The sequence below is a fragment of the Gracilimonas sp. genome (genome assembly GCF_014762685.1).
Lineage (GTDB): Bacteria > Bacteroidota > Rhodothermia > Balneolales > Balneolaceae > Gracilimonas.
Genome location: NZ_JABURM010000005.1, coordinates 519,043 through 576,713 on the forward strand (window position 1 = coordinate 519,043; position 57,671 = coordinate 576,713).

General features: G+C 38.0%; 44 protein-coding genes, 1 tRNA gene and 1 pseudogene (2 of these 46 only partly in view). 32 read left to right on the plus strand and 14 right to left on the minus strand.

Translation table 11 applies throughout. The annotated features are described in order from the left end of the window. Window positions 1-1,403 carry the 5' portion of a penicillin acylase family protein gene (locus tag HUJ22_RS02405; RefSeq protein WP_290873210.1) on the minus strand. It extends 1,075 nt beyond the left edge of the window, so only the first 1,403 of its 2,478 coding nucleotides appear in the window; its start codon is at window positions 1,401-1,403; its stop codon lies off the left edge, out of view. Between the two features lie 232 nt (window positions 1,404-1,635). Between HUJ22_RS02405 and HUJ22_RS02410 the strand changes: the two genes are divergently transcribed. Further along, window positions 1,636-2,109, plus strand: a complete 474-nt coding sequence (locus HUJ22_RS02410) for a DinB family protein (protein WP_290873213.1) — start codon at window positions 1,636-1,638, stop codon at window positions 2,107-2,109. Between the two features lie 15 nt (window positions 2,110-2,124). On the opposite strand, the gene HUJ22_RS02415 is transcribed toward HUJ22_RS02410, so the two are convergent. Both HUJ22_RS02415 and HUJ22_RS02420 read right to left on the minus strand, forming a co-directional pair. Then, window positions 2,125-2,886 (minus strand): arginine deiminase family protein, encoded by a 762-nt coding sequence (locus tag HUJ22_RS02415; protein WP_290873216.1) that lies wholly within the window; start codon window positions 2,884-2,886, stop codon window positions 2,125-2,127. Window positions 2,887-2,911: 25 nt separating this feature from the next. Beyond that, the gene (locus HUJ22_RS02420; RefSeq protein WP_290873219.1) at window positions 2,912-3,952 is read right to left on the minus strand and encodes a GMP reductase; all 1,041 of its coding nucleotides are present in this window, start codon (window positions 3,950-3,952) and stop codon (window positions 2,912-2,914) included. A 311-nt stretch (window positions 3,953-4,263) separates the two neighbouring features. On the opposite strand from HUJ22_RS02420, the gene truA reads away from it, so the two are divergent. From truA to HUJ22_RS02485, 13 genes are all read left to right on the plus strand, one after another. Then, window positions 4,264-4,998, plus strand: coding sequence for a tRNA pseudouridine(38-40) synthase TruA (gene truA, locus HUJ22_RS02425; protein ID WP_290873221.1), 735 nt, complete (start codon window positions 4,264-4,266; stop codon window positions 4,996-4,998). A gap of 84 nt (window positions 4,999-5,082) precedes the next feature. Next, window positions 5,083-5,154: transfer RNA gene (locus tag HUJ22_RS02430), tRNA-Asn, on the plus strand. A 445-nt stretch (window positions 5,155-5,599) separates the two neighbouring features. Then, window positions 5,600-8,023, plus strand: coding sequence for a phosphoenolpyruvate synthase (gene ppsA, locus HUJ22_RS02435; protein WP_290873223.1), 2,424 nt, complete (start codon window positions 5,600-5,602; stop codon window positions 8,021-8,023). Window positions 8,024-8,255: 232 nt separating this feature from the next. Further along, window positions 8,256-9,194, plus strand: coding sequence for an STAS domain-containing protein (locus HUJ22_RS02440; RefSeq protein ID WP_290873227.1), 939 nt, complete (start codon window positions 8,256-8,258; stop codon window positions 9,192-9,194). Between the two features lie 25 nt (window positions 9,195-9,219). After that, on the plus strand, window positions 9,220-9,588 hold the full coding sequence (locus tag HUJ22_RS02445; RefSeq protein WP_290873230.1) for an STAS domain-containing protein: 369 nt from the start codon (window positions 9,220-9,222) through the stop codon (window positions 9,586-9,588). A 193-nt stretch (window positions 9,589-9,781) separates the two neighbouring features. Then, window positions 9,782-10,234 carry an anti-sigma regulatory factor gene (locus HUJ22_RS02450; protein ID WP_290876620.1) on the plus strand — a complete coding sequence of 151 codons (453 nt, stop codon included), beginning with the start codon at window positions 9,782-9,784 and terminating at the stop codon, window positions 10,232-10,234. After that, entirely contained in the window at window positions 10,224-10,874 is a 651-nt protein-coding gene (locus HUJ22_RS02455) for a SpoIIE family protein phosphatase (RefSeq protein WP_290873233.1), read from the plus strand. Before HUJ22_RS02450 ends, HUJ22_RS02455 begins: the two co-directional genes overlap by 11 nt. Continuing rightward, window positions 10,864-12,693, plus strand: a complete 1,830-nt coding sequence (locus HUJ22_RS02460; protein WP_290873236.1) for a PAS domain-containing protein — start codon at window positions 10,864-10,866, stop codon at window positions 12,691-12,693. Before HUJ22_RS02455 ends, HUJ22_RS02460 begins: the two co-directional genes overlap by 11 nt. A gap of 11 nt (window positions 12,694-12,704) precedes the next feature. Next, window positions 12,705-13,343 (plus strand): response regulator transcription factor, encoded by a 639-nt coding sequence (locus HUJ22_RS02465; RefSeq protein WP_290873239.1) that lies wholly within the window; start codon window positions 12,705-12,707, stop codon window positions 13,341-13,343. Between the two features lie 467 nt (window positions 13,344-13,810). After that, entirely contained in the window at window positions 13,811-14,188 is a 378-nt protein-coding gene (locus HUJ22_RS02470; RefSeq protein ID WP_290873242.1) for a carboxypeptidase-like regulatory domain-containing protein, read from the plus strand. A gap of 374 nt (window positions 14,189-14,562) precedes the next feature. Then, window positions 14,563-14,748, plus strand: a complete 186-nt coding sequence (locus HUJ22_RS02475; RefSeq protein ID WP_290873245.1) for a hypothetical protein — start codon at window positions 14,563-14,565, stop codon at window positions 14,746-14,748. A 209-nt stretch (window positions 14,749-14,957) separates the two neighbouring features. Next, window positions 14,958-15,602 carry a response regulator transcription factor gene (locus HUJ22_RS02480; protein WP_290873248.1) on the plus strand — a complete coding sequence of 215 codons (645 nt, stop codon included), beginning with the start codon at window positions 14,958-14,960 and terminating at the stop codon, window positions 15,600-15,602. 27 nt (window positions 15,603-15,629) lie between these two features. Beyond that, window positions 15,630-16,775 carry a sigma-54 dependent transcriptional regulator gene (locus HUJ22_RS02485; protein WP_290873251.1) on the plus strand — a complete coding sequence of 382 codons (1,146 nt, stop codon included), beginning with the start codon at window positions 15,630-15,632 and terminating at the stop codon, window positions 16,773-16,775. 163 nt (window positions 16,776-16,938) lie between these two features. Here the strand turns inward: HUJ22_RS02485 and HUJ22_RS02490 are convergent, their stop codons facing one another. The 10 genes from HUJ22_RS02490 to HUJ22_RS02535 form a co-directional block, all read right to left on the minus strand. Continuing rightward, window positions 16,939-17,388 carry a hypothetical protein gene (locus HUJ22_RS02490; protein WP_290873254.1) on the minus strand — a complete coding sequence of 150 codons (450 nt, stop codon included), beginning with the start codon at window positions 17,386-17,388 and terminating at the stop codon, window positions 16,939-16,941. Window positions 17,389-17,643: 255 nt separating this feature from the next. Next, window positions 17,644-20,250 (minus strand): glycosyl hydrolase family 18 protein, encoded by a 2,607-nt coding sequence (locus HUJ22_RS02495; RefSeq protein WP_290873257.1) that lies wholly within the window; start codon window positions 20,248-20,250, stop codon window positions 17,644-17,646. Window positions 20,251-20,830: 580 nt separating this feature from the next. After that, a complete protein-coding gene (locus tag HUJ22_RS02500; protein WP_290873260.1) occupies window positions 20,831-22,009 on the minus strand; it encodes a glycoside hydrolase family 18 protein in 1,179 nt (392 codons plus the stop codon). Between the two features lie 184 nt (window positions 22,010-22,193). Next, entirely contained in the window at window positions 22,194-25,037 is a 2,844-nt protein-coding gene (locus tag HUJ22_RS02505; protein ID WP_290873263.1) for a fibronectin type III domain-containing protein, read from the minus strand. Between the two features lie 48 nt (window positions 25,038-25,085). Then, window positions 25,086-25,601, minus strand: coding sequence for a hypothetical protein (locus HUJ22_RS02510; RefSeq protein WP_290873266.1), 516 nt, complete (start codon window positions 25,599-25,601; stop codon window positions 25,086-25,088). After that, window positions 25,591-27,546, minus strand: a complete 1,956-nt coding sequence (locus HUJ22_RS02515; protein ID WP_290873269.1) for a hypothetical protein — start codon at window positions 27,544-27,546, stop codon at window positions 25,591-25,593. Before HUJ22_RS02515 ends, HUJ22_RS02510 begins: the two co-directional genes overlap by 11 nt. Before the next feature lie 36 nt (window positions 27,547-27,582). Beyond that, window positions 27,583-28,575, minus strand: a complete 993-nt coding sequence (locus HUJ22_RS02520) for a sigma 54-interacting transcriptional regulator (protein ID WP_290873272.1) — start codon at window positions 28,573-28,575, stop codon at window positions 27,583-27,585. 4 nt (window positions 28,576-28,579) lie between these two features. After that, window positions 28,580-29,584, minus strand: coding sequence for a hypothetical protein (locus tag HUJ22_RS02525; RefSeq protein ID WP_290873275.1), 1,005 nt, complete (start codon window positions 29,582-29,584; stop codon window positions 28,580-28,582). 11 nt (window positions 29,585-29,595) lie between these two features. Further along, window positions 29,596-30,177 carry a polysaccharide biosynthesis/export family protein gene (locus tag HUJ22_RS02530; RefSeq protein WP_290873278.1) on the minus strand — a complete coding sequence of 194 codons (582 nt, stop codon included), beginning with the start codon at window positions 30,175-30,177 and terminating at the stop codon, window positions 29,596-29,598. Between the two features lie 466 nt (window positions 30,178-30,643). Then, window positions 30,644-33,352 carry a S8/S53 family peptidase gene (locus HUJ22_RS02535; protein WP_290873281.1) on the minus strand — a complete coding sequence of 903 codons (2,709 nt, stop codon included), beginning with the start codon at window positions 33,350-33,352 and terminating at the stop codon, window positions 30,644-30,646. Between the two features lie 629 nt (window positions 33,353-33,981). Here HUJ22_RS02535 and HUJ22_RS14955 point away from each other — a divergent pair. From HUJ22_RS14955 to HUJ22_RS02555, 4 genes and pseudogenes are all read left to right on the plus strand, one after another. Beyond that, a pseudogene (locus tag HUJ22_RS14955) lies at window positions 33,982-34,206 on the plus strand (Wzz/FepE/Etk N-terminal domain-containing protein); the annotation flags it as partial. Window positions 34,207-34,245: 39 nt separating this feature from the next. Beyond that, on the plus strand, window positions 34,246-35,373 hold the full coding sequence (locus HUJ22_RS02545) for a hypothetical protein (RefSeq protein WP_290873287.1): 1,128 nt from the start codon (window positions 34,246-34,248) through the stop codon (window positions 35,371-35,373). A gap of 76 nt (window positions 35,374-35,449) precedes the next feature. Next, on the plus strand, window positions 35,450-36,136 hold the full coding sequence (locus tag HUJ22_RS02550; RefSeq protein WP_290873290.1) for a CpsD/CapB family tyrosine-protein kinase: 687 nt from the start codon (window positions 35,450-35,452) through the stop codon (window positions 36,134-36,136). 430 nt (window positions 36,137-36,566) lie between these two features. Continuing rightward, window positions 36,567-37,916 (plus strand): O-antigen ligase family protein, encoded by a 1,350-nt coding sequence (locus HUJ22_RS02555; protein WP_290873293.1) that lies wholly within the window; start codon window positions 36,567-36,569, stop codon window positions 37,914-37,916. A 106-nt stretch (window positions 37,917-38,022) separates the two neighbouring features. Here HUJ22_RS02555 and HUJ22_RS02560 read toward each other — a convergent pair whose 3' ends face one another. Beyond that, entirely contained in the window at window positions 38,023-39,636 is a 1,614-nt protein-coding gene (locus HUJ22_RS02560) for a GDSL-type esterase/lipase family protein (protein WP_290873296.1), read from the minus strand. A gap of 521 nt (window positions 39,637-40,157) precedes the next feature. Here HUJ22_RS02560 and HUJ22_RS02565 point away from each other — a divergent pair. The 14 genes from HUJ22_RS02565 to HUJ22_RS02630 form a co-directional block, all read left to right on the plus strand. Beyond that, a complete protein-coding gene (locus HUJ22_RS02565; protein ID WP_290873299.1) occupies window positions 40,158-41,474 on the plus strand; it encodes an MBOAT family O-acyltransferase in 1,317 nt (438 codons plus the stop codon). 43 nt (window positions 41,475-41,517) lie between these two features. Beyond that, window positions 41,518-42,594, plus strand: coding sequence for a hypothetical protein (locus HUJ22_RS02570; protein WP_290873301.1), 1,077 nt, complete (start codon window positions 41,518-41,520; stop codon window positions 42,592-42,594). An 80-nt stretch (window positions 42,595-42,674) separates the two neighbouring features. Further along, the gene (locus HUJ22_RS02575; RefSeq protein ID WP_290873304.1) at window positions 42,675-43,502 is read left to right on the plus strand and encodes a WecB/TagA/CpsF family glycosyltransferase; all 828 of its coding nucleotides are present in this window, start codon (window positions 42,675-42,677) and stop codon (window positions 43,500-43,502) included. Beyond that, on the plus strand, window positions 43,471-44,967 hold the full coding sequence (locus HUJ22_RS02580) for a flippase (protein ID WP_290873307.1): 1,497 nt from the start codon (window positions 43,471-43,473) through the stop codon (window positions 44,965-44,967). The genes HUJ22_RS02575 and HUJ22_RS02580 overlap by 32 nt, the downstream gene beginning before the upstream one ends. Next, entirely contained in the window at window positions 44,964-46,190 is a 1,227-nt protein-coding gene (locus HUJ22_RS02585) for a glycosyltransferase family 4 protein (RefSeq protein WP_290873308.1), read from the plus strand. The genes HUJ22_RS02580 and HUJ22_RS02585 overlap by 4 nt, the downstream gene beginning before the upstream one ends. Before the next feature lie 247 nt (window positions 46,191-46,437). After that, on the plus strand, window positions 46,438-47,325 hold the full coding sequence (locus HUJ22_RS02590; RefSeq protein WP_290873311.1) for a polysaccharide deacetylase family protein: 888 nt from the start codon (window positions 46,438-46,440) through the stop codon (window positions 47,323-47,325). A gap of 35 nt (window positions 47,326-47,360) precedes the next feature. Beyond that, the gene (locus HUJ22_RS02595; protein WP_290873314.1) at window positions 47,361-48,521 is read left to right on the plus strand and encodes a DegT/DnrJ/EryC1/StrS family aminotransferase; all 1,161 of its coding nucleotides are present in this window, start codon (window positions 47,361-47,363) and stop codon (window positions 48,519-48,521) included. Further along, the gene (locus HUJ22_RS02600) at window positions 48,521-49,885 is read left to right on the plus strand and encodes a GNAT family N-acetyltransferase (protein ID WP_290873317.1); all 1,365 of its coding nucleotides are present in this window, start codon (window positions 48,521-48,523) and stop codon (window positions 49,883-49,885) included. The genes HUJ22_RS02595 and HUJ22_RS02600 overlap by 1 nt, the downstream gene beginning before the upstream one ends. 280 nt (window positions 49,886-50,165) lie before the next feature. After that, window positions 50,166-50,903 carry a phosphopantetheine-binding protein gene (locus HUJ22_RS02605; protein WP_290873320.1) on the plus strand — a complete coding sequence of 246 codons (738 nt, stop codon included), beginning with the start codon at window positions 50,166-50,168 and terminating at the stop codon, window positions 50,901-50,903. Continuing rightward, on the plus strand, window positions 50,900-52,069 hold the full coding sequence (locus HUJ22_RS02610; protein ID WP_290873324.1) for an AMP-binding protein: 1,170 nt from the start codon (window positions 50,900-50,902) through the stop codon (window positions 52,067-52,069). The genes HUJ22_RS02605 and HUJ22_RS02610 overlap by 4 nt, the downstream gene beginning before the upstream one ends. 125 nt (window positions 52,070-52,194) lie before the next feature. Then, window positions 52,195-53,829, plus strand: coding sequence for a glycoside hydrolase family 9 protein (locus HUJ22_RS02615; protein WP_290873326.1), 1,635 nt, complete (start codon window positions 52,195-52,197; stop codon window positions 53,827-53,829). A gap of 38 nt (window positions 53,830-53,867) precedes the next feature. Beyond that, on the plus strand, window positions 53,868-55,076 hold the full coding sequence (locus HUJ22_RS02620; RefSeq protein WP_290873329.1) for a glycosyltransferase family 2 protein: 1,209 nt from the start codon (window positions 53,868-53,870) through the stop codon (window positions 55,074-55,076). 33 nt (window positions 55,077-55,109) lie between these two features. Next, a complete protein-coding gene (locus HUJ22_RS02625; RefSeq protein WP_290873331.1) occupies window positions 55,110-56,429 on the plus strand; it encodes a putative sugar nucleotidyl transferase in 1,320 nt (439 codons plus the stop codon). A gap of 92 nt (window positions 56,430-56,521) precedes the next feature. Further along, window positions 56,522-57,671: the 5' portion of a GNAT family N-acetyltransferase gene (locus HUJ22_RS02630; RefSeq protein WP_290873334.1), read on the plus strand. The gene runs 221 nt beyond the window's last position; the window shows 1,150 of its 1,371 coding nt (coding positions 1-1,150); it begins with the start codon at window positions 56,522-56,524; the stop codon falls past the right edge of the window.

A 57,671-nucleotide genomic window follows, 5' to 3' on the forward strand; every position in this document is an offset into this window, starting at 1 on the left:
TTCGCTACTGAATACATCGCAATATTTCCTTCAACATCGCCATACAAAAAGTTCAGGCCGGGAACTCCAAAAGTGGGGAGGGCATCTTTAAAATTCTGGAAATTTTCAGCCCAATTAATTTGATAGAGTGTTCGCATTTCGTTGGTAAGCTCATAGCCTGCCCATTGCATGGTAATAAGTTTATCCTGAGTCAACCCTTCTGTCGGATAGATATCTGAAATGACGGGCCCGTGCTTTGTGTACCGAATTTCAAAAGACTGATCATCCCCGTCCTTTACTTTAATGATTTCCCGAATCCTGGAAAAACTCTCATAAGATGCGGTGGTGTCGCTTAATGAATCAGCCACGTATCGCCCCCGGTCTTCCGGATCCATTTGTTCAAGAAAGAAATCGATGTCATCACCCATGATACTTGTAAATGACCAGGCCATATGGTCGTTCTGTCCAATAATAACTGCGGGGACTCCGGCCAGTGTAGCTCCAGAAACATTACGGCCGTTTAAATTGAGATGTACTTCATACCACTTACCCGGCATATCCAGTCCCAGGTGAGGGTCTCCGGCCAGCAGAGGATATCCGGATTCCGTTTTGGAGCCGTCTACAACCCATGCATTACTTCCAACATGAGTTCCTTCTGTTTCCAGTAAAGCCCGTTTTTTAATTTCCTGCTGAAGCATTGGCATAAGGGAAGCACCTAATCCAATCGAGTCTGCACCATTTAAGGTATCGGTATCTATGGTATCTATGGTGTCAGGAACGTGATCGGGGTAGCGAAGCTGTAAGTCATCAAACTGATCGGCGGGTAGTTTATCTTCGAGATAATCGTAGGTAACTTCACTCCACCAGCTCATATTTAATTCCCAGCCCATCATACGGCTGACTGCAAGTGAGCGGACTGAATTCCATCGAACAGGCTCAATTTCTGCCAGAGAAAACTCGACAGGTAACCGGTTTGAATTGTTATCTATAAATGCGTTCACCCCATTAGAGTAAGCAGCTAAAACTCTTCGCTCATTTTGAGCAAGTGTATCCACCATCTGTTGTGCTATTTTCCAGAAACCGAGCGTACGTTGATATTTGTCCAGGTTGATCAGTTCTTCATCATTCCCAAAAAATTCAGCAAACCGGCCTTCAGCAGCAATTTGTGAGAGAGTCATCTGCCATAGCCGGTCCTGGGCATGCACATATCCCAAAGCATAATATAAATCCTGTTCATTTTTGGCATAGATATGTGGAACCCCAAATTGATCCCAATGGATGTCAACATTCTCAGAAAGGCCATTCAGAGTGATGGAGGCTTCATAGTCAGGGAGAGGTTTATAGAAAGTCCAGTAAAAAGCCAACCCGGCAAACCCAAAAACGAGTATTAGGAAAAAGATTACGAGCTTTATAAATGTGTTCATAGTAGAAACGCGTGAATGAATATTTGGCTTCGGAAATTAAACAATCTGCAGGCTATATAAATCCACTAATTTTTATGGTATGAAATGGAGTTACGTTTGGTAAATACCCGGCTGATACTCCAAAACTTTGGAAAGAAAATAACCCGGTATAAAAACTATTTTTTCAGTTGAATGATTTCGGTCTGACTGTTATTTAAGTGAATACATAATAACCAATCAAGTATAAGATTCCATGGAAGTTAATTCACACCGAATAACACGCGAACAACTTATCCAACAACTGGAGGGCGGACAGGCTTTCTTGAAGATTGAAGATCTTTTGAGTGAAGTGGCCTTTGAAAACCTCGGGGAAAGACCTTCCGGTTTACCTTATTCTTTTTACGAACAATTTTTTCATATGCGGGTAGCACAATTTGATATTCTCGACTTTGCACGGAATCCGGATTATGAACCCATGGAATGGCCGGAGGACTATTGGCCGCTGCAACAGGCTCCCAAAACCGAAGAGGACTGGGAAGAACTCAAGAAAGCCTTCTTCAAGGAACGGGATGAAATAATGAATTTGATTTTAGACGAAAGTAACGGCCTTACCAAACCCTTTGAACATGGTGATGGACAAACCTTATTACGGGAAGCTTTGCTTGTATTGCAACATAATGCCTATCATACGGGGCAGCTGGCTATAATTTTTAGGTTGTTAAAGTAGTCGGTTAGCGTTCACCTAAAACCGGAGGGAAAGACAGCTTAAGCCGCCGTCCAGCTTTTCAAACTCCGTCATTTCGACCGTAATGGTTTGATATCCTGCCTCTTCTATATTTTTCTGCGTCACAGGATATCCTGCGGGTATAATCACCGATCCATTTATCCAGACACAATTTGCGGCATAAGCCTCCTCAGGCGGGACTATAATTTTGTTAAAATCCCGGAATTCCTCTTTTTCAATGAATTCACCACTAACCAACAGGTTATTTTTTTCAAGGTAGGAGATACCTGTTTTCAGATGAAGCACCTCTCCTAAAGAAACAGTTGATCCTGATAAATTATATTGTTGTAAGATCTTGATCAGTTGATTGGCTCCGGCTTTGTTGGTACGGCCAGAAAGTCCGATATAGAAATGAGTACCTGCCATCATCACGTCTCCGCCATCCAGTTTGCCGGGCTCAGTGATTTGCTCCACATTTTCATAAAAAGAATAAATGGAATCTCTGATTGTTGAAACCTCATCTCGGCGCGAGGGTGCCCCGGGACAGGTAATGACGGCACAATAAGGAGTACAAACAGCAACATCTTCTATAAATACAGAATCAGGAAAGCGGTTATCCGGTTCAAGTACTTGGATTTTCAATCCCAGTTTCCTGAGAGCACCCGTATACCGGGCATGCTGCAATAATGCCTTGTGATAATCCGGTTTACCAAGATTAGCTTCAGTAATACCCTCAACCATATTGGGGCAGGGCTTTCGGACAATGGCGTTCTTAAACATAAAGGCTTGGGTAAGTAGTCATACTTCACTCCTCAAACATTTCATTGAGTTGCTCTTGTACCCGAATGAAAGTAGTCCGTTTGGTAAGCTCTTTCAGTTTTTTAGCTCCCACATAGGTACAAGTCGACCTGACTCCACCCAAAATATCCTGAACTGTATCTTCAACAGGGCCACGATAAGGTACTTTTACTGTTTTACCTTCCGAAGCCCGATAGTCTGCCACTCCTCCAAAATACTTATCCATGGCTGTTTCTGAGCTCATTCCGTAGAAGAGTTTAAACTTTTCACCATCTTCTTCCACCACTTTGCCTCCGCTTTCGTCGTGGCCGGAAAACATTCCGCCAAGCATTACAAAATCAGCTCCGCCACCAAATGCTTTGGCAACATCTCCGGGCGATTTACAACCTCCGTCTGAGATAATCTGTCCGCCCAAACCATGAGCTGCATCGGCACATTCTATGACAGCAGATAGTTGCGGGAACCCTACGCCTGTTTTAAGCCGCGTAGTACAAACAGAACCCGGGCCAATCCCGACTTTAATGATATCCGCTCCGGCAAGGAGTAATTCTTCCACCATTTCACCGGTTACCACATTCCCAGCCATGATCACTTGTGTAGGATATTTTTCTCTCACTTTCTTCACAAATTGTACAAAATGTTCAGAGTATCCATTGGCCACATCAATACAGATAAACCGGAGCTGAGGGAATTCCTTCATTAGTTTTTCGAGTTTCACCATATCTGATTTTTTGGTCCCGGTGCTTATTGCGATGTACTCGGTAATATCGTCATCGGCAGATTTAAAGAAATCTTTCCATTCATCAACAGAATAATGCTTGTGGATAGCCGTGATCATTTTGTGTTCGGCCAAAGCTTTTGCCATTTCAAAAGTGCCGGTGGTATCCATATTGGCAGCTATGACGGGGACCCCTGTCCAGTTTTTTTCGGCATGAAGGAATTTAAAAGTGCGCTCCAACGAAACATTGGCCCTCGATTTCAGGGTAGAACGCTTTGGACGAATCATTACATTTTTAAAACCAAGCTTGATATCTAATTCTATACGCATGGGGGGAAATGTTAAATTGAGGAATTTTAAATGTTGAATTGTTCTCCCCCAAATGTGCAAAAAATACCATCCAATTTGAACTAATGGTTTTATTTTTAAAGAGTATTCGTTGTTGGGAAGGGCTGAACCCCTTCGCTGTGGAACGGGAAGAGCTGGTAGCCTATGGGGAATTGTTGGGATGGATAAGAATTATTCCGGTACCTTAATGAAGCCTTTCCGGGCTTCACTTCTTATTGACAAAAAGCAATAACAAAAAATTACCTGAACAATCTGTTAAAACTTCGCCGGTTCTGTATCTTTCCAAAAAAACAATGCCCCGATATAAACTCACCATAGAATACGACGGTACCCATTTCAGCGGGTGGCAGATTCAGCCAAATGACAAAACGGTGGAACAGACCCTGGAGGATGCATTTTCCCAAATTCTTCAGCGTCCGGTGGATTTGATTGGGCAGGGGCGAACCGATGCCGGTGTTCACGCCCGCGGACAAGTAGCGCATGTTGATCTTCCGGATGAAACCAATCTCGAAAAACTGATTTTTGGGGTCAACGGAATGGCCGGTGAGGAGATACAAATCGTCGAATATGAGCCGATAGCTGATGATTTTCACGCACGCTTCGATGCGATTGGCAGAGAATATGTATATACCATCACACAAAAGCCGATTCCGTTAAGACGGCATCTTGCCTGGTCTTTGCGGCAACAGGCGGATATGAACAAGCTTCATGAATGCGCAGCCCTGCTAAAAGGGGAGTTTGATTTTTCAGGTTTCTCCAAGTTCAATGAAGATAATTACACCACACTTTGTGAAATCCAAAGATCTGAATTTGAGGCAGAAGGGGAGATCATCCGGTATAACATTCGGGCCAACCGTTTTTTGAGGAATATGGTCCGCCGTTTAGTAGGTACGATGGTTCGTGTAGCACAGGGTAAAATGAGCAAAGAAGAGTTTATAGAAGCGCTTGAAAACCCCGGTTCATCCATACCTACTTTCACTGCTCCGGCCAAAGGATTAGTGCTGGAAAAAGTTTTCTATAAAAAGTGAAGAAAAGTGTTGAAAGTAGGTAAGCAATGTGGTTATATTTGTCGCCCCTTCAAGAGGGGTTTTTATTGTGACGAACTACTACATTCCTCGGTAGCTCAGTGGCAGAGCAGTTGACTGTTAATCAATTGGTCGTAGGTTCGAATCCTACCCGGGGAGCGGACAGGCCTGACTTGCGAAAAGCGAGTCAGGCTTTTTTTGTTTCTTCCTTATTACGATGCCCCGCCTTCTCTTATAAACGTTTCCAAAGTTACTGGGGACTTGAAGTTCAATATGTTTTCCAAATCAACTTTGGAAAAGTTGGCTAAGGATTGATTCTATTCATCTTCCCTGTTCTTTTGCGACTTTAAGCTTTCGTAGCGTATAAAAATCCCAACCACCTGTCAATTTCTTGGACATCTTGGGAAGATGATGTTCAAATAATACACAGCTAAAATGATGGAATGAATATCAGGAGAAGAGGATGTATCAGCGAGAAATGCAAGTTTGTGCTAATTAAAGATGGGTTTATAGGGTTTGGCATACTTATTGTCAGATCTATTTCAAAAGTAAAATAAATATTGAAAGAAGCTGTTCATGAATCGATAATCAAAATAAAATAGCTATGATTAAGAATTTATCAGAAGTGAGTTTAGAAATGATAGATGAGGTAGGGGGGAAAAATGCTTCACTGGGGGAAATGATTAGCAGTCTGTCAAGCAGGGGTATCAGCGTTCCGGAAGGTTTTGTCTTGACCGTGGAGGTTTACGATCGCTACATGAAAGAAAACGGAATTGAAGATAAAATCCGATCAATGATTGAAAAGCTGGATGTTAATGATCTTGTGCAGTTACGTAAAACAGGTATGGAGATACGCCAGATTGTTCTGGATGGAGAGTTTCCGGAAGATCTTCAGGATAAGATTAAAACCCGTTATACAGAGTTGTCCAGAAAATATGGTAAAGATTCTACTGATGTCGCAGTTCGTTCTTCGGCAACGGCTGAAGACCTGCCGGAAGCTTCTTTTGCAGGGCAGCAAGATTCCTTTCTTAATGTCCGTGGTCCCAACAGTGTTTTAAGTTCTATTAAGGCATGTTTTGCTTCGCTTTTTACCGACCGTGCAATTTCCTACCGGGCTTCCACTGATTTTGCCCATAAGGATGTTAAGCTTTCAGTAGGAATTCAAAAGATGGCCCGTTCTGACCTTGGAGCCTCCGGGGTGGCATTTTCCATCGATCCGGAAAGTGGATTTGAACATACGGTGGTTATAAACGGAACCTTTGGATTAGGTGAGCTGCTGGTACAGGGCGAAATTTCACCGGATGAATTTATTGTATTTAAACCGACTCTAAAAGAGGGTAAAAAGGCAATCATAGGGAAGAAACTGGGAAACAAAACTCATAAACTGGCATATGGTCACAAACCGAATGAAATGACTAAGCGCCTAAGCCTTGAGGAATCGATGCGGGATAAATATTGTCTCAGTGATGACGATGTGCTGCAGCTTGCCGAATGGGTTGTAGAGATAGAAAAACACTATACTGAACGCAATGGACGGTGGTCACCCATGGATATTGAGTGGGCCTATGACGGGCTTTCTAATGAGCTGTTTATTGTGCAGGCTCGTCCTGAAACGATTCATTCCAATAACATGGGAACGCTCACAGAGTTTAAAATCGATGATAAAAACCGGGAGGGTAAATTAATTTTAGAAGGAACAGCTGTAGGAGATAAAATAGGTTCCGGGAAGGTGAATATTATTCATACGCTTGATGGTCGGGATGGTTCGGCTGATGAGATAAGTTTCCAAAGCGGTGAGGTACTGGTCACGGAAATGACTGATCCTGATTGGGAACCGCTAATGAAAAAAGCTTCCGCAATTATCACTAACAAAGGGGGGCGTACTTGTCACGCCGCAATTGTGGCACGTGAGATGGGAATTCCCGCTATTGTAGGAACGGAAATTGCGACAAAATGCCTGAAGAAAAGTCAAAAAGTAACTGTATCCTGCGGCGAAGGCGCTACCGGAAAAGTTTATGAGGGGGTTATTAATTACGAAGAAATTCATCATAAAATAACTGAGCTGCCGGCAACTCAGACCCCGGTTATGTTGAACATTGCCTCGCCGGATCTTGCATTTAGGCTCAGCGGCATACCCAATTCAGGCGTGGGATTAGCCCGGGAAGAGTTTATCATTAATAACTACATAAAAATACATCCCCTGGCTCTTTTGCATCATAAGGAGATTGGTGATGAACAGCTGAGTACAAAGATTAATGAGATCATTTATGGTTATGATGATGAAAGTGAATTTTTTGTTGAAAAGCTTTCATTTGGCATAGCCCATATTGGTGCGGCTTTTTATCCTTCGCGGGTAATCGTTCGGTTTTCAGATTTTAAATCAAATGAGTATAAAAACCTGTTGGGTGGTTCTTATTTCGAACCGGAAGAAGAGAATCCCATGATAGGCTGGCGGGGAGCTTCCCGGTATTATTCCGATAAATACAAAGAAGCTTTTGGTCTGGAGTGTAAAGCTATTAAAAGGGTGCGTGATCAATATGGGCTGACCAATATCACGGTAATGATTCCCTTTTGTCGAACCCCGGAAGAATTGCAGAAAGTGCTGCAGACGATGGGAGAGTTTGGCCTGAAAAGAGGGAAAAATGGACTGGAAGTTTACCTGATGGCTGAGCTGCCTTCAAATATTATTTTGGCTGAAGAGTTTGCTGCTCATATAGACGGATTTTCGATTGGTTCGAATGATTTGACACAACTAACTTTAGGTCTTGATCGTGATTCATCACTGGTTGCTCACGTCTATGATGAACGGAATGAAGCGGTAAAGCGCATGATTCTCATGCTATTGGAAAAAGCCAAGAAAACAGGAACCAAAGTTGGTATATGCGGGCAGGGCCCATCGGATTTTCCCGACTTTGCCGAATTTCTTGTATATCATGGCATTGACAGTATTTCTGTTACACCTGATTCCATATTCAAAACCTTGCATTCTATCCATGATCTGGAGCAGAATCTGTTACAACATGCATGAACTAATCTGGTGTCAGTTAATTTATCAATGGTTATTTGGGGTAGAAATGAGAGTAAATAGGACTTCAGGATGAATCAATTTAGTACATTAGGATGTCTTAAAAGCATTGTTTTGATATGTAATAAATAATGCGACGATTATTTAATACTTATCGCTACTTCGATTGCGACAGCTCTTTTTTATACTCATTGCGTTAATACCCACATCGTGTAAAAAAAAGAGGTCAGAATTTATGGCTAAGAAAAGCGATACTAAGGAAAATAAATCCGAAAACGAGAAGGATAAAAAGTATCCCAATATCCCGGGCCAACCGCCTGACGAGTCTACTGCTTCACTGCTGCGTGAGCTTGTCGCTCACCTTAGACAAAAAAGAAGTGAACTAAGGGAGGAATGGGCTCGACGTATTCAGGAAGCTGAACTTTTGAGAGCTATGAATAAGGAAGAGATTTTAGCAGAAGCTACTTCTGTATATGATAATTATGTAGAAGCACTAGAAACGGGGACCTATGAAGCGCTGCAATCTTATGCCCGAAATCTTTCTGAGCGTATTATTCCCAGAGGGGTAGAAACGCACGAGGTTGTTGGGATTGTGCTTTTGCTTCGTGATGTTTTGGCGAGATCTCTTTTTGCCAAATATCGTGATGACTTCAGCAAACTCAATCGGATTCTGGATGCTTATGAACCCGCAGCTAACCGCATTGCAAATACCGTTGCTGTAGGTTTTGTTCAGGAGCGCGAGAGGGTGATTCGTGAACAACAGGAAGCTATCCGTGAGCTGTCAACGCCGGTGCTTCAGGTTCGCGAGCGACTTCTCATTTTGCCGATTATTGGTATTATTGATCCAAAGCGTGCACAGCAGTTTACTGAACAACTTTTGCAGGCTATTCGCCGAAATAGGGCTAAAGTAGTTGTGATTGATATAACCGGGGTGCCGACTATGGATGAAAAGGTAGCCAATCACCTCGTTCAAACAGTAGATGCAACACGATTATTGGGGGCTAGTGTGATTGTTACCGGCCTTTCCTCAGAAATTGCTCAAACACTCGTTACAATAGGAGTCGATCTTACTAAGATTATTACGGTTGGTGACTTGCAGGGTGGTATTGAAGAAGCGGAACGTAAACTCGGTTACAGAGTACAACAGGTAGAGCCTGCACAGCGCCAAACTTAAACCTGATTAATGACCAAGATCCTAAATGCGAGTACCTATCCTAAAACAAGGTAATTACCTAATTGCCTCGGTTCAGTCGTCACTTAGCGATGAAGAATTATTAAAACTCAGAGATGACCTTGTTGCCAAAGTTTCACAAGTAAGGGCGCGTGGAGTTATTATCGACGTCACCGTACTGGATGTTATGGATTCTTTTGCAACTCGTATTCTGAAAGATATCGCCCAAATGATTAAACTTAGGGGAGCACCAACTGTAGTTGTAGGGGTTCAGCCTGATGTGGCTTTAGCTATGGTTCAGTTGGGGCTGAGTTTGGGGCATCTGGAAACAGCATTGGACTTGGAGGAAGGGTTAGCTCTTTTGGATGATTTCAATCAACCGAACAACGAGAATTAATGTAATTGAATTTCTTGGTACAGATTAGACTGTATACTAAGGGGGTAAAAGGTTACTCTATCAATCAGTTGAAAATGTATTGTCAAGGATAGCAAACAACTTATATATGTTATTCCAAAAGAAGTTAAACCGGGTCGTAAAAAATTAATAGTATATTAATTAGGTGATAGCAGCCTAAGAAGTAACAATCGTGATGGATAAGGACTCCAAAAAAACTGAAAATGATCTTAAGAAGCTGACCGCGGAAGTTTTTCCGATAGGCTCTGATTTAGATTTGGTTTCCATACGGGATTTTGGCAGAAAAATGGCCGCACAAATTGGTTTCGAGGGTAGCGATCAAACCCTTATAGCTACCGCTCTTTCAGAAATTTGCCGAAATGTATTGGAATATGCAGGTACAGGAGAGGTTAAGATTGAACCTGATAAAGATAAAAACTCAGAAGGGATTTTGATTACAGTCACGGACACCGGACCGGGTATTGAAGATGTAAGAAAAGCATTGCAGGAAGGTTATTCCACTGGTCGCGGTATGGGAATCGGTTTGCCGGGTACAAAAAGAATTATGGACAAATTTGAAATACATTCAAATATTGGCAAGGGAACCACTGTAATTATGGCAAAATGGCTTGATAAATATGAGTTTTAACGATCATAAAATAGAAACCGGTAAAACAAAGTTTATTGCATGGAGTTCAGCACGACTCCCCAAGGAAGGAGAGAAAATTTGTGGCGACCTTAGCTTGGTAAAAAAGTCAAATGGAAAAGTTTTAGTTGCAGCAGTAGATGGGCTTGGACATGGAGTCAGTGCGGCTAAGGCGAGTAAAAAAGCTATCGATTTGCTGGAATCATTTGAAAAAGAATCCCTTATTAATCTTATTCACCGATGCCATAAAGAACTTCGGCAAACCCGAGGGGTTGTAATGAGTCTGGCTCTGATAGATTCAAAGGAAAATATGATGACGTGGATTGGAGTAGGAAATGTAGAAGGGGTATTATTTCGTGCTCATTCTGAAGTCGGCCAAAAACTGGAACGAATTGTATTAAGAGGCGGCGTGATAGGATACAAATTACCATCACTTCAAGCAGCTATGATTCCTATTTTTAAAGATGATATTGTAGTATTTACAACTGATGGTGTGGAGCATGATTATGTAGATGAATTAAATGCTAGTGAGCACCCCGAAGAAATTGTTGAATTCGTAGCTTCTAATTATTTCAAAAAATCTGATGATGCATTAATTATTGCTGGAAAGTATTTGGGAGAAGGATTTCAATATGAAAACTAAGGTTGGAAGATATATCACTGAGCAGTTTTATGAAGGCCTTAAAGATTATTTGGTCAATGAAAAGGAAGAAATATTGGCTAAGGCTTATGAAATGGGCCGAAAAAGCTTACAGGAAGGATATACTGAGCTGAACATAATCGAAATGTATAAAAGTGCTCAGTTAAGGCTGAATGAAAATGGGTTAGAGTTTGATACAAAGGAAAAATTTAACAGGGCTTCCCGTTATCTGACTGAGTGGCTGGCACCGTATGAAGTAAGGCTGCGAAGTTATCGGGATATGATTAAAAAGCTCAATACAAAAAATGACCAGCTTGAGAAAGAAATAGAAAACCGTAAACAAGCCGAGAAAGAACTTCAGCGTAGCAGGGCTTATTTCCAGACACTAATTGAAAATGCACAAGACATTATTACCATACTCGATCATAAAGGTATTATTCGTTATGAAAGTCCTTCTGTGGAACGTATTCTGGGGTATGAACCCAAGGAGTTAAATGGCAGAGATGCTTTCCAATATTTGCATGAAGATGACAGAGAAAAGGTTTTGAAATTATTTGCTGAAGTTGTGGCTAATCCCAACCTTGTACACACGGCTGAATACAGATTTCGACATAAGAGTGGAAAATGGGTTTATCTGGAAAGCATAGCCAAGAACATTCCGGATAGTATGGACGGCCCGGTTGTAGTGGTTAACTCACGCGATATAACCGATCGCATTAGCAATATCCGAAAGTTAGAGGAAAACAAAGTTCAGCTTGCTGAAGCACAGCGCATTGCAAAAGTTGGCAGTTGGGAATGGAATCCGGGTATAAAAGGAAATGAACTTGAATGGTCAGAGGAAATGTGCCGGATATACGGAGTTAAGCCGGAAAATTTTGATCATAGTTATGATACTTTTATCGAACGGGTTCATCCGGATGATCGGGAAAGAACGCAACGTATCATCAAAAGGTGCCTGGAAAATAAAGAGTCTTGTTCCTTTGAACATAAAATAATACGAACGGATGGTGAAGTACGTACTCTGTTATGTATGGGGCACATGATTACAGATGAGAATGATAAGGTCGTAAAAATGATTGGTACGGGGCAGGATGTTACCGAGCAGAAGGAAAAAGAAAAAAAACTGAAAGAATATAGCGAACAGCTTCGGAAGCTGTCAGCACGAATTGAGCGTGCCAGAGAGGAGGAACGAATTCGAATTTCGAGAGAAGTACATGATGAATTAGGACAAATGTTGACTGTTCTTAAGATGGACATCTCTATGCTTAATAGTGAAATGCGAGAAATGCTTCCAGATGATACCCACACTTTTTTTCATAATGAAGCACAGAAAGTATTGGAAAGAATCAACGTGATTATTAAATCTGTTCAGAGAATAACTACCGAATTGAGGCCTGAAGTTTTGGATGATCTAGGACTGAAAGACGCCATTGAATGGCAGGCTCAGGAGTTCAGTAATCGTACAGGAATAGATATCCATTTTAGTTCTGGCATTTCTGATACCGATTTTTTGGACGATGAACAGTCAACTACCCTGTTTCGCATTTTTCAGGAAACATTGACGAATGTACTTCGACACGCTAAGGCTACGACAGTTGACATTAACTTAAGAAAAGAAAATAATCATATACAGTTGATTATCGTGGATGATGGTATTGGAATTACTCAAAAAGAAAAAGAAGCGTCAACCTCATTAGGTCTTATCGGAATGAGAGAGCGCACACAGCTTCTTGGGGGTAGTGTAAGTATTGAAGGAGAAAAAGAAAAAGGAACCAAGGTTGTTTTAACGATTCCGTTTGAAAAAACGGAGAAGAATAAATAAGGAGGTTTGTTATGATAAAAGTAATAATTGCAGATGATCACCCTCTTGTAAGAGAAGGGATAAAAAAAGTCGTGGATCAGAGTACTATTGATATTGAGGTTTCCGGGGAAGCTTCTGATGCTCATGAATTGATGGATATGCTGAGGGAGCAAAAAGCAGATATTATAATATTAGATATAGCAATGCCGGGTAAAAGTGGCCTTGATGTATTGAAGGATATCAAGGATTTTCATCCAAACCTCCCTGTATTGATTTTAAGTATGCATCCGGAAGATCGGTTTGCTATCAGGGCACTTAAGGCCGGCGCATCAGGTTATCTGAATAAAAGCAGTATTTCAGATCAAATGGTAAATGCTATCCGAAAGATTGTGGTGGAAAAGAAAAGATATATTAGCCCGAATGTTGCTGAACAGCTCGCGGCTCGGGTTGATCTTAATCACGAACAGCCTCTTCATGAATCACTTTCAGATAGGGAATATCAGATTTTGTGCATGATCGGATCCGGGAAAAAAGTAAATGAAATTGCTAAAGAATTATCTATAAGCATTCAAACGGTACATACCTATCGTTCAAGAATAAAAGAGAAAACAAACCTAAACTCGAATGTAGAAATTACTCGTTATGCTCTGCAACATAATCTGATTGATTGATTGCATTTTAACTCAAAAATATACGCTTCTTTTTTCGTTAAAAAGATCAAATCAACTTTAATTGATTTTAGTACTCCAAAAAGTCAAGGAGAGACTTCCTGACAGGTGACTTCTCTTTTATATTTTATACGCTCGTCATAATAAAAAACTTATCTTTTCTTTACTAAACCTACGTGGGTGTTAGTGTCTGGATTGCACCGTGAGAAATATTTGTCTCATAAAATTAACTAACGAGATAAGAAAAAATGCAATACCACTACAAGAAAATATCACACCCTGAAAAGAAGTATTTGACAAAAAGTGTCCGCTCTTTTTTACGTGTTTGAAAGGAACACCTCAACCACTTTTCAGATATAACTAATCAACTAAATCAAGTGACGAATTTAATGATATATATTATCGTCATGTTTTAGAATTTTACATTATAGAATAAGTAAAATAAACAATTAAGCAAGAGAGGAAAAGTTATGTTTAGACTTAAAAATTCAATTCTATCAAGTGTATTTGCAATATTGTTTGGGTTGGTACTTTTGCCAGTCAATTCAACACTGCAAGGCCAAACCATCCAAGCAAGTTCGGATGCTATGATTACTATTAGTGGGGATGTTATCAATGCTGATAATAATCAACCTGTACCCGGTGTTCTTGTCACCATTGTTGGGGATGTTGGGGAGAATAAAGAAGTTGAATCCAATCAACGAGGTAAGTTCAGCTTTAATAGTCTCAGTCCCGGAAAATATACTCTTAAAGTAGATGATCCGAGATATGAAGAATTCTCAAAAGATGTTGAACTCACAAGCCAGGACAGTAATAAAAAAATAACCATAAAACTGAAACCTGCATAACTAACCCGCTTACTCCATTCATAAACCCCTAAAGTTAAGGTTAGGTTAGGTGCAAAGAGGTCATCCTTATTATAAGGGTGGCCTTTTTAATTTATACAGAAAAAAGAGAATACTTTGCAGTTAAAGTAGACAATGACAGGATTAGAGATACTACTATAAGTGTTGCTAAAATTTACTACACATTTATAATAAATTTGTGTGCCAAATAGATAGCGGTAAATGTGACAACTTCTATTGAGGTTGTAATGACAAGAAATTCAGATTCTTTCCTATACCGCACTTGCTCTCCAATCTATATGTTATCCTCAGTGCTTGACGGGATTAGTCAACACCTATTTAGCTAAAAACTAAAAAAGAAAAGGGATACAAAAAATATGGAAACATCCGAGCCATTAGTTTTAGATCCGGATAATTTGAATAGTGAAACCAAGATATCCGGTAATAACAATAAGGCATTTCAAAATGCGGAAACTCCGCATGAAGAGTTCCTTTTGGAACTGATGAATGGGGAGCAAAATCATAGCTATAAAAAAAATAAGTTGACTCGAGCAGTAGGATGAAAGTCTATTCGAGTGTCAAAAAATAGAGTTCAGTTTAGTAATCCAAGAGGTGAGAGACCTACTTGAAGCGCTTTTATTTTAAGCCATGAAATCCAAACAATTAGGTTTCAAAGAATTGATACGATGCATTTTAAAATTAATTACAAAAAGTTCAGAGTTGTTTCTATTTCAAAATTTCTGAGCTGTTTATACACTAACCAAACCAAAAGATGATTAAAGTAATTATAGCTGATGATCATCCTCTGGTAAGAGAGGGCATTAAAAAAGTTCTGGTAAAAGGTGATCTCGAAATAGAGGTTATCGGAGAAGCATCAGAATCAGAAGAACTGATGGACTTGTTGGATAAAGAATTGCCCAATTTATTAATTCTGGATATAGGAATGCCGGGTAAAAGTGGATTAGATATGTTAAATGAGATTAGGCAAAAATACAAAGATTTACGTGTTCTGATGCTGAGTATGCATCCGGAAGATCGATTTGCAGTACGGGCGCTTAAGGCCGGAGCCTATGGATATTTAAATAAAGAAAGTGTTACCGGTAAGCTTTTGAATGCAATAGAAACGATAGTAAATAGAAATAAGAGATATATCAGTGATAAAGTTGCTGAGCAATTGGTTCGGGAGGTAAATGAGGGAGAATCTAATACACCCCATGAAAAACTTTCAGACCGTGAATTTGAGGTAATGTGTATGATTGCATCAGGTAAAAAGATCAAAGAAATAGCAAAAGATCTTTCCCTGAGTACCAGGACTATACACACATATCGATCAAGATTAATGGATAAAATGGGGCTAAGATCAAATGTTGCAATAACCCGATACGCATTAACTCATCAACTAATTGAAGAGCCCTAATTTTAATTTTATTTAAAGAAGAAGATTATGCAAAGTGATAGTAAATACCATAAGGAAAGTAAGGACAAAATCGAACCCATTTTTATAGCGGAATCTCCATCCATGAAGGAGTTATGTTCCCAAATTAACAGGATTGCCAAAACAGAAGCTACTGTGCTTTTGACCGGTGAAAGTGGAACGGGGAAAGAAATTGTATCCCGGTTAATCCATCACCGAAGTGGACGAAAAGAAAGACCTTTTGTAGCCCTTAATTGCGGAGCCATTCCAAAAGATATTGTAGAAAGTGAATTATTTGGTTTTGAGAAAGGGGCTTTTACAGGGGCATTTAAACAAAAAGAAGGATGTTTTGAGTTAGCTGATAATGGAACTCTTTTTCTAGATGAAATAGGTGAGATGTGCTTGGATATGCAAGTAAAATTATTGCGGGCTGTTGAATATAAAACCTTTCGACGTATTGGTGGGAAAAAGGAAATTAAAACAGATGTTCGAATTATCGCAGCTACTAATCGGGACATGTCTGATGCGATGAAAAATGGTGAATTCAGAAAAGATCTTTTTTACAGATTAAGTGTCATTGAATTGCATATTCCTCCTTTAAGAGAACGAAAGGAAGATATACCGGCCTTGGTCAATTGTTTTCTGAATATGTTTTCTAAAAAATATAAATGTGAAGGCAAAAAATTATCGGACGAAAGTATGCAATTGCTATTAGAATATAATTGGCCGGGTAATGTAAGAGAACTGAGAAATACAATGGAAAGATGCGTTATAATGTGTCAGGATTCTACTATTCGTCCCGCTTATCTTACAAATGATATCTCAGGAATTAAGGAATATGAAGGTAATCAAGGAGCATCTAATAACGATTTGGTTAATTCAACTACAAGGCTAGATAATGGCCATCAAAGATACACAATGAAAGAGAACAGTTATAGTAATGGCCACGATTTCGACTATCAAAAAATTGAAAACAACGGAAATGGGTCTTACTCCCAAAAGGAATTAAATATTCCAGTTGGTGCCAGTATGCAGGAAGCAGAGAGAATATTGATCAACAAAACTCTTTCTATGGTAGATAATAATAAATCAGAGGCAGCAAAAATTTTAGGGTTTAGTCGTCAGACTCTCCACAACAAATTGAATAAGTACAATGGGCAGAGTAGTACCTCATGATTGGTTAAGAGAGATAAAAAGCACCCCTTTAGAGGGTGCTTCTTCCATTCATAAAACAAAAAACCCCTAAGCCAACAAGCCAACAAGCCAGGAAGCCTCAAATGGATAATTTGGGGCTTCCTCTTTTTTTTAATAATGTTTCAAATTTAGACAAAAAAGTAGTTTAGTTTTTATTGATATAATGATCTATGCCTGATTCATTAAACCATTTTTCTAGTGTAAGACTGATAAGGTTATCATTATCAGATTCAATTATGAATTTGTCGTATACAGTTTTGATCTTTGTGAGTTTACTTTCTGCCTTTTTTTTCACTTCTGTTGAACCTGCAGTAGATGGAGTTTTAGAGCCTTCTAATTTTACTTGTTTTACTAAAAAAGAAACTCCGATACCTTGACTGTTTTCAAGGCTGCTAATTGTGGTGTGTATTTCTTTAAAAATATTAAGAAAAAGCCGATAGACTTCTGAAATAGAGGTTAGTAAAACGGTAAGTTCAGCTTTACTAATATTTAGCAATAGCAATTCCTCTTGAATTTCATCTAAAATCTTATGTATGTCATTTGTACTGGTAACTTTGTTACTGATAATGATTTTTTTAGAAAGCTTTTTATTCATAGGATAGTTTTTAAAAGCAAATGAAATACAGATAATTTGATAGATATGAAATTAGCCAACGATAAAATAGCTAATCATTAAATTTTAAGCATCTCACCCCATATCTTAAATAATCAATGAAATGACGGAGAGGATTCTTTATACCACCGCTGTAAATATTGAAAAAAATAAAATCAAATAAAAATCCGAACCGGGTTCCCCCGGTTCGGATAAAAGTTGCAAATGGTGGACTAAGCCTGCCATATTTATTATTTATTAACTATTTGTTGATTTCTTGAATCGGAGATTATCAACATAGTAAGTCTTTTGAACTCCACTTCCTTCCAAAAGATCAATTCGATGAATAGTATTGTTATTTGGGTTCAACTCGGACATGGGGATGCTAATGATTACCCATTGGTTAGCCGGAATAGAACCATGTTTGACTTTAGGAAAGGATTGTCCTTCATCATTTTCTAACATAACACTGAATGAATTTTCGCTGCTGGTTGAATATACTGCGAACTCAATAGCCGAATATTCGGAAGGGTTCACATTTTGGGCATTGCTCCAACTTCCGCTATGCATGGAAAGACTGCCCCATTTATTTTGTACAACTTTAATTGCGCGTGTTCCGCTTTGTACCTTTTCTGTATTCTGATAGTCTATGGAAGCATTCCATGATGTATTTATCCACGGGGAAATCAGATCATCAGTATAAACTTCTTGATAACTAGTAGGGGCTGGTTCCGGTTCAGAATCATCTACTGAACCGTTTGTACCTGATCCTAATAAATTGAAGTTATCGATATAATATGTTCTGGTATCGCCGCTTATTTCCATGATGCTTATACGGTGCACTGCATGGTTGTTAGGGTTGAGTTCACTAACCGGAATTTGCATTAAAGTCCATTTTCCTGCTGCAATTTCTCCAATAGAAACTTTGGGGAAGGATTGACCACTGTCATTTTGCAGCATTACATTAAATGAAGATTGTTGATCTTGTGCAAATACTGAAAATTCAACGAATTCATGATCAGAGGAGATGATTTCTTGCGGGCTTCCCCAACTTCCGCTGTGCAGGGAAAAACCGCCCCAACGGTTTTGCTCGATCTTGATCGACTTATTTCCTGATTTAACTTTCTCATTGCTGTTAAAATCAACTATGGTACTCCAAGATGCATTAATCCAGGGGGAATTCAGCTCATCACCGAAAATCACATCACTCACAACGGTGTCTGTAGCTCCATCGTCAGTGTTATCTTCTTCCGGATTATCGTTGCCTTCATCAGGTGTAGAGTTGTCTACAGTTACATTAATCACACTTGTAGAGGTGTTTCCTGCTGCATCCGATGCAACTGCTTTTAATTCAGAAGTACTAAGATCTGTAGAAGATAAAAGATTACTTGAACTTGTGTTAGTGTCCCAACTATAGATATAGGGATCAAAGCTGAAATTATGGACTGATTCTCCATTGATAAAAAGTTCAACATTTGAAACATCAGTATTGTCTATTGCTTCAATATTGATATCTATGATACCTGAAACTGTACTGCCATCAGCAGGGGCTGTAACGTTTACGGTAGGAGCTGTTATATCTTTTTCAGGCTCAGTTGGAGTAGTTGAACCATTGTTCATAGCCACTTTAACAGCTTGTAAGAGGTTGTCTCGCTGACCTTCCGGCTGATCTTTTCTGTATCCACCACTCAGTTCCCAAATGATAGTTCCACCTAATCCTTTTTCACGAGCGTAATCAAATTTAGCTTGAATGCTTTTCTCATCGTCATAGGAGATAAACTTGTCATTTGAACTTCCGGATTGGTCAATACTCAAATAAGCTCCGAGAGCCTGATCATCCCATCTATAATTATCAGCGTGATAATAATCATTCATAATTTTGTGATAAGGAACGTTATCCTGAACTGTTGGTGCAGTATCCCAAGCTTGGTTCGGGCTGGTAACACCGCCTGTATTGGTTCCGGTTCCTCCACTCCATACATAACCGTAGAAATCGATCCCAATTCCTATTTTGGAAGCAGGTACTCCTGCGGCGATAAAAGCTTTTACTTTTTCGTCAATAGAAGGCAATGGTTTAGACATTCCAGGGAAAGTAAGTCCTCCGCTGTAAACTGCTGCATTGTGCCAGCTTACCCAGCCTTCCCATGCACCACTAAAATCGTATGTCATTAAGTTAACGTGGTCAACCTTGTCATGTATTTGACCAAATAATTCAGGATGCCAGTTTGTTACAACTGAGACTAATGGTTCAGATGCCAAAGGGACATCAATCGTTTCTAACGCAAGGTTTAGTTCATCAATGAATGCTATGTAATTATCAACATCACCACTTTGTATAGGTTCCATATCGATATCTACACCATCAAATCCCCATTGTACCATTATATTTACAATGTTAGCTACAAAGGTGGCTCGATTAGCTGGTTTGATAGCACTGGAAAAGCCGTCGTAATTGCCCCATCCACCTATCGAGAACATAACGGGTTTACCATTTTCATGACCTGCCGTTATAATCGAGTTGATACGTTCAGGGCTTAGGTTTTCATAAGCTGCTACTGCAGAAAGTGATCCGTCTGCTTTTGCGCTAAATGCAAAATAGTACAGATGCGTAAAAGCATCCCAGTCAATTTCTTCGGTTGGCAGATTTCCCCAGTTTCCTGTGGGTTCTACATAATGATTCCAGGAAGCCATATAAGCACCAACCCATAGGTCGGTATTGGTTTCCACTTTAGATTGTTTACTTGATTCTGAAGAGTATTCCTCTTTTGAGTTTTGGTTATTATTTGTTTCCAGGTTAGGACCTGTTATTTCTGAGCAATTACTCAAAAAAACAGATGCAATGATTAAGAATGCTAGTTTTCTCATGATTGTTTATTATCTCTTGTTTGGTTAATAGCTCAAATATTGAGCTTAAGAAGGGCTGTCTTAACCGGTGATCTAAATCAATAGATGTACTTGGCGTGGCCTCTTGATTGTAATACGTTCAACTATTTTTATGTAATAAATAATAATTGAAAATTGTAATAAATCTTATCACAATTGTGTACCCAATGATATTACGTTTTGTTCCAAAAAAAAAGATTGTTTTGTAAAAAAAATGAGAAAAAGAAATTACATGGCAATCTATATATCTAATAAACATTATCTTAAGGGGTGAAGAAATTATTAAAATTTTTTAATAAAAAAACTTTCAGAAGTATTAGATTTTATATAAGTGTAACAAATATTCTTCTTACACTTTATCGTTATAAATAGGAGGGGTTATACTTAATTTTACAATGTTGTCTCATTTTTTGAGACAATAAATTGCGCTAAAGTGTAAGTATTAAGAAGAGCAGATTGAATTTTTTTAAATAATAACTCAGATTTCAGTAGGATTTGAAAAAGATAAGTATCTGAGCTTTACAATTTTGATAAGCGATTCGTGTTGGTTTTATATTTATAACTACCGATGCAGTTCTTTTTTTACTTTTTGCAGCAAAAGATCTTTTTTTCCTTTAGGCGCTTCTTTTTGATACCCTCCGCTTAAGTCCCATATTATTACTCCGCCAATATTTTTTTCGCGCACATAATTTATTTTGGCTTCTATACTTTTTTCATCATCGTATGAAATGAATTGCTTGTATAACGGAATAAGGTGGTCTTTACTTAAGTAAGCAGCTTTAGCTTCTGCATCCCATTGATAGTTTTCTTTTTCAAAATATTCTTTCATTATTTGATGATAAGGCACATTTGATTGTACAGTAGGAGGGATGGTCCAATTTTGTAGAGGTCCAGTGACAAATCCGGACCACACATATCCATAGAAATCTATTCCAATCCCAAGTTTTTCTTTAGGAACTCCTGCTTTTAAAAATTTTTCAACTTCACTGTTTGCTGAAGGAAGCGGCCTATCCGAATCAAGAAACGTTTTACCTCCACTATATACGGGAGAATTATGCCAACTGACCCAGCCTTCCCATGCACCGCTAAAGTCATATGTCATTAAATTAATCTGATCAAATTTGGTATGGAGCTCCGCAAATATGTTTGGACTCCAATTGGTAGCAGTTGTCAGATATGGTGTTAGACCAAGTGGAGTTCGTCTTTTTTGTAGCTGGCTGTGAAGTTCTGTAATAAATGCTTTATAATTTTCTTCATCATGGGGTTTAATAGGCTCCATATCAATATCTACCCCATCAAACCCCCATTTTTCCATAACCATTATTATACTTCTTATGAAATGTTCTCTTGAATCTGATTTAATGGCTTCACTGAAACCGGAGTAGTTTCCCCAACCGCCAACTGAAAAAAGTACGGGGGTATTATGGCTATGTGCAGCCGATACAATGGATTTAATACGGCTTGGACTGAAGGTTTCATATTCTTTTATAGGAGCAAGATTACCATTTTGATCAACGGTTAATGCAAAGTAAAAAAGATGAGTAAAAGCATCCCAATCAATTTCTTCAGTTGGTAAATTACCCCAATTTCCTCCAGGGGGAGCATGATGATTCCAGGCTCCGAAATAGGCACTTACCCAAATGTCAGTCTCTTTAATACTCCCTACTGAATTTGGAGTAACAAAAATTTCACAGGAACTAAATATAAGGATCAATGAAATAAGTATAGGAAACTTTTTCATGATCGAAAGAGCTTTATTAATGTTTCAAAACTTGATAAAATGACACTTTTATTTATTAAGTTTTAATTCACCAAAATGTTCCAAATCCTACAAAAAAATCATAAAAATTTACATTTGATGTAGTAGAATTGGTCTTTTAGCCCGGACATTCCTTTTTTAATAAGGAATAATGTTATCCATAGCTTTACTTAATAAGGGTAAGCTTTTTATAAAGCACTTTTTTACCAGTTTTTAGTCGATAAATAAAAACACCACTTGACAAAGGTTGGCCGTTTGCATCTTCTCCATTCCACCGAACCCGATAGAAACCGGGTTGTTGTTGTGAGTTTATTAGTGTCAGGACTCTTTGTCCCAAAATATTGAAAATGTCTAACTGTACAGGAACCTGACCGACTTGTTTTGGAATACTGTATTCAATGACGGTTTGCCCGTTAAATGGGTTTGGATAATTTTGAGCTAACTTGAACTCACTTGGGACAACTTTTCGAGTATTTTCCTCAATATCTGTTGAGTTTCCTAACAGTAATGAATAGTAGGTGATTTCTTTTTTGGGGTTCAAATAAATGGATTTATCATCAGAAAGTTTATGAGTTTTGGCTGTCTGTATATCTACCAGAACTGCCTGATGAGGAGCTATGTTTTGTAGACCGCTAATTCTCAAATAAATTTCAGAACCAGGTTTAGCTTTTAATTGCAGCTGAAATTCATGTAAGCCATTTTTTTGCTTTCGTAAATCTATAGCAAGCTGACGGCTTAGACTCTTACTTTTATTATCGGGTATCATTGTAAGTTTGTAAGGCTCGAAATCACCCGGAGGTGCAAATTGATAGACTCTCTTTATTCCATTTGTATTAATTCCGGCTTCTATGGTTGAATAGCTTTTCCCGTCTTTTAATACTGAAACATCTAAACTTTGTTTTGCAGGTATTTTTTGATTGTTAGCAGTAAATTTTTCCTTAGAAATTGCAGGTTTGGGGTAAGGAATATGAATATGCTGCAAGGAATCCCTGTTAAAAAAGTAATAGCCATGGAACGGCTGTAAAATTTCTGATTGACTAAAGGAGCCATTAAATTCCCAAATAACATCTTCTAATTGGTTTACAGATTGAACATAACTCCAGGATACAGCTTGATTAAAAGGATTAGAGATAATATTCCATCCGGGGTGCAGAGAAATTGTGTATGCTGCTTCATTGTTTAGTGGTACAGTTGGGATTGAATCTTTAAGTTGAACTTTTCTTTTACTAAGAACCCAGAATCCTCTTCCGGGGCTCAGTATAAATTGTTCTGAACCATCGAATTCTATAAGATAATTTTCATCTGAACCATTATCCCAAAAAGCATTCCAGTCTTTGGAATGTGTACCTTTAAATAACTGATCTAAAGATATTTCTGATTGAGCCGGCACTCCAATTAGCCGATAACTGTTGCTGGAAAAAGTAGAAGGAAAAGAAAAAGTATGATCTAAAAAAACAGATTGTGCATAAAGAATAAATGGCAAGCTTATAGCATAATTGTCAGGATTTTGAGTGTCTGAAATTTTAATGTTGGCTTGGTCAGAAGAATAATTTGGTACATCCCAAATATATGAACCACTACCGGCATTGACTTCATCAGCTATCAATATCCATGAACTGTCGGGGTGAAGGCGGTACTCAATATTTAAATTTTGAATGCTTTCGTCTGCTGACCATGTAATGGTATAAGTTCGCTTCGCCTCAACAATTTCCTGCTTAGCCGGATTGCTAATGATAACCGGAGAATTCTGTGACCTAGTGATAAAATTCCAGGTTTCTGACCAATCACTTTTACCTGCATCATTAAAAGCTCTGATTCTCCAATAATAAGTAGTAACAGATTCCAAGCCTGATAACTGATGAGTAGTAGATGCATGATCTTCGACTTCTTCAATCAAATTATTAAAACTGTTATCTGTAGCCACCTGAACATGGTAGGTATCGGCCCGGTCGGCACTGTTCCACTGCAGGGTGGGGTTGGTTGCGACTCCGGTTGCCCCGTTTGAGGGTGAAACCAAAGTGGGGGCATTCGGTGGAGTAGCCGGGGGATCTTTGACGGTAAAACTCCAAATGTCAGACCACTCGCTGTTTCCTCCCTGGTTGGCCGCCCGAACCCGCCAATAGTAGGTGGTAGAATGGTTGAGCCCGGCCGGTTGATAATTAGTTTGACTCAGCCCGGATTGATCAACCACCGGAGAGCTGAAGTCTGTGCTTGTGGCTACCTGAACATGGTAGGTATCGGCCCGGTCGGCACTGTTCCACTGCAGGGTGGGGTTGGTTGCGACTCCGGTTGCCCCGTTTGAGGGTGAAACCAAAGTGGGGGCATTCGGTGGAGTAGCCGGGGGATCTTTGACGGTAAAACTCCAAATGTCAGACCACTCGCTGTTTCCTCCCTGGTTGGCCGCCCGAACCCGCCAATAGTAGGTGGTAGAATGGTTGAGCCCGGCCGGTTGATAATTAGTTTGACTCAGCCCGGATTGATCAACCACCGGAGAGCTGAAGTCTGTGCTTGTGGCTACCTGAACATGGTAGGTATCGGCCCGGTCGGCACTGTTCCACTGCAGGGTGGGGCTGGTAGAGGTCTCATTGGCTCCATTGGCAGGTGAAGCAAGGATAGGTGTTTCAGGCGGCTCAGGTACATCTTCTTGTGTTGTAAAATTCCAGATATCAGACCAACCGCTTAATAGTAGCCCATTAGAAGATCGCACTCTCCAATAATAAGTCGTTTCATAATTAAGACCACTAACTTCATATGTAGTACCGGTAAGGCCGGATTCATCTACAATAATATTATCAAAGTTTGGATCTGTGGCAACTTGTAATAAATAGCTGCTAGCACCGGAAGCACTGTTCCATTCGAGCGTAAGAGTAGTAGGCTGATTGGTCGCTCCATCAGGTGGTGATTCCAGAACCGGGGTGTCTGGGGTAAGTTGAGCGAAAACCGGTTCAGTAGTTGCAAAGAAGCAACAAACAAAAGCGGTGATCCATAAGATTTGTTTAGATAACTTCATGACTCTGGTTAGTATAATTTCTATTTAAAGCATCATTCGAGCACTTGGTTATTTATGGATTGCGGGTCTTCCCGGGGGGAACGGAAGATTATCGTTGTCGCTTTTCCATATTAGCCCAAGGGTAGTACCGGCTCCAACCAGAACTGCGCCTGCAGTAATGTAAATCCATTTTTTATTGACTGAAGAAGACATGTTTTCCGCATTCACCATGAATTGAATATTACTTTCATCTACCCCATTTGGGAAATCTTGCAGTACACTCCATTCAATTCTTCGTTCTTTACCGGGAAAAACATTTTTCCCTAAATCTCCGCTAGCAGCAGGGGAGGTAATTTCAAAGTTTTGATTTTCACCAAGGGAAAGCAATAATTTTACATCAAATTTGGTGTCCTTATTTTTTGCTAGCAAATCATAGTAAACTCTAACAGTGTCTGAGTTTTGTGAAAAATGTACATTTTCAATGCGCGGTAATTTTTCTTTCGATTTAACTCCTGAAGATGACCTGCAACTGCAGAAAAAGAAACCTATAATGATTAATCCAAATGTAATTTTGTTAATTTGCATAATTGAGGTTTTTTGCTTTTTCGTCAAAATGTTTAAACTGGTTTAATTTTCTTAATTGAACATCAAAAAATTTTATTTGTAGATTATTTTCCAAACAAATTTGATAAATACGGCGCATTACTTCTTTCGAAATAGTGGCATCAGTTATATGGAGTTCATCAATTTTTTTTGTTTTAATAAGGCGCTTTAATTTCCAGTGGCCACCGAAAACAGAAAATCCATTTATAAGTTTCCCTTCCATATAAGGGTCTTCATCAATAAACCCGACAGGTGAGTATTTTTCCGATTTAAGCGCCAATATTTGTTGTAGAGCAAGCAATCCTTGAGTTCCTGCTCCGTAAATTAGTACCCGACGATTGTCAGTCCTTGATTTGTGGAAAAGGTAACGGAGTAAATGAAATGAAACCCTTATGCCAAGGATGCAAGTTACCAGAAAATAAAAGTTGAGTATATACAGCAGATAGCTGAAAGAAAGGAGATCAGCCAAAAAGAAATAGTGGATAACACTTGTTAGTGTGATTGCCGTAAATATTGACTTAATAATTTTAAATACATCGGCTATTCCCAAACGGTTAATAGTTTCTTTGTATAGGCTTGTCAGCCAGAAAGTTATTGACTGAATGATTAATGGGAGACCGAGTATAATGGCAGTGTCTGCCTGATCTCTAAAAATCTTATTTAGTTGATCGGGAAATTGAAAATATATTGAACCTACAAAAGCAAGAATAATGAAGGTACTGTCAAGGATTTTAATAAAGTGCCGCTTGTTAATAACCAATGATTTGTAGATGTCATAAAAAATTCCGTTGTGTAAAAGATCAATTTCGTTATACCTCAGTTTACTGATTCCCATTTTGATGGTGGCAGCAATTATTAAAGAGATAAATACTGCAGTACTTGTTTGACCTGTTATGGAAATAGCAAAGGCACTGATTCCGAATAAAAGTGAAACAAGATATAGTACTAATACAGTATTCTTGTGAGAAAACCCATAGCTGATCAGCTGATGATGAATATGAGATTTATCAGGTTGAAATATTGAATGAATGATCTGTTTAAATGAAACACTTTCATTATTCTTTTTTTTATTTGGCAAGAACCATGAAAAAAATCGACGCACCATTGATAAGATGGTATCAATGATAGGTAGACCTAAGGCAAATATGGGGACCAGTACGGTAAAAGTGGTAGAAGCTTTGGTAAGGCCTTCAATAGAAAGTACCGCTAATGAAAAACCTAGAAACAAACTTCCGGAGTCTCCAAGAAAGATGGAAGCAGGACGAAAATTGTACCATAAAAAACCAAGTATTGAACTTGCTAAAAGTACTGATATGAGGGTAATTGTTGGTTCTCCTTGTATAAAAGCAATAGATGCAATAGTTCCTAATGCGATTACAGCAATTCCGGCTGCTAATCCGTCAAGTCCGTCAATTAAGTTAAAGGCATTAGTAATTCCTATAATCCAAAGAACAGTAATAGGATAGGACAGAAAAGAAAGTGCAAAATTTCCTGTTCCGAGAGGATTGTCAACCACGGAGATATTAATTCCTGCAATAAAAAGACATGAAGCCGCTATAAATTGAGCCAAGAACTTAGGTCCAGGTTTCAGGGTTTTAACATCATCCCAAATACCAATTGATAAAACAAGTATAAAGGAAACAAAAATCAGAAAATATTGGACAGGCCTAGTGATAAATCTACGTTCACTTTCAGGTATAATATCTGAAAGAAGGGAAGGGGCAAGAAATCCTATTAATATTATTCCAAGAACAAAACTTATAAAAATTGAAAGTCCCCCAAGCCGTGTTACAGGTTGGGTATGTACCTTTCTATGATCAGGCAGGTCAACCGCCCCGATTTTTTGGGCTATAATTTTCGCCGCTGGTGTTAGCAACAGAGATAAAACCAAGGTTAAAACAAAAACTATGAAGATTAAATTTGTCATAAATTTTAGCCAATTACTTTCAAGCGTTTTGATTTATTACTGTCCTGAGTATTCATCAAGCAGACCGTACATATTTAATTTTTTGTCGAAAGCTTTTAGGGTTAGCCCCAACAGCCGGGCTGAATTTTTCAATGAGTCGACGTTATGAATCACTTCTTCTATTAATTTCTTTTCAGCCGCTCTAAAACTCAGATCCCTTTCAAGTAATAAAAGATCATCTTCATTAGGTTGACCGGATTTTACCGAAAGAGGTAAGTGTTCAGGTTGAATGCTGTTCCCTGCTGAAATTATAGCAGCATGTTCTATTGCATTTTTTAACTGTTGCACATTGCCTGGCCAGTCATAGCAAATGCACTGGTAAAGAGCTCTGATTGAAATTTCCTTGGAAGCAAAAGAATAGCGTCGTGCAAAATCGTCTTTCAAGAAATAGTTAATTAGATAGGATATCTCATCTCGGCGATGACGCAGTGGCGGATAAAAAATTGCTTCATGATAATTTCCAAGTTCGCTTTGCAATAACTTATATCGGTATTTGGATTGATAGAACAAATTAGTGTCAATTGAAATAATTATATGAACATCAATAGGTATGGAAGATTGTCCGCCTATATGTTTGGACTCGTTGCCTTTAACTGACTTCAATATTTGGAGCTGTAATTTTTTAGAAAATGAATCAAAACCTTTTAAGAAAAGTGTGCCACCATTACATTTTTCCAGAAACCCTTTGTTGATTTTAACACCATTTTCGGTAAATGAGAGATAGCCAAAGATATTTTCTTTTGCTTCATTTTCATCTGATAGTGTGTGACAATCAATCAAGTGAAAGGGTTTATCATTTCTGTCGCTTAGTTCATGTATCCTTTGAGCGAGCCATGTTTTTCCGGAACCATATTCACCTATAATTACCACACTTTCAGCATCTATAGCTGTGTTTTCAGCATGAGCTAATATTCTTTGTACAAGATTATTTCGCATGGCATCGGTTTTTTTGGAATTAAAAAGTGTGCATTGATGGTATGCAGTAATCATTTTTCTAAAAGTTTAGTGAGATGCTCATTTGGTGAGTTTGACCTGATCGATCTAAATTATTTATAGAAAAGGTGTAGTCAACTTTTACAGGGTCTAGTAACAACCCAAAACCAATCCTGCTGCCTTGGATAGGAATGCTATGAAAGTAACCACCTCTAAGTCTGAATATATCTTTGATATAAACTTCAAGCCCTCCTCTATATACCAAGCCTTCTTCTCCGAATAGTTTTTCATTGGAAAATGACAAAACAAAGTTTGGGTATTCCCTTATTGAAGGAAACCGTAAAGTTGCCCCGATTTCCAGCCGTTGAGGAAGCTTAACAGTTTCCATTCTTGTGATATCATCATTTACAGTGCGATAATAAATAATTCCGTGTCCTATTCGATGATTTTGATAGCCGGTACCTCTGTAAACAGCACCATAGCTTACAAGTGGAGAGGGCGTATATACAATGCCTAAACTTGCATCTCCCGACCATGTAGTGGTTGATTCAGTAACACCCATATATGACCGGATATTCAAGCCAACATAAACGTCTTCAATCAGAGACTGTCCATAACCAACATCTAAGGTATATTGGTTGAAGTATAGACTGGAATAATCAGACAACCGCGAATCCGGCTTAACCTGATGATGGAAAGTAGCACCTATTATCATGTTTTTGTTTGGGGCAAGTTTTACCGGAACGGTTATATTTTCGACCGCAATATTTTTAGATTTGTTATAGATGGAGTTGATCATGGCTTTTGTGCTTAGAGTATTTAAAGCAATAAGTGCCGGATTGGAGTAAAGGCCACTCACAGTAATAGGGTCTGCAATAACAGCATTAGCTAATGCTGTTGAACGGGCATCTAAATCTGAATACCAGAACTGATAGTGTGAACTATCAGTTGAGGTGCTGTTCTGTCGTGCATTCCCTGTTTTTGTTATAAATACAGCTAAGAAGCAGATCAGTATAACAGTCTGAATTGATTTTATATTTAGGTATTTACAGAATAATTTGAACATTAATATTCTTGCTAGTTAAAAAGTCTGGATAAGGTGAAAAGAAGTACTACATCTCGAATGAAACTGGAAAGCTCTCTGACCATATTCTCTTGTTGAGGCACATATACGATATCTCCAGGGTAGACGAACGCAAGAGAACTGGTATTCCCTTTTTTCAGATAATTTGTAAGGTCTATTTCAACTAATTCTGTTGCTTCTCCGCCCTTAAAAATTTTAATTTTTCTCAGATCTGCTTGATCTGTTGCTCCTCCGGCTTTCGAGAGTATTTCAAACAAGGATGAGTTATCTACTACAGAGTAGGTGTCAGGACGGCCTACAGACCCTAATACGGATACCAGATTTCTTTGTGGGCTGCTAATGCTGACTGAAAGGTTTATTTCACCTTTTATATACCCGGAAAGTTTATTTTCAAGTTCTTCTTTGAATTGGTCTTTACTTAATCCCCTGGCTTCAATTTCACCCACTAGGGGCACTGTTATTATTCCTTGGGTATTTACAGTTCTTTGAGTATCAAACTCATCATATCCCCATACAGAAATCTCTATTTCATCACCAGGCTGAATAGTATATTCACTGGCTTTACGTTGAATCATCAAAGAGCTTACTTCTGATTTAGAAAGTGTCTCTTGATTTATTTGATTACTAGAAGCACATCCGGTAAATAATACTGTTGTTAAGAGTGAAATAACCAGTATGGGATACTGTGTTTTTATAAAGCCGTAAAATAAAAATTCCTTTAACATTCCAATTTATTAAGTGTGTGTTCAAAGCTTCACCTATTACTCTTTCAATAAGCATGCCAAACCTTAAAAAAAATGAATTATATGGTTTTAAGAATGTTCAAAGGGGTTTTATAAACGAGTAAATTATATCTGCAAAATTTTTTTACAGTGGTTTAAACTCTTTATGCAATTACTTTGTCTTAAATTTTCACAATTATTAAACACCTTATAGTAGTAGTGTAAATCAAACAGGCTATTATATTTATTAAAAAAGCGACTGAGTTTTGCAGTCGCTTTTAAAAAATGACGCAGACGAATATTAAGTAGGTTCAGAGACCTATTTAATCAGATGCATCTTTTTAATTAATACACGATCATTTGTTTCCAACCTGTAAATATAGATTCCGCTTGAAAGCTCGTGTGCATCCCATGAAATGGTATACCTGCCAGCTTCCTGAGAGGTATTTACCAAACTTGCCACCTTTTGCCCCAATATATTATAGATGTTTAGGCTAACCATTCCATGTTCATTCAGGGAATATGTAATATTGGTACTTGGATTAAACGGATTTGGGTAGTTCTGCTGTAATGAGAATTCATAGGCATTAGTGCTGCCGCTCTCGTTATTATTGGCAACTTTAGCCGGAGCCGCATTAGGATTAGCCGATTGTGTTCTGGTTACCGCTACCGCATACTCAGCTCTTTTCACAGCCTCATCCGGACTAAATATAGCTGTTATGGTAGGTTCCAGGTCAAAGGGTCCTTGTTCCAGCGAGAATTCAGCATGCATAATTCCAAGATCCAAGGCCATTTGAACATGTCCCTTCAGCTCTTCCGGAATTTGATCGGAATCGTCCAAAGGAATTCGCTCGTCTTTATACTGCACGGTCACGGGATCGGTAATAGCTGAATTAGCTAATCGTTCCATTCCAAGGCCTTGCACCAATGAATAAGCAAGTTCAGCCCGGCTCACGTTTTCCTTAGGTTCAAATTTACCATTATTTTCAGTTCTCATGACCCCCTTGTAAATCTGGTTGGTGTCTCTGAGGGCTGCTCCACGATTAACAGCAGATTCGGTAATAAGGGTATTGAACTCACCATCTATATCCGAGAAAGAACGGGAACCGTTTATGGGCAAATGCTGCCTAACTTGTTGTCCCATCATCAGGTAATCGGCAAGTTGGATACGTTTAAGGTTTTTATCCGGACTAAAGTTCTTATCGTTAAAACCATCCATCAGTCGGTCTGTGATGGCTAATTTAATGGCTGTTTCAGCGGGATGATCTTCTATATCGTTTAAGCCCGAATAGCCTGCTGAGGTTTTTGTCGTAATAGTACCTTCAACGGTTTCGGGTAGGGCGAGGCCATCGGTAGGATTGATTTCATTACCGCGTAATCCACGAACTTCAACAGTCCATTCACCGGCCATGGGATTGGCTATTTGCACCACACGGTCAAAAGTAATGGCAAAAAGTACGGAAATCCCTGAACTGTACTCTGTGCCATCCGGAGCGATAAGGATAAGGTTTATGGTATTTCCTGTTTCTCCCGCTAAACCTTCGGCACTTACTTTTGCCACTACAGCACTTTCGTTTCCGGTGAGCGAAAACGTGTGGGTGGTAGAAGTGATGGTGGTTGGATCATACGTTACTTCGAAGGGGGAAGTACTTTTTTCAAAGAAAGCATGACTGTTAAAGGTACGATAAGCATTCAGTGAACTGCCAAATTGAGTAGTTTCATCAAAGGCATTTTGCACGGCTGCATAAGCGTTTACGTAACCTGCTCCAACTTCCCAACTCTCCCGGCCATACATATTGGTTGCGGTTTGCTGCAGGATAGATTTAACTTCGTCCGGAGTGAGTGATGGGTTTATCTCCAGTAACAGTGCGACTATACCGGCTACATGCGGGGTAGCCATTGAAGTTCCATCTAATGTGGTATAATACGCAAGATAGGCTTCTTCTATATTTTCGAGATCCCGATCTGTACTTAGCACACCAATTGGGGAAATTGTTCGGGTTGATATAATATCTACTCCGGGCGCTACAATAGTGGGTTCGTCTTTCCAGGTATATGTTTCTCCATTAATTTCGAAAGTTCCGCCACCGCCTTTGGTACCTCGGGATGAAAAATCGGCCAGTTCACCGGCTTTATCTCCAGCACCAACAGAAATTACCCAAGGTGCTTTGGCGTATGGGTTATGTGTATTTTCGCCCGGGCCGCTATTACCTGCAGCAAAAAGAGTTACCATGCCACGATCGTATGCCATTTTACTGGCGATATTTATAGGATGATTTGGGTCAAAATCTCCGGAAGATCCCCAGGAATTAGTAATAGCCCGGATACTGTATTCAAACTGGTGGGTAAGGGCATAATCAAAACCACCAATACCATCCAGTACAAAAAGTACTCCACCTGAGCCATAACCGATAAGGTCTGCTCCGATAGCCACTCCTTGGTATTTACTGTTAGAAGCAACACCTCTTCCAGCGACTGTTCCGGCAACATGAGTTCCGTGCCCAGAATTAGTGTCGGTGTTGGGCTGATTTTCAACATATGTTACAGGACCTAAGCTGGAATAGGCTTGGAGATTTGTTGAGCCCAGTACATTCTGAACCAATATATCCCCATATTCTAGATCAGGATGGGTGCCGTCAACTCCACTGTCGTTTACTAAAATACTGACGCCCTTACCGGAAACAGGCATTCCGCCGTTTCGGGATGTGAATGTAGGATCAGACTGTACTTTATCTACTCCAGTAATTTTTCGAGCTTCGTAATTATAGTAAGTCAACTCCTTATTTAAGTATATAGACCTAACCTCAGAATAAGAAGCAAGCGTGTTTATAATAGTTTGATCTGCTGATACGCCAGCTATTGGGAGGCTCTTAAAATAATACCCGGAAGTTATACCGGCATTGTTTAAGATCTGCTTTTCTTGATCATTAAGCTCATTATCACCCCAAAAGGTAACGATGATTTCAACAGGTTCAGTTATTTTATTTAATGCATTCTGTAAATCAGGGCCAATTACGGCTTGGCCCATAGCTAAACTGCTTGTGAATAATGACAATAATAGCACAAGCATTATTTTGTAAAAGTTGGAAAGTTTCATAAAACCTCCTGTTTTTTTATTAACAGATTTCAAGGAGGAGCGAAAAAGGGGATAAATGATAACATAAATTCGATAGGTCAAGAAGCATGCCAATCTTCTTCAATCAAGGAGAAACCTCAATAAAAAGTATGTAAGACATAACGTTTAAGATTTTTTGGTAAAATACTATACAGTTTACTCGACCAAACCTGTCGTAATTTTTTACATTTTGGAAATAGAAAGAAGAGGAGCTCAAAAAAAATCATTTAACGGTATTTCTTAATCATTTGGAAACACCGGCATTGTGAAAGTGTGTGAAGCCTATACCCCAAAAGATTTAACAGTTCGGTCTCTCTGTCCTAAACATCAGTTTATAGCAAATGAACAGCTTTTGAATTTAATTCTTTGGCATTCAACAATATGTTTGTTACATGACTTAAGTGAACATTTTTTTAAGATGCTTACTTGATAAAAAAAATACTTAGTGTGGATTCTTTGAGTTTGGCATATGAATTGCAATGTATGAGACAGTGATGAAGTCACTTGAATAAAATTGTTCATTTTTTAAAAAATAGAATGTCGTGCATCAAGTTCAATTAGCAGTCAGCGAGATAAAAGGATTTTGGAAGCGAAGGAAAAAAGTTCTGATACTTTGCACTCTGCTCATAACAATATTGAGTGTTGCTATAGCATGGAAATTACCGGACAAATACAGTTCCTCAATATCCATATTGGTACAGAAAGAAGAGACGTTAAACCCGATGGTAAGATTTAATTTGGCGGTTTCACTTGCCTCCGAAGATCGTTTGAAATCATTTAATGAAATCATTTATAGCAGGTCGACTATGAATATGATTATCGATTCTTTGGGATTGATGAATGATAAAGAGATTGATGACGAAGGTTTACTAAGTTTCAATCTTGTGGGAGGAAAAGGTAGCGAGGCAAATGAAAATAGTGGATTAAGACGTGATAAATTAATCGAGAAAGTTAGGGGGAGTATACATACCAGTTTGAAGGCTTCCGATTCTTTTTCAATTACGTATTTAGATACAAAACCGGAGCGAGCAAAAAAAGCTGTTCAATTATTGGCAGATCATTTCATAAAAACGAAATTGCAGCTTGAAAATGAGAGGAATACTCAAACTGTAGATTTTTTCCAGACTAAGCTGGAAGAGCTTCGTGAAACCGTTGAAGCGAGAGAAACTGAGCTTATGAGCAAAATAGGGAATGATGCCCAAACTACGCCAAGGGAAAATAGCGGATTGCAAAGAAATCTTGATGAAGTAGAAACTGACCTACATGAGCTTAATCTTAGAATACAAAAACTTCAAAATCGTCTTCAACTGGTTACGGAAATTTCAAATGGGGACCGGGGAATAGAAGCACTCGATCAGTTGAATACATCTGAACTTCCTTCTGGAGAGGAATTGAACTCGTTAATGAGCGATTATAAAGAATATGCAAACCGATATACTTCTGAATTTCCAAAAGTTAAAGAACTTAAAGAACAAGTTTTTGGAATGACTAACCAGATTAAATCCGAACTCGAAGCAATAATGTTTGAGATGAAAGCTCAGAAGTCATTTTTAGAAAATCAACAAAGAGTACTAGCCGAAAAAATTGAGGAGACGATACTTGCGGAACAGAGGACTAATCAATCTAAAACTGATTTTGATATATACCGGACTTTATACGATGAAATGAAAGTGAAATTAGAGCAGGCCAAAACCACAAGAGATCTTGGCCAAAAAGCTAAAAATCAATTTGTGGTAATAGATCCTCCAATTATCCCTCAAAAACCAGCCAAACCGAATCGAGTGCTCTTAGCTGGAGGCGGTATTTTTCTTGGATTGTTTTTAGGAGTCGTGGCTGCCGCAATCGCTGAATTTTTAGACACCACAGTACGTCGTCCAAGCGATATTAAACATTTTAATAAGCCTGTAGTCGCCTTTATCCCGGAAACAAATTGATCAAATAAGAAAAATTGTTAACCCCACTATACAACACAACATTGAATAATAATTTTATAAAGGTTTGTTGAATTTCATGGATCCGAATAATAAAAAGGAAAAAGGAACGGGACTTGTACCGGTTGCAAAATCAATTGTAGTTAATTCAGATCAAGGTGGATTAATAAGCAGAGATATAGTTAAAAAACAAGTATATAACGCGTTGAATTATACGATGCTTCCGGAGCAATATCAAAACATGGATTTAACTATTGGTGTTACCAGCCCGGGCAAGGGAGAAGGTAAAACAATGACAGCATCAAATTTAGCAGTTTCATTTGCCTTGGCCTACAAGAAGAAGACAGTACTGGTTGATATGAACATGGAGAATCCGAATTTACACAAGGTATTTGGTACCGATTTGGCTCCCGGGTTGGTTGAATCTTTTGAGAATGGGAGTGTGTTTCTATCAAGGACAAGATTAGATCAGTTATACTTGTTACCTGCCGGTCGGCATCAAAATTTCAATATGGATCTTGAAAATATCACTGTGCTTCGAGACATCATCTATAGTTTAAAGCAAGAATTCCAGATTGTGATCTTGGATATGAATTCCATTTTTCCTGTTGACGATTTCCCGGCTGTTTTTGCAAATGAAGTTGACGGGCTTTTAGTAGTTATTGATACGAAAAAAACGAAATATGCTGAAGTCGAAAAAATCTTCAGACATATAAATAAAGATCAAACAATGGGGTTTGTATTCAATCGAGTGGATAAAAATTAAAATGGTAATCAATTCAGTCTCATTTCTTAAAAATTTGCAATAGCTATGCTGGTTCTTTTGAGTTTGGTAGCCTTTTATTCCTTGGTGTTATTGATTGGGAAATTCATGCGAAAAATTGATTTCCCGGTTTACTTTCTTTTAGCATTGATCACAGTTGCAGAGGTTTTGGTCGTTTATTACCTCCTATACACAATGGAAGTCCCAACTCTGTAAGTAAAGGATCATGTCGTCTTTAAAACAAAATTATAATTTAAGAAAATCCCTTCTGGACAGGTTTTTGAATTTATTTGACCTGGATCGGGAAACAGCTCCCGCTTTGTTAATTGTTATGGGAAGTGTGGCAGCAATCGGAGCAGGCATGATATTTACAGAGGGAAACTATATTGTGGGTTTTGCCCCTGTATTGGTACTCGGTTTGTTATTCCTGACAATGTACCGTGTTGATTACAGCTTTTTTGTCTTGATCGGGTTCGTATTATTATTTGACCAATTTGGTATTCCGGGTTTTGAGCCATTGACAATGCAAGTTGAGTATTTCAAGAATTTTAAGGAAATATCTTTTTTACCCACCTTCAATGCCGGAGTATTTAATGCAATTGAGGTTCATTTTATTCTTCTTCTCATTGTGTTTATGATAATTCAAAGTGTTAAAAAGGAATTTGAATTTAATAGAATAGCAGTTTGGGGGGCTTTCCTTCTGTTTATTGGATGGCTGATGTTCTCTTTTTTGCTTGGGATAAAAAGAGGAGGAGAAATACTCACTGCTTTTTGGGAGGTAAGGGCATTATTTTACTTTTCTATACTCTATTTGGTTATTCCACAAGTTGTACAAACCAGAAAGCAGTTAGAAATACTTCTCTGGATTTTTATCGTTGTTATTTCTATTAAGGCTTTTCAGGGTATTGCTCGATTTACTTGGTTAGGATTCAGTTTTCAGGGCTTACCGGCACTTACCGCTCATGAAGATCCTATATTTATGAATACCCTTTTTATTCTATTATTTGGTTTTTTGGTGTATAAGGATCGAAGTCCACATAAGGTAGCATTAGTTTTACTTTTTATACCTCTCTTGGCCGGCTCTTTTGTAAGTCAACGTCGGGCAGCTATCGCTGCTTTTGCAGTTTCTTCCGCTATATTTTTTGTGCTGTTACCGGGTCAATTAAAATTGAAATTTATAAAAGTAGCCTTCCCTGTTTTGATTAGCGTTGTGCTTTATGGAGCTGCATTTTGGAATTCAAATAGTACGATTGCAAAACCTGTTCAAATGGTGAAATCAGGGATAGAAAAACCGGATCGGCACGAAAATCCGGAAGACTATTATTCGAACTTATTTAGAGAATTTGAAAACTTTAATTTAGCATATACAGCTCGTAAAAACCCTTTATTTGGAACAGGATATGGAAGAAAATTTGAACAACCATTGAAGTTAGCTGAGATTAGTTTTCCTCTTAAAGATTATATCCCGCATAATCAAATTTTATGGGTGGCAGCAAAGACCGGTATTATAGGGTTTTTCTTATTCTGGTTTTTCTTTAATAGTTTTGCATTGCAAGGTGCGCATATATTGCAAAATCTGCGCAGTCCATTTTTGAAAGCAGTCTGTACAATGATTGTGGTTGCTATAATAAATCAAATGGTAGCTTCTTTTTTTGATCTCCAATTAACGTTTTATCGTAATATGATTTATTTAGGAACGTTGATGGGGCTACTGCCGGTATTGCAAAAAATTGATTCAGAAGAAGGGGAAGATTTGGAAGAAGTTCAAGAACCACCCGTGTAATAGAAGATTCAAAATATCTATGGAAGCATTATACTCCCATTGAAGGAGTGGTATTAACCTAAAACTAAATAAGGAGTAAAGCAGGATGACGCAAGAAGAGATACTCTTATGGCAATACGGGCAGCAAAGCTTCATACCAAGTCTCAGCTATAATTTTATACCCTTCCTCATTCGGATGTATCCCATCTGCTAAATGCGCTAGCGTTAATTGACTGTGGATGTCTACAAAAATAATATTTCTACCGGCATCTATACGTTGTTGCATACGTTCTTTAACACCTTGATTAAAATCAATTGTAAGCTGTGACCGGTCTATATTTATTGGAGCTACAATTTCACTGCTTTGTGGGGGTATAGACCCTACAAGAATCCATGCTTCGGGTGAAATATTATTAGAAATCTGGTCAACCAAATGTGCATGCTTATCTGCTATTTGATTTGCACTCAGAGAAGTCCACCAGGCAATGTCATTTGTTCCAATCATTAGGAGCACGACATCGGGTTGATAGGTTAAAAGCCATCCATTTACTTCTGCTGAGATATCGTCAATAGTCCATCCTCCATGCCCTTCATGGTCAGTATCCGGTAAATCCGGATGTGCTTCTGACTGGGAACCTACATAATCAATAGAATATCCATTTCCAGTAAGCATATTCCAAAGGGGTAATCGATATCCAAATGCTTCGGTAATAGAATCTCCAAGCGGCATGATTTTTACAGTCTTGTTTTCAGGAACTGAAGCGATTACCTCAAAATTCTTGGTCTCACTTTGTGATTTATTAACGTTTGAAGAGGCATCAGTAGCGACTGAGTAATAAGAATGGCTTCCTATAGTATATGAATCAGCAGAGTGGGAGCAGGATGAAGAATTTGAACAAGTTTTAACTAACGTTTCATCTACATAAATTTCCAAAGAGGAAATACCTGAATCATCGGAAGCATTAGCAGTTAGCGTGAGTATTTCATTTTCTGGGATTTCGAAATGGGAGCCTGAAATATTTACTTTTGGTTTTGTTATATCTGTGTCCTCATCAGAAGCTTTTGTGGTGAAACTAAAGGCTTTAGACCACTTGCTATCCTCTTGATTGAGAATGGGTTTAACTCTCCAAAAATATGTTTTTTTAAAGGAAAGCTGACTAAGGTGGTAGGTGTTTGAGTTAACAACTGTGTCTGCTCTCAAAGATAAAAATTCCGAATCCATAGATACTTGCACTCTGTAATTCACTGCATTTTTTAGTGTATCCCATTTTAAAGTAAGGTCAGTTTCTTGCTTTTCCCATCCATTACCCGGAGACTGCAGCGAAGTAGTAACCAGTTCTTCTTCGGGTTTCTTGGGTGTTGTAAATAACCATGATTCTGACCATGGCCCGGTCATACCCTCTTCGTTAAGGGCTCTGGCTCTCCAAAAAAAAGTTTTGTTATAAGATAGATCATCCACTTCGAAATACAGGTCACTTGTTACACTTGCGGTAAGTACAGAATCAAAGTCTTTGGTACCAGTAATCTGTACCGTATATTTTTCTGCCCCTGAAACTGCCAGCCAAGAGAGAGATGTGGATGTTGATTGAATAGTACTTGCACTATCGGGGCTTTGAAGCAATGGTTGATCAAGCGGAATTTTTTTAGATGTATTAGAAGATGAATTTGAAACTGAATCACATTGTATTGAAACAATCATCAATAGAATATTGAAGAGTATAATGTGATAACAGTTATTCATAATAGTAGTTTGATTATTGTAATCAACAATGCTTCAGAATGGTAAGAATCTGTTTGCAATTGCCTGAGAATCTCTCTTATTGATATTAATAGTTTTTACTTTCATAAAGTTCACATCATATAACTAGTTACCCAAATTAGGATAAAATGTTTCTATAAAATGATTAAAAATTCTAAGGTTTTAGTTTGGAATGTCTATTTTTTAAAACAAGAAATAAATCATGTAAATGTTTTTTACACTGCTTGTGAATTATTCTTTACAAAAGGGGTTGCTGAATAAGTCTTGAAAGACGAGAGATAGCTTTTATAGATATATTAAGCCCTATTTATACTTTATATACTAATTATGGCACAGAGTTTGTATTTCAATAGAAAAGTTATGCAAAAAAACTGTTTAAGCCGGAAATGTTATTTAATTCATTAATTTTTATCCTTTTTTTTCTGATAGTATATCTGCTGTACAGAAATATTAATTATCGGGCACAAAATATATTATTACTGATAGCCAGCTACATATTTTATATGAGCTGGAATTGGAAGTTTCTTTCCTTAATCTTACTTAGCACTCTTGTAGATTATTTCTGTGGTATCAAAGTTCATGACAGTAAAACTGAACAAAAAAAGAAATTCTATGTTTTCCTGAGTGTTGCAGCAAACCTGACGGTTCTCGGTTTTTTTAAATACTATAATTTTTTCGCAGAAAACCTGGTTGCCTTGACTTCGTTATTCGGATGGTCGCCCGGAGATGTAACGCTGAACATCGTATTACCGGTTGGGATTTCTTTCTACACATTTCAGACGATGAGCTATTCTATTGATATATACCGGAAGGAAATTGAACCTGAGCGTAATATTTTGAATTTTGCACTATTTGTAGCGTGCTTCCCACAACTAGTAGCCGGTCCCATAGAACGAGCGAAAAGTTTACTCCCACAAATTCAAACCCCCCGAACCATTACCTGGAAAATGATTCAAAAGGGAACATGGATGATATTATGGGGATATTTTTTAAAAATTTTTGTTGCAGATAATGCAGGCCTTATCGTAGATAATGTGTTTGCTAAATCCGGAATTATCCCGGGGGGAGAGGCACTTTTGGGTATTTATGCTTTTGCCTTTCAAATTTTTGGGGATTTCGCCGGCTATTCTTCTATAGCTATTGGCGTGGCAGCGTTGATGGGATTTAAACTGCGAACCAATTTCTTGTTTCCGTACTTCGTGACTAATCCACAAGATTTTTGGCGTAACTGGCATATCAGTCTGTCTACTTGGCTGAGAGATTACCTGTATATACCGCTTGGAGGAAACAGAGGTAGTGAATTAAATTTATACAGGAATTTATTTTTGACCATGTTGCTGGGTGGGATTTGGCATGGAGCAGCGTGGACGTTTGTAATTTGGGGCATATATCAAGGCGGGATTTTAATTATCCACAGATATTTTAGTCCATATATAAGTCGCTATACCGAAAACATTCAATGGAGCAATTTACAACAAAAGGTTATTAACGCTGTAAAAGTTATCTGGATGTTTCAGATTACCTGCTTAGGGTGGTTAATATTTAGGGCTAATTCCGTCGATCAGATCATATATTTTCTGCGAAGCATATTCTTAAACTTAACGGCATATACACCGGAAATTCCTTATTACAGCCTTCAATTAGCCTTTTTGGTTTTGCCATTGCTGGTGATTCAGTTTTTTCAATTTAAGTTTGATTCAAAAAATAGTCTTAAATATTTCCCTTCATATACGCGGTATGCTATTTATTTAGGACTGTATTATTTCATTGTGGTATTTGGAGAGTTTGGGTCAAGGGAGTTTATCTATTTTCAATTTTAGAAAATCAAAAGTATAAAATAAAACCAGGAGAGGAGAACTGTAAATGGAAGATTCGATTGCACAAATAACAGAACTGGATTTCAGTTTTCTGATATATATTTTTATAAAATTGGGGATTCTAACCGGAGTTTATTTTTGGTCAAAACGGTTGAATCAAAACTGGAGAACCGTGATCAACGTTGGAATTATAATTCTAGTGATCCGGATGATTTTATTTCAGAATCCGTTGGCGTGGTATTTGTATACCCATACTTTGGATCCGGAAGTTATAGGGTGGCGACAAAGCTCAGTTCTTTATGATGAATTTACTCAATTCAAAAAACATGAAAATGTAGAATCATTAGCTATTGGAAGTAGTCAGGTTGGTTTTATTTATGGTTTTGAAAGTGATCGAGAATCAAACCTTGTGGTAAAAAGCTTAGCCGGAATTGGCCCGGTTGATTTGTACCTGTACCGACATAATATCCAGAAATATAACCCGAAAAGAATTCTGTTATACCTGTCGGACTTTGATATGGGGCGTGCCCCGACATTAGAGAGTATAAAACTTAGTCCTGCTCAGGGAATTCATTTTCCAGATGTTTACTTTGATTTGCGTCAGCATTTTTCAGGAGAAAGGTTTATAGATACAATAAAAGAAATGCTGGTTGGTGAGTTCTTTCCGGAATATAAATATTCATTCATATTTAAGGGATACATAGATCAGTTTTTTAATAAGAAAAAAGTATTTCCGACACCGCTCGCTAAAATGTCTTCAGAAGAACATGAGCAGTATCAATTCGAACAACTAAAAACGGTGATTGATGAAGAGAATATTGGCACTAATCTTTATTACTTAAAAAAATTCATTTCTTTTTTTGAGCAAAAGGGAATTTCAGTAGTAATTTTTGAAGGCCAGTATCATCCCAAAGCCTATACCGAGTATAATTTAATTGTAAAAAATAAGGTTCAGGAAGAGTTTGAAAACTTAGAGAAAGTCCATTCAAATCTAAATTTTGTTCCAAATTCAGAACTGATTTGGTTTGAAGCAAGTGACTTCAGAGATGCATATCACGTAACTCATGAGGCTGGAAAAAGATTTATAGAAAAAGCCAGAAGTCTTGAGGTGTTAAAAAATTGAGTAAAAAGAGAATTTAGAGAGTTTACAATATTTCCAGTTGACTCAAGAGTTAATCAAAAAAAACAACAAGAGGTGATTTTATGATAGGTGTAGAAACCCGGTACTATATGAATGTACGTGTGGACAATCTGTTGCTAGATACAGCCCTTGAACAGGTTGAATCGTTGATAGAACAAAGTAAAGAAGACGGGGTTCCGCGGCAGGTATTTTTTACTAATGTTCATAGCATTCATCTTGCCAGGAAAGACACAGAATTCCGAAGGTATCTCGATAAGGCTGATTTGGTATTACCAGATGGAAGCGGCCTTAAAATAGCCGGGAAGGTATTGGAGATGCCAATCCTGGAAAATCTAAACGGGACTGATTTTACTCCTAAAGTTTGCCGTATGGCAGAAACAGGAAAATGGAGTGTATATCTACTCGGGGCACGTGAAGATGTGGTAAAAAGATGTTCAGAAAAACTTAAAGAGCGGTTTCCCAATCTTTCATTAATAGGTTATCATAATGGATATTTTTCTAAGAATGAGGAAGATGAAATTGTTGAAGAGATAAACAAGAAAAAACCTGATATACTTTTGGTAGCCCTTGGCCAGCCATACCAAGAGAAGTGGATTGCCCGCAATGCTAATCGGCTAAATACACACATATGTTTGGCTGTTGGGGGATTATTTGACTTTCTAGCGGGAGCGATGAAACGGGCTCCTCTTTGGATGCGGAAGTTAGGTATTGAGTGGTTTCACCGTTTTCTTCAGGATCCAAAATCAAAGTGGGATCGTATTCTTATTGAAATACCGGTTTTCCTATCACTGGTTTTACAGGAGAAAGTGATTTCGCTTACCTCTAAAAGAAATTTAAATCAACTAAGATGGATTTTTAATGGACAAAGGGATAGGTACATCCGTAGCTAAGAATACTACTGTAATGCTTGGAGCTCAATTACTGACCTGGGTTTCCAGTTTTGTACTGCTTATGTTCCTTCCCCGGTATTTGGGAAGTGCAGACTATGGACGACTTTACCTGGCGATGTCTATTGCTATGATTTTAGGCATTATCATTGATTTTGGTGGGAATTATCTAATCCCGAAAGAAGTAGCAAAAGAAAAGAAGAGTACTCCCAATATTATGGTCAGTTATATTGGGGTACGTTCAATTTTGTGGGTCTTCTGTATGGCCATTCTTTTACTTTTTTCATGGTTTGTTGAATACTCAGCTACGGTTTTAATTCTCATTGGTATCCTTGGATTCTCAAAGCTTTGGGAAGGAGTTATTAAAGCAATTAAGAGTTGCTTTCAAGGGCATGAAATGATGGAATATCCGTCTATTGGACAAATTGCTCAAAAGGTGTTTGTTGCTGCTATAGCCGTTAGCGCTCTGATTTTTGGGGCCGGGCCAATTACTATTGCAATAATTATGGTAATGGGGGCTGTTCTGAATCTTGTAATTTGCCTCAAGTTCGTGCCTATAATTGTAGATAATCTGCCGAAGTTTAATTTTGACATTTCTCTAAACTTGGTAAGAAATAGTATCCCATATTTTTTATGGTCTATTTTTGCAGTCATATATTATCGGGTAGATGCAGTAATGCTTTCAACACTTTCTACGGAACAGGTGGTAGGTTGGTATGGTGGAGCATATCGTTTTTTTGATATAGTTATGTTCCTCCCCAGTATTTTTACGACCGTCATTTTTCCAGTTTTCTCCCGGCTCTCAGCAGAAGGCGACGAACAATTAACGGATACTTTTCAGCGTAGCCTCCGGTATATGGTCTTAACCGCTGTGCCAATGACGATCCTGTTTCTGTTCTTCTCAGAAGATATTATTCATTTGTTTTACGGATTAGATGAATATGAGCCCTCAATAATCATACTACAGATTTTCGCTCCCGGGATAGTTTTGGTATATATTGATTTCATACTGGGGAGTTATATCCTGGCAACTGATAAACAAAGGGTATGGGCTATAATTGGTTTCACTGCTATACTGCTAAATGTGGGTTTAAATTATGGGATGATTCCTTATGCAGATCAGCTCTGGGGAAATGCGGGTATTGGTGCCGCCATATCAACCCTTTTAACTGAATTGTTTATTCTGATTGGTGCATTTGTATTACTACCCGGAAAATATTTTTCCGGCCTTAAAATTTCGCTACCGTTTAAAGCGATAGCCGGAGGAATTGCGATGGCGACAATGATTTATTTACTAAAGAGTATGATGGTTTTTTGGCCAATACTGGCTGCTTTAGGTCTATTTGTATATGCGAGTTTTGCCGTTGGATCCGGGATGATCACCAAAGCTGAGCTTCAATTTGGTAAAGAGTTTTTTTCAAGACAAAATCTAAGATCTTTTCTAAAAGCTAAAGGAGAGCAAATATGAAGATTCTGAATGTAATGCCATTTTCACCTGTACCTAAGGATTTTGGAGGCGCACTGCGTGAGTATTATATCCTTCAAAGCTTAGCCTCTGAACATGAGGTAACGGTAGTTACTTATGGAACAGAAGAACAATTTGATTTATTCACAAGAGAATTTGGAGATCTGGTGAATGAAATTCATATGGTAAAGCCTCCCTGGGAACGGAAATTTCGACGATTAGCACAATTTTATGCGGTCTGCTGCTCAGGTAAAAGCTACTTTCATAACCACAACTGTTCGCAATGTTTGCAAAAAAAAATTACGGAACTTCTTGAAACTAAGAACTTTGATGCCGTGCATTGCGAGTTTTCGGTAATGGGTAATCTGAATTTTGGAAATGATGTTTTAAAGATAATGAATACTCATAATGTAGAATACAATAATTTTCGACGAATGTGGAATACTACAAATACTGCATTTAGGAAGCGGTTTTATCGTCATGAGTACAAAAAAGTATACCATGAAGAAATTAAAGCGCTTAAAAATCAGGATGTGATTTTTTCGACTTCTGAAAAGGATAGGGAGATATTCAGGAAGGATATTCCTGATGTACCTAATTATGTAGTTCCAAATGGAGTGGATACTGAATTTTTCACTCCTTCTGATATAATAGATGAAGAACCCTATTCATTGGTTTTTACCGGAATGATGGGATATGTGCCAAATTATGATGGGATGTTGTGGTTTTTGGATAATATTTTTCCAAAGATCAAAAAGCAGATACCTAACATAAAAGTCTACATTGTTGGGAAGAACCCACCCGCTGAACTGGAGAAGAGAGCTTTAGATGATGTGGTGGTTACCGGTTTTGTGGATGATGTAAGGCCCTATGTATGGAGATCTAGTGTCTTTATTGTGCCATTAAGAATGGGTAGTGGAACTAGATTAAAGGTTGTAGAAGCTCTTTCGATGAAAAAACCGGTTGTTTCAACCAGCATCGGGTGTGAAGGAATAGAAGTGGTTGATGGTGATTCGATATTGATTGAAGATGAACCCAAAGACTTTGCAGAAGCCGTGGTACAATTATTACAAAACCGGAATCTGCGTTCACACCTTACCGAAAATGGCTACCGCCTCGTGAAAGAAAAATACGATTGGTCGGTTGTGGGGAATCACATGCTTAACGTTTACGATCATCTGTCAGCTAAACAAGAAAGCGAGATAGCTTTAGCAGATGTGAGTTGAGTGTTTATTTTTATAGTAGGATCATTTTTTTGGTGTAAAATAAAAAGGAAAGATGAATCTCTGTAAAAAAGTAATATGTACATCTTTTGAACAGCTTGTCTTCAGCAGGTTGTAAAATAAGTGTACAATTAAACTGAGTGAGTGAAAAGAACACTAAAAAGGTGCTTTGAAGGGGTATAAATAGGGAAAATAGAAGTTTGGCACACTTATTGTTTTTCTTTAATACAAGACGATTAAATATATACCTATGAATAAAACTACAAATCCATACAACTCATTTAAAACATTGTTAGGAGAGAACCATTCTAATGGTGTGGATTCCTATTTACTGGACAATTCAAAGATACAGGGGGATTCAAGTTCATTCGGGATAGTAAAAAGACCTAAAGTCTTAATGTACCACCGAATTGTAGATGATAAATCATTGTCAAAAAAATATGATACCTGCTTACATATTGACGAATTTCATCGTCAGCTTGAATTACTTGATCGGTTGAATTATACGCCAATTACATTCGAAGATTACCGCCTTTATTTAGAAAAAAAGATTCAACTTCCTCAAAAGCCAATTTTTCTAACATTCGATGATGGCTATTTGGATACTTATAAACTTGCATATCCTTTATTGCAAGAATATGGGATGAAAGCAGTGATATTTGTATTGGGAGACCGGAAAGTAAAGACGAATATTTGGGATTTAGGTCAAGCTAAAATTGCTGAACAAGCTGAATTGATGAATGACGAACAGATTCTGGAACTTCATGAAGATGGATTTGAAATCGGTTGCCATACTCTCAGCCATTTGGATCTTACACAATTAAGTTCTGAGGCTTGTTTTCAGGAAATTAAAAAACCTAAAATAATTCTTGAGGCTCTCTTGGGATCAAGGGTCAATAGCTTTTCATATCCCTATGGGTTGGTCAATGAAGAGATTAAAAGAAAAGTTTATAGAGCCGGATACTGGTTTGCCTGTAGTGTATTCAGCGGTCCGGTTCAATTTGGTATAGATCCTTTGGAGATTCGAAGGATAGCTATTAAAAATAATACTTCTGTCGCAGGCTTCGCTGCCAGGCTCATTATTCCATATGAATATCTGGAATGGATGTGGTGGAAAGGTATTAGTAATAAAAATTAATAAATAATTAGGCGGGTGATTTATTGATGCTCTATTTGAATGAATACAAAGAAAGGTTCGAGGGTGATCTTTATTTTTATGGGAATGCAAGTCATGGACTGTATGATGTTTTAGTGTGGTTGCAAAAACACAACACCAAAGCAACTCCAAATATCGTATTACCAATTTTTATACCAGCTAAGCTTTTCCGGTTGGTGCTTGCTGCTGGCTATGAACCTCGTTTCTACGATATACGCTTGGATTGCAGTGTAGATCCCCGGCAAATAGAAGAGAAAACGGATCAAAATACTCAAGCCATCATGGCGATCCATTATTTTGGAATCCCATCGCCAGTTAATGACTTGCGTGATATATCCAATAGAAAGAATATATACCTGATTGAAGATTGTGCACATACAATTAACAGTCAGTGGGAAAATAAGGAACTCGGGACTATTGGGGATTGTGCATTATTCAGTAGCAGAAAAATGCTTCAGTTGCCAGCCGGAGGATTTCTTGCCTTAAATAAGCAACCTTGGCCATTCGAGCCTAGTTATAGAAAAAGAGTTCGAAGCATATACACTGCTTGTAAGGGAATCCGAATGAGATTGAAACCCATTTACTCACATCTTACCAAAGCACAAGATCCATTGAGGCTGGCAAGAATTCCGAGTACGGGATATATAAATTTTTCAGAGGAGCATCGTTTTTCTATAAAAAAAATATCGTGGTTGAATCATTTTTATATCAGAAATGTGGATTTGGATAAGGTGGCCAATACAAGAAGAGATAACTACGAATATGTATTGAATGGTATTACAGGTCATACTTCAATACATCCTGTGGGAGGGTTTACCAAAAATAGATTTTTAGTGCAAACCGGGCAAAAATTATCTCTAAAGGAGGGAATAACCCCTTACAGTTTCCCAATATTGGCACCTCGGGGTACTCGTAATTCATTGCGTAAAATTTTATATGAAAATGGTATTGGTTGTGGTGCAGGTTGGCCTGAAGCTCCTTTTGGGCATAAAAATTTTGAACATACTCTTGAGCTTTCCGAAAGATTGCTGGAATTACCTATTCACCAAGGCATGACTAGATTACAATTGAATAAGATAATTGAAACTGTGAGGGAGTTTAAGGGGCAGACGTCTGAAAGCCAGGTAAAAAAAGCTGATTTACAAGAAACTAGAAGATCAAAATTAGAGGTAGTTTAATGATAGAATTAAATGAAATAGTTGAAGCAGAAGAGGCGCGTAAGAACTCGGGGAATGAACATGCTTCTAAAATATCTAATGGCCATAGTTTTTCAAAATTGACAAATAGATTAAGGGTGGAGTTGATTACCGACGACAAGGAATTTGAAGCCATTGCAGTAGAGTGGACTCGCTTGGTTGAAAAACCGGAGGTTAAAGCAACTGTATTTCAGACTTATGAATGGCAACACGGATGGTGGAGCTTTTTTAGTAAAGGCAAAAAACCGCACATTATTACAATTTGGGACTCGAAAAAATTAGTGGGTATTATTCCCTTTTTTGAAGAGAATATTTCTCTCTTTGGACTCTACCAATTTAAAAGATTGAAATTAATAGGAGGGGAAATTTCAGGTGCCGGAGGGCAGTTTTCAAGGTATAGCCCATCTGATTACCTCGATATCATAATCGATTCTGACTATAAAAATCAAGTTAGAGAATTGTTGTGTTCTTATATACTAAGAGGGCAAGCATACTTTGATGAAATTGAATTAAGCGAACTTTCTGATCAAGGAGTCTTCATAAATGACATTTTACCTGCTTTGGAAGCTGCCAATTTAACCGTTGTAAAGACAAAAGGGGAAATGTGTCCTGGTATATCACTGCCAAACTCATTGGATGCCTATATGGATGATTTGGATGGGAAAGTTCGATATCAATTGAGGTATTCCAAAAGGGCAGTTACAGAAAAAGAATTGTTTAGTGTAAAAAATGTTTCGGATGAGAATGAATTGGATAGTGCATTTAATCATTTTATAAATCTGCATCAAAAACGATGGAATATGCAAGGCTATCCGGGAATTTTCCATAATCAAAAATTCGAGGATTTTTTAAAAATAACAGCTGGTAAATTTCTTAAAAAAGGTATTCTGAAATTTACTTTGGCTTTTGATAATAATGAGAAATGTATTGCAGTCGATTTCGCCTTTACCTTTAAGGATAAAGTTTACGATTACCAGAAAGCATTTGATATAGAATCTGATTTGGCTAAATACAGCCCAGGGAAATCGCTTTTCTATTTTATGCTCGAAGACGCCATAAATAAGGATATGAACTACCTGGATTTAATGAGAGGTGACGAACGATATAAAATGAAAGTTACCAACGAATATTCACAAAATTGGAAAATAAGTATACCAAGTTTTTCGAGATTAAATGGACTTAAGTATAAATTTTTCCAGCTTCACCAAAGGCTAAACAATTTATTTAATCGCATAGCTCTTGAATTTGTATTAATTCAAGTCCATCAACATCAATTTGGTAAACTGAAGTTTATACCAAATTATATGTCATTTATAAAAGAAAGACTTAGCGAAAAGTTAGGGTAGTAAGTACAGTAAACAGTTATAGGAACAAAGTTAAGAGAGTTTTTTCGAAATGTTCGATAAGTTTTTTAGATGGTTGACAGTTAAGTTTAATAAAAGCAAAATCCCTCTGTTTAAAAAAATTGCAGAGAGTTTGATGAGAGATATTAGTGTGCCATGGGAGTATAAGCTGAGGAAGGGACTAATCTATTTAACCTCAATGATAACAGCTTCTTTCAATCTCAGAAAATGTGACTACTATGGAAAACGCCCCCGAACTCGGCGAAGTCCAAACATTGAAAATATGGGCAAGATATTTATCGGAGATGATGTGAATATTAATTCCAGAAATATACAGACTGACTTGGTTTCAGGCCCCGAGGGAAAGATTTCGATAGGAGATTCGGTGAGTATTAATTTTGGTGTTTCAGTAGTGGCAAATAAAGAAGTAAAAATTGGCAATCGTGTCAGGATAGGTCCCTATACCATGATTTATGACTCAAACCTGCATGTGCATTCAAACCGGTTTAAACGAGCCGATGGCAGCAGAGTGATAATTGAAGATGATGTTTGGCTGGCATCCCGTGTTATTGTGTTACAAGGGAGCAGAGTTGGGAAAGGATCATTGATTGCAGCCGGTAGTATTGTAACCGGTATCATTCCGCCATATGTGGTAGCTGCAGGTTCTCCGGCAAAAATTGTCAAGTATTTGAACCCGCCTGAAAACTCCGGTTTTATGTGGGAACGTAAAATTGATCGGGGAGCGGGCTTGGATCCTGAAATTTTAGATCAGGTTCGACGAATTGCAGCTGGGATTTTACCAATTGAAACCAACCTGGTATTGGATCAGTCCTTTCATGATCAATTTCCGGAATGGGACTCCTTTCATCAAGTCAAATTTATAAATGCACTTGAGAACAAGTTTGACATCACTTTCGATAAAGAAGAGCTAGTTAAAATAACCAATATTCGAAAGGCTACCAGCTTAGTTCAAAACCATCTTTATTACTTTAAAAAAAAAGAGGCAGCTAGATTACTATGATAGGATTATTTCAGTATAAAAATAGTGTAAAAGAGAGGGAAAAAATAAAATCCGGAGGATTAATTTGTTATGGAAACAAACATATTGATACTAATGGGCTATTAAAAAAAGGGAATGCTTTTGCTCATTTATTAAATGATGCCGGATGCACGGAAAATGATCATTTTTGCGTGGTTATGAAAAAATCAATTAATTTTTTAATCACTCTTATAGGTATTAATCAGATGGGCGGAATTGTCATGCCTGTAGATTCAGATTGCTCAAAAGAACAAATGCAAGATATACTTTCAGAGAATAGCTTTAGATGGATCTTAGTTGACGAAACAGGCCTGGATTTTATTGATACTTGTACAAATCCTCATCAAGAATTAAATATTGGTTGGATGGGAGAAAAAGAAAACCTGCCATCCCAGCTTCGACCTGAATTTATATGGGATAATATTGAGCATTATAGCACAGACTCATCATCACCTTTAATAAACCCCAACAGGTTTACGGCAATGTTTTACTTGGATAACGAAAATAGAGAGCAAAATGTTTATCTGCTTAGTAACCATGAGGTTAGTGAATTTGTGAATTCTATTTTAGAAGCAATTTCTGTCGATGAAAAGAGTCGTATAGCCGGCTTCTTTCCCTCACAGTGTATGCCATTTATGATAGAGATTGGTATGTCTGCCTTAAATAATGCTCATTTACAATTATTCAATCCAGCTTTAATTAAAAATCAGGAGGTCTTCTTCAAAGTGGTTGACGAATATAAGGCTACTCATATTTGTTGCAGGTCAGAGGAGTTAAAATACTTAGGAAATGATAGAATTGAATTGCTTAGAAAGCTTCCTGAAGTCAAAGAGCTCATCATTTGGGGGCCGCCTTTGCCAATGAGTAAAATTTATCTGCTGAAAGAACTATTTCCAAATAGCAGCATTCGCAATTTCTATATCATTACGGGAAAGGGAAAGGCTAAACACCAGAAACTTGGGGTTTCAACCTTTATGAATTTAGGCTATACGGAAGAGTCATTGTACGTTTTCCAACGATCACATTTTTGCTCTGAGTCTGATTCATTTGATTCTATGCCTAAAACTCAAGAAGTCCATCATGCTTATTGGAGAAAAAGGAGTAATAATTCAGATGATCCAAATTTACAAATAGTAAGTAACCTGTAGAAAATTAAAGTGAGGTTATTATGAGAATAGCACTGAAAAAACATTTAAAGTTAAAACTTTTAATGTTACTTCTGATCTTCTTTATCACATCTTGCAGGAATTCGCCTGCTCAAAATTTGATTGCTGTGAATACAGTAGGGTATTCCTCGGGGAGCCCAAAACTTGCATTTACTTCTGTAAAAGTGCAATCGGGGGATGTTTTTAAAATTGTGCAAGCTAAAACTCTAGAAACCGTTTTTGAAGGAAGTATTGATGTGAATAAAGTCAAAAGCACTATTTTTGGAGATATTATCCATGAATTGAATTTTACCTCATTTGATAAACCTGGCGTTTATCGGCTTTGGATTCCATCATTGGGAGTTAGGTCAAGTCAATTTGAGATAGCAAATCAGGTTTATAATGAAGCAGTAAAAACTGCTATTGAAAGTTACTATTACCAACGGTGTGGAACTGAAGTGAATATCGGAACTTCTTGGACCCACAAAGTATGTCATATTGATGACGCTGTTTACTATGGAAATGGAAAAGACAAATTAGATGTATCTGGTGGTTGGCATGACGCCGGGGATTACGGGAAATTCAGTGTTAATACTGCGGTCAGTCTAGCGTACTTATTGTATTTGTATGATCATCAACCAGATAAATTTTATGATGGGCAGTTGCGGATCCCGGAAAACTCTAACAATGTACCGGATTTATTGGATGAAGCCCGGTGGGCTATGCAATGGCTGATGAAAATGCAGAATGAAAAAGGTGGGGTCTTTCATAAGGTTCAAAAGAAAAAATGGACCGGCGAATATTTACCTCACAATGACCCTGATACCAGGTATATATTTGAAGTTAGCAGTACAGCTACAGCAGATTTTGCAGCTGTAAGCGCCATTGGATCTCGACTGTTTAAAGAGATTAATCCTCATTTTTCAGATTCACTTAGGAAAGCTGCTGTGAGAGCTTGGGATTATTTAAGCCGGCATCCAGAAATTGTACCGGATGGCGGGTTCACAAATCCATCTGATGTACGGGGTGGAGAGTATGGAGATACAAATGATGCAGATGAACGACTATGGGCTTCTGTAGAACTTTATCGACTTACAGGTGAAACCAAATACCATGAGTATTTTCTCAAAAACTACCAATCTGTTGATGAGCCAAAAATGCCACCAGTAAGCTGGAAAAGTATAGGCGAATTTGCAATTTATTCATACCTGAGGCTTCCGGAGAAGGATCAAAATTTGGAAGCTAGAAAAATTATCATCGAAAAAATCAGAGCATATGCAGACAAACTCGTTAAACAAATTGCCGGCAGTGATTATAGAATTGCTTTAAAAGAAAATGAGTTTTATTGGGGCTCTAACAGTGTGGTTTTAGGATATGCTTTTGATCTTATACAGGCATATGAATTTACGGAGATGGAGCTGTATAAAGAAGCCGCACTAGATCAGTTGCATTATATATTAGGCCGTAATCCATTTGGATTGTCTTTTGTAACGGGAATTGGAAGTACCTCTGTCAAAAACCCCTACCATCAGTTCTCTTCTGAATTAAATGTCAGTAAACCGGTTCCCGGAATGTTAGTAGGAGGCCCTAATAACCATAATAACCTCAATGATCAGGTTTTATCCGCCTACCCCGGAAAGGCGTATGAAGATAACAGCAAAAATTATGTAGTGAATGAAACAGCTATAAATTATACAGCACCATTTGTTTATGTAGCCGGATATTTTTCAAACTTAGCGAAAACAGAGGTTGCATCAGAATAGAAATAAAAATCAGAAGAAATTAAAAAGAGAGAATACCAATGATTATTTCAATTGTACAAATCACGTTAATTTCAATATGCGGTTTTTTTATGCTTTATCTGGCTATTCTCAGTATCCTGGCCTACAAAGAGCGAGACATAAAATCCCTACAAGCGCAAACTAAAAAGAAGTTTGTAATAGTTGTACCCGCCTATAATGAAGCTGATACCATAGCAAGAACTTTACAGAATCTGCTTGATGTAGATTACCCGGCTGATAAATTTGATGTGTTGGTAATTGCAGATAATTGTACAGATAACACCGCGGAAATTGCTAAAAAAGAAGGGACTAAAGTAATGATCCGTAACAATCCGGAAAAAAGAGGAAAGGGATATGCTTTGAGATATTGTTTTGATAAGATGTTACAAAACAAGAAAAAATACCCATATGATGCCGTTGTTGTTGTGGATGCCGACAGTATTGTTACAGAAAATCTCCTTAGGGTTATGAATAAATACTCGGAGGGTGGAGGTAAAGTTATTCAGGGGTATCTCACAGTTGACTCAAAGCCAAACGTTTGGACCAGTGAAATCATCCGAATCGGTTTTGCACTTTACAATTATGTGAGGCCACTGGCTCGAAGAGCATTGGGTTATCCCGCCGGGCTTCGTGGTAACGGGATGTGCTTTTCGATGGATGTTTTGGAAGAAATTCCATGGGATGCTTATTCCTTGACCGAGGATTTGGAATATGGATTAAAGCTTTTATTACATGATGTGAACGTGGTTTTCGCACCAGAGGCTATTGGCTACAATGTAGTACCCGAGGATGCAAAAAATGCTGAAAGTCAGAGAGAACGCTGGGAAATTGGGCGATATCCGGTATTGAAAAAATATTTTGGAAAACTGTTTCTAACAGCCTTGAAAAGAAGATCCTTTAAAATTTTGGATACACTAATAGATCTTGTAACCCCACCGATTGTGAATTTACTTGTGTTTTCAGCAGTAATGTCTGTTGCGAGCCTACTGCTATGGTGGTTCGGGATTCAACAGACACTGCTTTACTTTTGGTTGTGGTGTGGAGTTATCGGATTAGGAATTTTCCATGCTTTACTGGGCTTGCACGCTGCTAATGCAGGTAAATCTGCCTATAGGTCACTGCTATACGTGCCTAAATATGCGTTATGGAAAATATATATTTACTTCAAAATTTTATTTAAAGGGCGTACTTCAGAATGGGTTCGTACATCCAGAGAGAATAATTCGTGAAAAAAATCAAATTATTTAAAACAGGAGAGAAAAATGAAATTATGTATTGTAGAAGACCAAGGGTATCAGGCATTTTATCCATTAACAAAAACCCGTCCCGTTTTTGACCTGAGATGTGGAAAGTTTACGATTGAAGAACGTTTGCTAGAAATTCTGGAGGTAGGGAGTGAACCTCTCTATTATTTAATCAGACACGAACTTCAGCAGATATGGAAATCAAAACATAAAAGGGATAGCAACATAATTTTTGATGTTCCAACCGAAGGCGATCGTCTTATACTTAATGGAAGAGTTCTTTTTCATGAAGAACAAATAAGTGAGATAATTTCAAAAACACAACAAAATAAGGGTGGACAATTCTTGTGGCTTTGCAATGATACCTGGGCCGCAATGTATATTCCGGAAGAAAAACGAGGACCCGGTAGTGATGAGTTATTTGATGGGAAGTTTGATTACAATTTGTTCAATAACCAGATGTACATGGATGTGGGAGTCATTACCTATCCTTGGGAACTTAATAGATATAACGCGAAAATGATTCGCAGTGATTTTGGATTTATAACAAAGAGATTACAAAAGCTTCGGTTCCCACCTTTACATAAGCAAGTGGCGATACTTAACGCAGAAAATCTGATTATCGGGAAACATTCGGAAATTTATCCATTTGTAACGTTAGATTGTACACATGGGCCTGTTATTATAGGTGATAATGTAACTATTGAATCGGGGGCTTATATCAAAGGTCCGGTGTGTATTGGAGACAACTGTCTGATATCAGCTAATACAAAACTATACACAAACACTACTCTCGGGGAAACCTGTAAGGTAGGAGGAGAGATAAGCCATTCCATTATTCATGGATTCAGCAATAAGAGGCATTCAGGTTTTCTTGGAAATTCCTATATCGGAAAGTGGGTTAACCTTGGAGCGGGTACCAATACCAGCAATATGAAAAATAATTATAATGCAATTTCTGTACGGCTCAATGGGAAAAAGATAAATACAGGGCAGCAATTTTTAGGTCTGTATATGGGAGATCACTCAAGGTCAGCCATCGACACTTCCTTTAATACTGCCAGTTTTATTGGGGTTGGATGTAATATCTTTGGAGAAGGCATTCCAAAGAAAAATGTCAGAGATTTTACTTGGGGAGGAATAGAGGATTTTGAATTGTACGAATTTAAAAAATTTATAGAAAATGCCCGAAGAATGATGATCCGAAGAGAAATTGAGCTAAGTGATGAAGAGATATTATTGCTCAAATCTTTGCATAACTGTCGTACTACAGAATTAGGATCGAAGGTAAATTTATCAGTAATAAAAGGGAATGGATTCGATTCATCAGGAGAATAGAATAATCATCATTTACTCTTGAAATATCAATTTATCCTAAAGAGAAGTATAGATAAGTAAGAGAGAACATAAATTTAAAATTTTAAAAAGGGATGCCTTCTATGATTCTGGAAGAGATCCAAAAAATAGAAAAACGACTTGATTTAAATCTTGAAAAATTTGGCCGTAAAAAGGTTTCAATGGGTGAACCCATTAAGATTTATATCATAGACGATGAAAAACAATTTCACGGGCTTTCAACACAATGGAGAAAACTTACTGAAATTGCTGAGGCTCCTGTTTATATGACATTTGAATGGATTTCCAGTTGGTGGAAACATTTCGGAAAGCATCCAAAACGATCACTTTACATTTTAGCAGTTTATCGGGGGGCAGAGATTGTGAGTATAGTACCTTTTTTTAAAGGAGTCTCTTCCATAGGGCCTGTAAATATTCAGCAAAGATTGAATTTGATGGGTTCTGGAGTAAGTAAAAATGAGGTGCTTGGGTTTAGTGATGATTATGGGTACAGTGATTTTTTAGACGTGATTGTACATCCTGACTACAAGAAAGAAGTCGCGGAAGAAGTTGCAGATTTACTGCTATTAAATCCTATGGGGGCTGATTTAATTAGTTTTCAGCATATAAGTGACGAGAGCTTTATAGCAACAGAAATTTTACCCCTGCTCGACGAAAAGAAAGGATTTTACCAGCTGGAAAAAACAGATGAGTGCCCCTATATCCCTCTGCCTGATTCACTGAACAAGTATAAAAATGATTTAGGTTCCAGTTCCAGGCGTCGAAGGTTTAAAAAAAATTTGAAACCTATTGGTAAAAAATACTCCGTTGAGAAAGTTGTTTCCTGGGGAACGGTACAAAAAGGATTAGAAGAACTTTTTGAGTTACATCAGGATCGATGGAACAGTCTTGGATATCCGGGACTTTTCTTTGATAAACGATATTATGATTTCATAAAAGAACTGTGCCAAAAAGCAGTTGATAATGAATGGCTGTGGTTTCGAATAGGCAAAGATCAGGAAGGAACCTGTGCAGTCCGCCTGGCATTGAATTATAAAGGTCGTTTTTATGATTGGTTGACAGGTTTTGATATGACGTCTCCGGTATCTGATTATAGTCCGGGACTGGGGTTGCTTGCATTAATGATTAAAGATGCCATCGAATCCGGTGCTGACAGGATAGAATTATTACGTGGAGATGAACGCTATAAATTTGATTTCACAAAAAAAACCAGAAGTAATTGGA

Bases quoted from the DNA above. Each gene is read 5' to 3' on its own strand.
- HUJ22_RS02410 (WP_290873213.1), top strand. From the start codon at position 1,636: ATGGAAGTTAATTCACACCGAATAACACGCGAACAACTTATCCAACAA.
- HUJ22_RS02415 (WP_290873216.1), bottom strand. From the start codon at position 2,886: ATGTTTAAGAACGCCATTGTCCGAAAGCCCTGCCCCAATATGGTTGAG.
- HUJ22_RS02420 (WP_290873219.1), bottom strand. From the start codon at position 3,952: ATGCGTATAGAATTAGATATCAAGCTTGGTTTTAAAAATGTAATGATT.
- truA (WP_290873221.1), top strand. From the start codon at position 4,264: ATGCCCCGATATAAACTCACCATAGAATACGACGGTACCCATTTCAGC.
- ppsA (WP_290873223.1), top strand. From the start codon at position 5,600: ATGATTAAGAATTTATCAGAAGTGAGTTTAGAAATGATAGATGAGGTA.
- HUJ22_RS02440 (WP_290873227.1), top strand. From the start codon at position 8,256: ATGGCTAAGAAAAGCGATACTAAGGAAAATAAATCCGAAAACGAGAAG.
- HUJ22_RS02445 (WP_290873230.1), top strand. From the start codon at position 9,220: ATGCGAGTACCTATCCTAAAACAAGGTAATTACCTAATTGCCTCGGTT.
- HUJ22_RS02450 (WP_290876620.1), top strand. From the start codon at position 9,782: ATGGATAAGGACTCCAAAAAAACTGAAAATGATCTTAAGAAGCTGACC.
- HUJ22_RS02455 (WP_290873233.1), top strand. From the start codon at position 10,224: ATGAGTTTTAACGATCATAAAATAGAAACCGGTAAAACAAAGTTTATT.
- HUJ22_RS02460 (WP_290873236.1), top strand. From the start codon at position 10,864: ATGAAAACTAAGGTTGGAAGATATATCACTGAGCAGTTTTATGAAGGC.
- HUJ22_RS02465 (WP_290873239.1), top strand. From the start codon at position 12,705: ATGATAAAAGTAATAATTGCAGATGATCACCCTCTTGTAAGAGAAGGG.
- HUJ22_RS02470 (WP_290873242.1), top strand. From the start codon at position 13,811: ATGTTTAGACTTAAAAATTCAATTCTATCAAGTGTATTTGCAATATTG.
- HUJ22_RS02475 (WP_290873245.1), top strand. From the start codon at position 14,563: ATGGAAACATCCGAGCCATTAGTTTTAGATCCGGATAATTTGAATAGT.
- HUJ22_RS02480 (WP_290873248.1), top strand. From the start codon at position 14,958: ATGATTAAAGTAATTATAGCTGATGATCATCCTCTGGTAAGAGAGGGC.
- HUJ22_RS02485 (WP_290873251.1), top strand. From the start codon at position 15,630: ATGCAAAGTGATAGTAAATACCATAAGGAAAGTAAGGACAAAATCGAA.
- HUJ22_RS02490 (WP_290873254.1), bottom strand. From the start codon at position 17,388: ATGAATAAAAAGCTTTCTAAAAAAATCATTATCAGTAACAAAGTTACC.
- HUJ22_RS02495 (WP_290873257.1), bottom strand. From the start codon at position 20,250: ATGAGAAAACTAGCATTCTTAATCATTGCATCTGTTTTTTTGAGTAAT.
- HUJ22_RS02500 (WP_290873260.1), bottom strand. From the start codon at position 22,009: ATGAAAAAGTTTCCTATACTTATTTCATTGATCCTTATATTTAGTTCC.
- HUJ22_RS02505 (WP_290873263.1), bottom strand. From the start codon at position 25,037: ATGAAGTTATCTAAACAAATCTTATGGATCACCGCTTTTGTTTGTTGC.
- HUJ22_RS02510 (WP_290873266.1), bottom strand. From the start codon at position 25,601: ATGCAAATTAACAAAATTACATTTGGATTAATCATTATAGGTTTCTTT.
- HUJ22_RS02515 (WP_290873269.1), bottom strand. From the start codon at position 27,546: ATGACAAATTTAATCTTCATAGTTTTTGTTTTAACCTTGGTTTTATCT.
- HUJ22_RS02520 (WP_290873272.1), bottom strand. From the start codon at position 28,575: ATGATTACTGCATACCATCAATGCACACTTTTTAATTCCAAAAAAACC.
- HUJ22_RS02525 (WP_290873275.1), bottom strand. From the start codon at position 29,584: ATGTTCAAATTATTCTGTAAATACCTAAATATAAAATCAATTCAGACT.
- HUJ22_RS02530 (WP_290873278.1), bottom strand. From the start codon at position 30,177: ATGATTCAACGTAAAGCCAGTGAATATACTATTCAGCCTGGTGATGAA.
- HUJ22_RS02535 (WP_290873281.1), bottom strand. From the start codon at position 33,352: ATGGGCCAAGCCGTAATTGGCCCTGATTTACAGAATGCATTAAATAAA.
- HUJ22_RS02545 (WP_290873287.1), top strand. From the start codon at position 34,246: ATGAATATGATTATCGATTCTTTGGGATTGATGAATGATAAAGAGATT.
- HUJ22_RS02550 (WP_290873290.1), top strand. From the start codon at position 35,450: ATGGATCCGAATAATAAAAAGGAAAAAGGAACGGGACTTGTACCGGTT.
- HUJ22_RS02555 (WP_290873293.1), top strand. From the start codon at position 36,567: ATGTACCGTGTTGATTACAGCTTTTTTGTCTTGATCGGGTTCGTATTA.
- HUJ22_RS02560 (WP_290873296.1), bottom strand. From the start codon at position 39,636: ATGAATAACTGTTATCACATTATACTCTTCAATATTCTATTGATGATT.
- HUJ22_RS02565 (WP_290873299.1), top strand. From the start codon at position 40,158: ATGAGCTGGAATTGGAAGTTTCTTTCCTTAATCTTACTTAGCACTCTT.
- HUJ22_RS02570 (WP_290873301.1), top strand. From the start codon at position 41,518: ATGGAAGATTCGATTGCACAAATAACAGAACTGGATTTCAGTTTTCTG.
- HUJ22_RS02575 (WP_290873304.1), top strand. From the start codon at position 42,675: ATGATAGGTGTAGAAACCCGGTACTATATGAATGTACGTGTGGACAAT.
- HUJ22_RS02580 (WP_290873307.1), top strand. From the start codon at position 43,471: ATGGACAAAGGGATAGGTACATCCGTAGCTAAGAATACTACTGTAATG.
- HUJ22_RS02585 (WP_290873308.1), top strand. From the start codon at position 44,964: ATGAAGATTCTGAATGTAATGCCATTTTCACCTGTACCTAAGGATTTT.
- HUJ22_RS02590 (WP_290873311.1), top strand. From the start codon at position 46,438: ATGAATAAAACTACAAATCCATACAACTCATTTAAAACATTGTTAGGA.
- HUJ22_RS02600 (WP_290873317.1), top strand. From the start codon at position 48,521: ATGATAGAATTAAATGAAATAGTTGAAGCAGAAGAGGCGCGTAAGAAC.
- HUJ22_RS02605 (WP_290873320.1), top strand. From the start codon at position 50,166: ATGGGCAAGATATTTATCGGAGATGATGTGAATATTAATTCCAGAAAT.
- HUJ22_RS02610 (WP_290873324.1), top strand. From the start codon at position 50,900: ATGATAGGATTATTTCAGTATAAAAATAGTGTAAAAGAGAGGGAAAAA.
- HUJ22_RS02620 (WP_290873329.1), top strand. From the start codon at position 53,868: ATGATTATTTCAATTGTACAAATCACGTTAATTTCAATATGCGGTTTT.
- HUJ22_RS02625 (WP_290873331.1), top strand. From the start codon at position 55,110: ATGAAATTATGTATTGTAGAAGACCAAGGGTATCAGGCATTTTATCCA.